This is a genomic window from Tolypothrix sp. FACHB-123 (assembly GCF_014697075.1).
Classification (GTDB): Bacteria; Cyanobacteriota; Cyanobacteriia; order Cyanobacteriales; family Nostocaceae; genus Aulosira.
In genome coordinates this window covers 1-43,001 of sequence record NZ_JACJRE010000061.1, presented here as the reverse complement: position 1 = coordinate 43,001, position 43,001 = coordinate 1, and the positions used below count along the sequence as shown (strand labels likewise).

The following is a 43,001-nucleotide window of genomic DNA, read 5'->3' as shown; positions in this document are numbered from 1 at the left end:
ATTCTACTTTTAGCATTCCTGTTTGATTTTCTACCACACCACCTATCCACAGTAATATGTTTTCTGCGAAAACTCCAGTTTTCAAGATGGATGAGGTTTAAGTTTTATGCTTTCCGCTTCTCTGTTAAGGATGATAGACCTGAGAACCTGGCAACAAATTCTGATTTTTGGATTTTTACTTGCACTCCGCACCTTTCTCAAGAAAATTTTTGTTTGGGAAAAAGCACGGATTATTGTAATCAAAGGAAGTTAATTATGAGTAATCTATGGCAACCTATAGGCAAAAATAAACCCCAAGAATTGATTGAAACTAGATTGCAAATGCACTATGCAGTTCAGTTCATTAGTATTATTGGATCTGCTCTTGCAGAACCTCTACCAGACTACAGTCACACAAGTTTGCAATGGCATCCTGAATTAGAAGTGTTTGTCGGAAAGTTAATTCGGACAATAAAACCCTTTCGAGTTGCACTAGATCCAGTTAGCCTCACTGCAATAATTTTGGATAAACAAAGTGATACAATTGCAACTTTTCCCCTACATCAACAAACCATGAAAGAGGCTTTGGATTGGCACAAACAGGAGATTGCTAAATTAGGTGTTAATGTTAGCAATATTGAGCTTCCTACCTATCCACGAGCAGATTTTCCAGACCATGTTATTGCTCATGGTGCAACTTTCGATGCTAACAGTGGACAATTTGGACGACAGGAACTAGCAAATTACTACGCCAATACCAATCAAATTTTACAAGAAATAGTTGCGATCGCAGAGGAAGCATCTGCTATCCATATTTGGCCTCATCACTTTGATATTGCCACACTCATTACTCTTGGTGGCACTAAAAACGGAGAACCGATGACTGTAGGAATTGGGATGTCACCAGGAGATACCAGCTACAACGAACCGTATTGGTATGTTTCTCCTTATCCTTACCCCAACTTTGAAAATCTTCTACCCCTTGATGGTAATGGTTTTTGGCACACTCAAAACTGGGTTGGTGCAGTTCTAACTGCTTCTAAATTAACTAGTGAACCAGATATGCAGCGCCAGCAAATCACAGCTTTTTTAAACTCTGCTTTCCCAGCTTCAAAAGCCTTGCTTCAAGCATCAAAACTCTGATGATTCACAGTCCTACTTGTCTTTTTTGCTCTCATTTAGTACTTCGCCACATCCGTTCTGGAAATGTTTACTGGTTTTGCAAGTATTGCTATCAAGAAGTCATTCCTGTTTCTGGGGTTGTTAAATACACTCATGGTTCTGTCTTGGGGATGCAGCCACAGTGCAATAGCACAAAATCTACCCTACTAAATTAAAGCATCGAATAATGAAAAATTAAATTTGATGGAGTGTCACTATGGCTGCAAAATTCAGTAAAAAAATAGCTGGGGTAATTCTATCAGTTGGAGTATTTACCACAATTGCCCTGACACAAAATCCGGTTTTATCCCAGGTTTACCGACGGGAAAACAACCGTTCCACACAAACAGCCCAGATTCAAAAATTACCGTCACAAGCAGTAGTTTCCGCAATAGAATCGGTAGGCATGACGGTTTCTGATATGGATAAAGCCGTTGATTTTTACTCTCAGGTGTTATCCTTCCAGAAAGTCTCAGATGTAGAAGTGTTGGGTACTGAGTACGAAAAGCTGCAAGGACTGTTTGGGGTACGGTTGCGGGTGGTGCGGATGCAGTTGGGCAACGAGTCGATTGAACTAACGGAATATCTGACACCAAAAGGCAAACCTATCCCTGTAGATTCACGTAGCAATGACCGATGGTTTCAACATATTGCGTTAGCAGTTAGCGATATGGATAAAGCTTATCAGCATTTACGTAAATTCAAGGTGCAACACGCCTCAACTGCACCCCAGCGCATCCCCAACTCTAACAAAGCAGCAGCAGGAATTCGCGCTTTCTATTTCAAAGATCCAGACGGACACAACCTGGAGATTATCTACTTTCCCCCAGGAAAAGGCGATCCGAAGTGGCAAAAACCGAGCAATCAGTTATTTTTGGGAATTGACCATACAGCGATCGTTGTATCCAACACCGAAGCCAGTTTGAAATTTTACCGTGATTTACTTGGCTTGAGATTGGCGGGAGAAAGCATGAATTACGGTACAGAACAGGAGCATCTTAATAATGTTGAAGGAGCCAAGTTGCATATTAGTGGTTTGCGTTCCCTTGCTGGGCCTGGGATTGAATTTTTGGAATATTTGACACCAAAAGATGGGCGTTCTTTACCAAATGATGCGCGTCCCAATGATTTGCTACATTGGCAAACAACCTTGGTAGTCAAGGATGCAGAAGCGGTAGCTCAACGGTTGCGAATCAATAAATCTGCGTTTGTTTCTCCTGGTGTTGTGGCGATTCCTGGGGAGAAGTTGGGGTTTAAAAAGGGCTTTTTGGTCAGAGATCCAGATGGTCATGTGATGCGGGTGGTGCAGAAGTAGTTTTTAAAAAGCAATCCTGTGAGAAACTAGAAACCAGAAGTTAACAATCTTACTTAAAAATCCAATTTTTGCTAGAAGAAATATTAACTTATGCAAGTTATCTCAGTGAATGTAGGACTTCCCCGTGAAGTACTTTGGAAGGGCAAAACAGTTACAACTGGGATTTTTAAAGAACCCGTTGAGGGACGGGTGATGGTGCGATCGCTCAACTTAGATGGGGATAGACAAGCTGATTTGAGTGTCCACGGAGGCAAAGACAAAGCAGTTTATGCTTATCCATTTGAGCATTATGACTATTGGCGGCGCAAGTTACCTGACATGGATTTGCACTGGGGAATGTTTGGTGAAAACCTTACTACGATTGGGCTGTTAGAAGATGAGATTAATATTGGCGATCGCTTCCAGATTGGTAGCGCAGAGGTAATGGTGACTCAACCTCGAATGCCTTGTTATAAACTCTTAATCAAGTTTGGACGGGCTGATATAGTTAAACAGTTTTTAGATAGCCGCCTAACGGGGTTCTACTTTTCGGTGCTGCAAGAGGGTAAAGTCGGAAATGGTGATACTTTGTCGTTAATCAGTCGAGACTCAAATAATATCACTGTTGCTGATATTACCCGACTTTATGCACGGGAAACACACGACTTACAATTGTTACACCGCGCCGTACAAGTTGAGGCTTTACCTACAGGTTGGCGAGATTACTTTCAACAGCAAATCGAAAAGTTTAAAAGATGAATTTCATTAATGCTTAGAAAATAAAGCTGTAATCCGTTCTCTGTATAAATTATTTTATTTTTCCAGAGTTATGTAGAAGATTAATTTGTCATAGCGATCGCACTTCTGTAGTTTCTAGTTTAATGATTCTACGCGAGAAGCAGTGTTTAAACTTAAAGTTTTTTAGCGTTGCTGAATTTCAAAAGCTGCTTTCCAAAATTGGAGCATTTCAGGGAAGGCAATATCTAAATTTATTACACACGCATAAGAAGATTTCATTTTAGCTTCATCTAGATTTACAATATCCAGATGTTCTAGTAATTCATATTCAGACTTATCAATGGGTAAGGACATTCTTGCTTCAAAGTGATCCGTATTAAAGAAAAATTCAACGGATGATGGATTTTTCTTTATTTCATTTCTTATTTTTCTAATGTGAAATATATAATTAATGTTTGTTTTTAAGAAGGAAATAATTTCCAGATTGAGATGATCGATGTCCCCACACATTAAACGTTTAGCAAACGGCAGAAAGTCTTTCGGGGTTTGATTCCCTGATGAAGCTGTTTGCTGACTTATTCGACCCAGCAGTAGGTCAAGCAATTCTCGACTGTTAAAATAGATATCTCTAAAGGCGGAGAGTAGATTGATCTCATTTCCAAAACCTTTTATAAACAATGCTGTGTGTTCGTCAATTTTGTGTAGATATGGCTCTTTCAGCTGTTCAGCAGAGAATTGAAATTGAGCGATTGCCCTGTTGATTAAGGCCAATCGAACATCGTCTTTTTCTAGAAATTGGTGATGTTGACCGAAGCGCATAATGAAGTTTTAATTATTTATTTAGTGGTATGGTGCGTTAGCGTGCAGCATAAAACACCCTATTACTTGTTAAACTGTGCTTTTGGAATGTTTATGTATCATACCTTTGCGATGATTCTGCTTTATCTGATTCTGAAATCTTTATTAACTCTATACCTTGACATTTACTGGCCACTTCGTTGTATAAAGGTACAAAGGCTTTAATTTCACTCAGTACACCATGTTTGGGTGATTTTACAAGAGTTACATTTATGATGGCTACTGGTTCACCATTTTGCATATAAAAATCAACTACTGTGCCATCAACACTCATTAAGCTCCATACATCAGGATGCCCACTCTCCCTTGTCCAACCGTAAACATCCAACGATAGAAGGTACAAGATTTGCTCTAGGCAACTTTTCATACACTTTAAGAAAGATAATATATCTACGTAAATCCAGTAGTCTTCTGGTTTGATTACAGCGATTTTATCTATATGTGAATCAATCTTATCTCTTACAATACGCAAATTACTTTTATTATCTGTAGATACTTCTACTATAAATTTTTTTTTCCTACTGATGATCTCTTGGTGTTGAGTAGATCCTATCAGTGTGTAGTCTTTGGCATTACTTTCTAATTCGTTAAACATATCCAGAATGCCAGATCCCAAAGCATAAAGCGGGGATGCAAGTTGCTTTACTAGTCGCTTCTCGGAAGTAGGATCATTAAGTTTAGCTAGACCTTCCATGCTTTTTGAAAGATCCCGCATCGCTTCGAGGCATCGGAGTAATTTAAAAGATATGTCATTTGAGCCACGCCAAACTGTAGTGGCTTGTGATAAGGCTGGGTCATTAATTTCTGGTTCACTCCGATCAGCATATAAAGGAATACCTCTTTTTGGCTCTTCTCCACTTTTTGTTTCCGTATTTTTTTCCGACATATCATACTTCGCTCTGTCTTAGATTTATAGTCTAATATAGCAACTGAAAAACGATTTGATTGGGCTACTTATAATTTAAGCTTGATTAGCAATTAAGATTCTAGTTGAAACAATTCAAAAATTGATATTTCATCAACTCTTAATACCACTCTCAGCACACTATAGGATTCATAACTGATAATCCAAATATCGATCGCCAGAAAGAGTGTTGACTTATGTGTATTGAATTTGGACGGGAAATCTGCGGCAATCTCGACATTGCAGAGTCACGGGAATAGTTAGTTACTAACGGTATTGGTGGTGGTTACGCCTCTGGAACACTAGCAGGTTTATTGACCTGGTGCTATCACGGCTTACTAGTAGCGACAGCGACATTACAACCGCCTCTAGGTCGCACCTTACTGTTGGCAAAACTAGATGAGACTGTCCTGTATAGCGTTAGCGCAGATCCTCCGCAGCAAGCTCGCTCTTTTCCTCTGAATACAAACCGTTGGGCAGATGGTATCGAAGTGATCATTTACTTTGATAACAAAAATTAATATAAATTTTTCCTGAGTTTATCCTAGATTTTTATTTATCAATTTACCTAGCAAATTTTAATCAAAATATCAGCCCCATCTTTGATAAAAACGTGATACTCAATATAGCAAATTAATTAAAATAAAGTGCAGATATGCAGAGGGTGAGATGATGACAACTCCAACCCAAGAAGAAATCAGATTAGCAGAAGCTCAAAATCAGATAGCCCATTGGCGCAGATGGGGGCCTTATTTAAGCGATCGCCAATGGGGAACAGTACGCGAAGACTACAGCCCCAACGGTACAGCCTGGGACTATTTCACCCACGATCAAGCCCGTTCTCGCGCCTACCGTTGGGGTGAAGATGGAATTTTTGGTATTTCTGATAATCATCAACGCCTTTGTTTTGCGATCGCTCTTTGGAATGGTGAAGATTCTATTCTCAAAGAAAGAATTTTTGGTCTAACTGGTAATGAAGGTAATCACGGTGAAGATGTTAAAGAATATTACTTTTATTTAGACAGCACTCCCACACATTCCTACATGAAAGCGCTGTATAAATATCCTCAAACAGCCTTTCCCTACTCCCAATTAGTTGCAGAAAATCAACGCCGAAATCGGCAAGAGCCAGAATTTGAACTACTAGATACAGGCGTGTTTGATGATAATCACTATTTTGATGTTTTTGTGGAATATGCCAAGCATTCTGCGGAAGATATTCTTATCCAAATTAAAGTAGTCAACAGAGGTACAGAAGCGAAGACATTGCACCTGTTACCTACCCTCTGGTTTCGCAATACTTGGTGTTGGAATGGAGATGCAGATAAACCTACTTTAAAAGAGATTAAATCAGATCGTAGCTTCAATATCATTGAAGCATCTCACCCAAGTTTAGGAAATAGGTGGCTGTATTGTCAAGAAACAACAGAGGTTCTCTTTACAGACAATGAGACAAATATAGAGCGATTATTTGCTTCTCCCAATACCTCTGCTTATGTGAAAGATGGGATTAATGACTATGTTGTAAATGGTCAGAAAACAGCCGTAAATCCTGATAAGATTGGCACAAAAGCATCTGCCAGTTATGTATTAAAAGTTGAGCCTGGTGAAACTCAAACTATCAAATTACGACTGAGTAATGCAGCCAATTTATTTGAGCCATTTGGTAAGGAGTTTGATTTAATTTTTAGCCGACGACAACAAGAAGCTGATGAATTTTATCAACGTATTACTCCATATCCTCTAAGTGAAGATATGCGTAATGTGCAACGCCAAGCATTTGCCGGAATGCTGTGGAGCAAGCAATTTTATCACTATATTGTAGAGGATTGGTTGAAAGGCGATCGCAACACACCAACACCCCCAACAGAACGCCAAAATGGTAGAAATCAAGAATGGTTCCATCTCTACAATGAAGATATTCTCTCTATGCCTGATAAATGGGAATATCCCTGGTTTGCAGCTTGGGATTTAGCATTCCATACCATTCCTTTAGCAATGATTGACCCAGATTTTGCGAAGTACCAATTGGATGTTCTCACACGGGAATGGTATATGCATCCCAATGGGCAAATTCCTGCTTATGAGTGGGCATTTGGTGATGTTAATCCCCCTGTTCATGCTTGGGCAACTTGGCGCATTTATAAGATTGAACAGAAGATTTACGGGCGAACAGACCGACAGTTTTTAGAACGGGTTTTTCAAAAGCTGATGCTCAATTTTACTTGGTGGGTGAATCGTAAGGATGCTGAAGGTAATAACGTCTTTCAAGGGGGATTTTTAGGATTAGATAATATTGGCGTATTTGACCGCAGTGCAGCCCTGCCGACAGGTGGACATATTGACCAATCTGATGGTACTAGTTGGATGGGAATGTACTGTTTAAATATGTTAGCGATCGCTCTAGAATTAGCCAAGAGCAATCCTGTTTATGAAGACATTGCTACCAAATTTTTTGAACATTTTCTTTACATAGCCGATGCGATGAATAAAATTGGCAAAATGGAAGCCAGTTTGTGGAATGAATCAGATGGATTTTACTACGATGTGCTACATTTACATGAACGGCAGATTACCTTAAAAGTCCGGTCAATGGTGGGATTAATCCCCCTATTTGCGATTGAAAGCATTGAACCAGAAACCTTAAAGATGCTTCCTGGCTTTAAGAAGCGGCTGGAATGGTTTATTCAAAACCGTCCTGACTTGCGGCAAAATGTAGCTTGTATGGAAACAAAAGGAATTGGTGCTAGAAGATTATTAGCAATTGTTTCACGGGATAAATTAAGAAGTATTCTGCAAAAAATGCTCGATGAAAGTGAGTTTTTCAGTCCTTACGGTATTCGCGCAGTTTCCAGATTTCATGCCGAACATCCCTATACTTTTGATGTCAAGGGTTCGCAATTTCGTGTAGATTATGAACCTGCTGAATCTAGCAGTGCTTTATTTGGTGGTAATTCTAACTGGCGCGGCCCTATTTGGTTTCCGGTGAATTTCTTAATAATAGAATCTCTGCAAAAATTCTATTATTACCTGGGCGATGATTTCAAAGTGGAATGTCCCACAGGTTCTGGTCAGATGATGACGCTTTGGGAAGTTGCATCAGAATTATCTCAAAGGTTAACTAGAATTTTCTTGCAAAATTCCTCTGGTCAACGACCTGTTTATGGTGGGATACAGAAGTTTCAAAATGACCCACACTGGCAGAATTTAATTTTATTCCATGAGTATTTTCATGGTGATAATGGAGCCGGAATTGGAGCCAGTCATCAAACTGGATGGACAGGATTAGTTGCTCAACTTATTCAGCAATTTGGTGAAGATGAAGCACAACATCAGGAACGAAAAATTGAGCAGGATAAAAAGGCGATCGCTATAGTATAAATATGCCTAAATCACTGCTTTCATAACAGTATAGCAATCCTATTGGTTGAATATGCAGTCAATCAAATGTCATTGAGAGTAAATACATCATGAAAATTGACTTCAAGCTAGCAGAAAATACTGATGTTGAGGCATTTCTCATTTTAATGCAAGAACTGTATGAAATAGACGGTTGTATCCTCTTTAATGCCGTAGTTGCTCGTAATGCTCTGATTCAACTGCTGAATGATAAGTCAATGGGTCAGGTCTGGTTGATTAAGTGTCAAAGTAAAACAATCGGTTATGTCGTTCTCACATTAGGCTATAGCCTGGAATACGGAGGGCGTGATGCTTGGATTGATGAACTCTACATCCAGGCTAATTACCAAGGGCAAGGCATAGGTAAGCAAACAATTAACTTTCTTGAGCATGTTTGCACCTCCCTCAATGTTCAGGCATTACATCTAGAAGTTGAACGGAAAAATACTTCTGCCCAAAGTTTTTATAGGCGAGTTGGGTTTGAAGATCATAATCGCTATCTGATGACAAAATGGCTCAACAAATCTTAGCTTCGTCTATTAAATAAAGGAGTTCACAACCTCATATCAATTCATAACTTTACCATCTCCTGCCAGTTATTAACTTGTCCATCATTTCGCTGACTGTTGTACTCCTATACAGTGCATCTGGTATGATACTCCCTGCTCCCGCCATTGATATCTCGACAGCTACACCGAAGGGTTTTCGCTGGTAGGTGCTACCGAAGAGAGTTTTCTGGGCATGAGTGCTGCTACAACCTATGCCCATGTAGGCATGGCTGCGTTTTTTATTGCTGTCTCTAAGGTACATATCTGAATTAAAATAAATTTTGTTCACTAGGCATGAGACAAGTATAAATATTCTCTACCTTGCCATAATCTAACTTGACTATCCTGTCGGATAAATAGAAATATTGGTCATCGTGAGTGACTACTATTACAGTTTTACCTTGATTTTTCAATTCAGGTAATATTTGGGTATAAAAAATTTTTTTAAAGATAGGATCTTGATCGGCAGCCCATTCATCAAATACATATATAGGACGGTCTTCTAAATAAGCCGTCAACAAGGCTAGACGTTTTCGCTGTCCTTGAGATAATGAAGTGGTAGAAAGGATTCCATTGCTTATTTGAACTTTTTTATCCAGTTGTAATTGAACTAAATAGTCTTTAATTTTATCATCAGTATTATTTTTATCTAAATTAAATAAATTATCGAATAGATAAAAATCAGAAAACACTGCTGAAAAATGTTGGCGGAACCACTCTTGATTTTCCGCAGTCACTAATTTGCCATTGAAATAAATTTTTCCGCTTTCAGGAATGTATAAACCAGTGATTAATTTGATCAGCGTAGATTTTCCACTCCCATTACCACCAACAATAAAAACAATTTCACCTCCCGAAACCGTCAAATCAATTGGGCCAAGAGTAAAAGCTGTATCTTCTGAGTCTTGGTAATAAGTATGAGTGATACCCACAAATTCTAAACTGTGACAAAAATTATCTGCCCGCTCCCAAATCATTAAATTATCTTCGTAACAGCGATTCGACAATAATAGTTTAAGAGATTCAAGCTTCTGTAAAGCAACAGTTGCTTTGCTAAAAGTAGGAATAGCACTCATAATGTAGTCTAAAGGTGAAAGCAAGTAGAGAATAGTCAATGCATATCCAGATAAAATATGATTAGGGATAGTTTGGAAAGTAGGCAGAGCAAAAATTACCAATCCTACAACCACAAAAAATAAGCTATTACCCCAACTAGCAGCAACTGCAAATATAGTCATTCCAACTACATTATTGCGTCTAGATAATTGTGCCGTTTCTCTAAGTTCTTGCTTTAAAAATATTTGTCGTCGTTCTTTGTGAAGCTTTAGTTCTTTAGTTCCCTCAGTTATACTCTGAAAATGGTTAAACAGTTGATCTTCTTGCTGACGAGCTAGGGTAAAAAATGAGGTTGCTTTGTATGCAATCTGTTGATAGCTAAATATTCCTAGCAATAGAGAAATGGCCACCAGAAAAAATATCGTTGGGGATAACCAAAATAAATACAAAAGACAACTCACTACGATGGTCATATCAATACACAACGTAGGAATAATGTAGACTGTGCGAGAAATTGCTAAAACATCGTCTGTTAATGTAGCTAATATACGATGTTTCCCTAACTTTTCTAGATCATATAGTGGTGCAGATAAAATTCTCTCGCTCAATGTGAGGCGTAATTCTACAATTGCTTTTTCTGCTAAGTTTATTAACAAATATTTAGAAATAATATTTGTTAAAAACTTGACAAGACAAAGACCGATAAAACTCCAAATTAATATTATTCTCAGAGATGATTGATTAATATGTGTATTGATTGTTATAAGTAATCCGGCTGTACTAACCCCACTTAATAACCCAATGCAGGTAGCAAGAGTGAGAATTTTCCAAGAAGAACGTAACAGCAAAGTTATTAAGTTCATGTCAACTCTTTCGTTATAACTAGTCTAACTATTTATATTTAGAAGTAGACGATTGCAGTGTCGATACAGAAAAGTTAAGGAGTTAGACAGGGAAATGACTTAACTTGCAAACTTAACTAATGAATAGAGGAAGCAGGAAAGAGAGTTAAGTAGGTTGGCAACGGGCTCAAATTCCCTAACTAATCTATATCGACTATTGAAGTACCAAATTTTATAAAGATAAGAGTTAAGATTCGCAATCAAAGTCAATTTTATGAACGCTGAACTAGACGTTATCGTTATTGGATCTGGTTTTTGCGGTATTACCGTAGCTGCAAGTTTAAAAAAATTTGGAATTGATAACTTTGTTGTGATAGAGAAAGGTGAAACTGTCGCAACTATCTGGAAAAACGCCTACGAGCGATTAGTTACTCAAAATCCTTATTTTACTTTACCTTTTTTTGAGGGTAAGCAAAAATATTCTACATTTAAGTCAAAAGAGGAAATAGTGGAGTATTTAACAGAATATGCAGATCATTTCCAAGTTGATTCACATATTCTTTTTGGTGAAGAGGTTGAGAATATTACCAAAATTTATAATCAAAATCAAACGGATTATACCTGGAAAATACAAACAAACAAAGATATTCTCCACTGCAAGGTTCTTGTTATCTGTACTGGACTAACTAACGAACCTGTGATTCCCAAATTTTTTGGACAAGAAGATTTTGCAGGTAAGATTATTCATAGTAGTGCCTATAAAAACGGCATTCTTTATCAAAATCAGAAGGTTTTAGTCGTTGGTTCGGGAAATTCCGCAGCAGAAATTGCACTCGATTTATATGAACATGGTGCTGCTCGTGTAGATATGTTAATTCGCGGTAAACGTTGGGTATTTCCTCTTTATCCGAGACTGCGATCGCTACAATATTGGTTATGGCGCAGTAGGTCATACTTTAAACGTTTGTTTAATAACAATACAATAGATTCTCGAATAGAAGCTATGGAAAAAGCCATAGATTTCTCACCAGAAGAATTACAAGCAGACATCAAGGAAACTGATAAATTTATTCAGCGTTTTGCTTTAGATTTGAGTGCATACTCTATCTATCCAGAAGATAAAGGGCCAATGGATGTGGAAGTTAATCATGGCCGTGTAGCTTGGGTAGATAGAGGTACTGTTAAACAAATCAAAAAAGGAAATATTCGAGTCATCTCTAATAGTATTCAGCAACTTACAAAAACAGGCGTAATCTTTAGTAATGGTGTAGCGCAAGATTATGATGCAATTATTTTAGGTACTGGCTTTCGTCCTGGTATCAATAAAATTTTGAGACAGCCGCAATTGTATCTAAATGTGAACGATAGGTTATTACCAAAAACAGATGGTAAATGCCAATCTATTGTTGACCCTACACTTTACTTTGTAGGTTTTGAGAAAATTGTAGGCGCATCGGCAACTTATGGATATTACGGCTGGTGTACAGGGAAAAGAATTGCCTTGCAATTGCTGGAAAGAAAGTTTTTATCGCCTCAAGAATTGCAGATTCTCCTCTAGTTAAGAGTGATGTTGTAAAAGTTAAGTCTCTAGTTAAGTTAGCTTCTAAATTTAATTCCTTAACTTTTCTGTATCGACTTTTACCTTGGCAAATTCTATAAAAATAACAGAACACCTGCAATCAAGGAGTTGAACTGATGAATCGTGTAATGAATTCTATGAACAATATGCGCTGGAACAGAATACTTACATTAGCCTTACCAATTAGCATTTTGTTATTTACACAAGCTTGTGCGCCACCTCCTTCTCGAATGATATCTACACAACCTACTGTAGATAATTCTGTGAACTATCCACTCAATCAAGCTGGTAATTAAATTTATTTCAGCATGGGAATGCTACAAGTTTAATCAAATTTGAGATTTTCAGGCTGAGGTTATATCAATAGAGAGAACTTACACAAAAATTCATTGTGTAAGTTCTTTACCCTAAACTTGTTTACCTAACCCTTACTTGAATTAATAACTAGGAGAAAAATATGCAACTTCAATGGGATAATTATTTACAGACCTATACTAATAAAGCTTATCAGTATACAACTCTGGTAGAACATACAGGAGTATTGATATCCTTGGCGATAGATAGCGATCGCCGGATATATTACACTGTTCTTGACCAGCAAGATGACCCCAATCCAATTGATGCCAGAAATTGGTCGTCTACACCCCAAGAATTAATTTTTCCCAACGAAATTACACAAGTCGGATTTAGGATTTTGCCCAACAAAGTTTTACCGACAGTGAGAAGCAATGGTCAACCTGCAATTAATATTTCCGAAATCGATTTATTCCGTTCGACAACCGCAAGGCTAACAGCAGATGCACCATTTCAAGCTTTGAGTGATGGACAATATATTTACCTGTTCCGACAGTCTATTGATGGTAATCATCCTGATAACGTCACTGTCACAAATTCAGATGGACAAACATCTATTCCTATTGTTAACAAAACTCTCTTAGTAGACAGATTTATCCTTTCTGGAACGCAACTCAAAACAGCTAGAGAAGTCCGCTATCGTCGCAGTCGCCATAAAATTATCAAGAATGGTGCAAAGGATACTCTCGGCGCTACAGATATGGATAATCGTCCATTTTTTGAGCCAACTATGGAGTTAGGTTTTGTCGAGAATTTGGTTGATGGACGGTTTACGGTTTTGCAAGTCCCAACGGGTATTCCTGATATTAAACGTTGGCAGATATTTGTCCATAATCAACGGACTAACAGAATTGATGCTTACAATATCGAACGTTCTGCTGATGGATTTTTCAACACTCAAGGTACAGAAAGTCCAGATGCATTTACGAAAATGGGTTATGCAGAATCAGCTATAAAGTTAGATGCAGATACCTATATTGCAGGTAAAGCGCAAGTCATCAACAAACAAGAGTTTAATATTTCCGCTTGGATTAAACCAGAAACTACTGGTGTAATCTACTCAGAAGGAACACCAGCAACAGTTTTCCAAATTCGCTTGGTAGAAACTCAGTTAAATACTGACGGACAATTTCTTCCTGGTTACGGTATTCAGGTAACTGCTAACTCTAAAACAGTGACTTCTGCGGCTAATGCGATCAAAATGGGGCAATGGAATCATATTAGTATTTCTCTGGCTCCAGCTCCAGATGGCATAAATGCACCTGCAAATTCTGGTGTGGTGAAAATTCAAGTTGGGGATGCAGTTGTTAACGGTGAAGGGGAAGAAAATCAATATTTATTGTTTCCCAGAACTACCACAACGACAACTTACATGGTTGTGGGGAGAAATGTCGGTTCGTTGTACGGTGGTTCCCAACCCGCTTTACCTATTGTTGCAACTGTTGATGAATTATCGATTTGGGAACGGGAACGTTCAGAACTGGAAGTTAGAGAAACGAAAAAGTTCCGCAAGGCGGGGAATGAACCTGGTTTACTTACCTATTGGCAATTTGACGAAGGTAACGGTACAACTGTTTACGATCGCACTGACACCCTCAATAATGGTATTGTCGAAGGAACAGCGCAGTGGGTACAATCTGACGCACCTGTAGGCGATAATCCTGGTATCCAACGGACGAGTTTTGGATTTGGCGATCGCACTGTGGCAGGTAAAGGTATCTCTGCTATGTTGTATTATCAGCAAGAGGAACTACCTTCTGGACATGATAGAACACCTGCACCCATCAAGCAAAATGCCCGTGTGTTGGTGGCGGTATCCACAGCACATGAAAATGATGACAATAAAAAAATAGCTGTCCTGGACTTTGCTGTAAGTAAACGGGGTCGGTTATCGCAAATTCCTGATAATATCAATCTACCGTTGATAGACACAAAGACAAAAGACCCGAATACCTTTATCAACCAAATCATTCAATTAGAACAAACTGAAATTCCCAATACCCAACGGGAAATTGACTCTCTCAATCGAGAAATTGCTACGCAACAAGCAACAATTCAAACATTAATTATAGACAGGGCAAACAGTGCACGATTGAGAGCAAATCTTGAAAACGGTACAGGTGTTACAGGATATTCCCAGCCTCAATTTACAGGTGCTAGTCAAAGATTAGGTATCGGCGAACATCCAACATTACGGATTGCGATTAACTCTGTAAAACCCGATCCAGGTTTGTATGTCATCCTCTATGAACAACCAAACTTCCAAGGTGCTTCCCGCGCCCAATATGAGGACGAAAATAGATTAGGTGGAACCTATTTTCTGAGTAATTACATGAGTGCGAGGGTGCGTACCACTGCAAGTTTTCAGAATCAAATCAATGCTTACAACTCCCAAATCGAGGTCTACAACCAACAAATTACTAACATTCAAACGGTAATTATTCCTAACTTAAATAAGCAGCTGATAGCACAAACGGAACATCTGCAAAACCTCAAAGCCCAACTAGCAGATTTACGTGCCCAACTTCAAGGTAAATTTGCTTTCCCCATGCGCTTAATTCATATTGACCCCAATGGGTTAAATGTGGTGGGTGGATTGTTAGATTTTGCTTGGACAAATGATGCACCGCAATTATTTGAAAGTGCTAACGGAATGCTGCGGTTGTATTTCCGGGGTGATGCAGACCAATTTTTTGCTGTTAGTTACAACACCAATGTTGCCCGTGCTAGCATTTTACTTTCTAATAGTGTGCAATTGCGGGAACGTTCTCCAGGGTTGGGACGCAGTGAAGTCAAAGTGATTATGGCTAGTGATGCCAATCCTGATACTACTACTGTGAGAATTACCGACGGGGAAGATGCCAATACTTGCAATGTCACCCTCGAAAATAGCCTGCTGCAAATTACCGAAACTTGGCAACGAGTCCCCCGCAACCCGATGGGATTAGCACGAGTACTGAGTGGACAGGCGCGGGATGTGGTTTATCTCGGTCGTTTGGGTGCTGCTGTCACAGGTACGGTGGATACAATTACGCTGGCGGAACCTGCGACTCAACGCTACGAACAAGGTGCAACCCTGGTAATTGGTGCAGGAACTCTGACTTTAAGGAAAGCGATCGCACCTGGGGACAAAGAAGTTAGCATTAGTGAAATTACCTTTACAGGCACTTTACCTGCTGGTACAACCATCAACTTGGTTGAATACGATTATGACAGTTACAGCAGCTTCAGCAACACAGGCGAGCTGATGAATGCTCCTTATAATCTCAAATTTGGTTCTGTTTTGGTAGAAGTGGCTGGGGTATCCAACACAGGTAACATTGAAAATCTCGCCACCCGTCCCCTGACTGGCTTATCTCAACCCAACGCTTGGATTTCTGACACCCCAGGAAATGCGCTGCAAATTCGCAGTGGACATTTAAGCGGCGATGCTACCGAGTTATCAAATCAAGGCGACATTTCCCTAGAAGCTTGGATTCGTCCCGATAAAGACATCTCTCGTAACATTACTTGGATTGTCTCGCAAAATTCGCCCACATCTAGATATTCCTTGGGGGTTCAAGGAAAGCCTGTAAATTCTGCCTTGCGATTCAATGGAGTCAGTGATTATATCCAAGCTGCTAACCTCAACTTGGCAAATCAATCCTTCACCATTGAATTTTGGGCAAAACGAGACTCCGCCAACTTCAATGCTTTCTTCTCCGCAGTTCTCACCCAAGGAAGACCTACAAATAATAATCAACTACACTTCGGTTTCCGCCAAAATGGAGTCTTTACCTTCGCCTTCTTTAATAATGATTTGAATACACCAAATGGTGTAGCAAACGATACTAATTGGCATCACTGGGCTTGTACTTATGATGCCCAAAGCCGCAAACGGATTATTTACAAAGATGGAGAAATGGTAGTAGAAGATACTGCCACAGCCGCTTACCAAGGTACAGGGGCATTACTGATTGGGGTGATTGAGAATCCCAGCAAGCAGTTTTACTTCCAAGGTGCCCTTGATGAAATCCGGGTTTGGGGGAAAGTACGTAGTCAAAGAGAAATTAATGACACTAAAAATTGTCGTTTAGATGGCAATGAAACAGGACTGCGGGCATACTATCATTTCGAGGATGGCACAGCAAGCGATCGCACTGGTAACGCCAGCAATGATGGGCAAATTTTCGGCAGTCTCGCCAAAGTAGAATCAGGACTCACCGCCTACAACGTTGTCGCCGGGGTGAGAGACCGCTACCTCACCACCACCGAACCCATGTGGACAACTACTTGGGAACACGTTGCTGCCACCTACGCCGAAGCCTATGCCTTGAGATTCAATGGTGTCGATAATTACCTTGACTGTGGTAATCAAGTTGGCTTGGGTACAGACAATGAACTGACAATTGAACTGACCGTCACTCTACCTAACAACAATCAAATGTTCTTCCCCTTGTTGCAAAAAGGTAGAATTGGCAGAGACAACCCCGAACTCACTGCTTGGCTATACGTCAGACGAGATTCGGCGACAAACTACAGCCTGTGCTTTGGTTATGAAGATAATCAAGAACCACGCCTAGTGATTGCCCCCGTTGACGCACCTACCCCTGGTACGCCGGTGAACATTGCCGTCACAGGTAGACAGGATGATAATGGCTACACAGTTAACTTATACTGGAACGGACAATTCAAGGGAACTAGAACTAGTAGCGCTAAACCAGTCACCAGTTTACAACCTCTAGAAGTAGGTAGGTGTAATGGTATACCCCAAGGTACAAGAATTGTTAATGGCTATCCCCGTTATCTGTTGGGAACCATCAGCAGCTTGCGGGTGTGGAACCGTGCTTTAAGTATGGGTGAATTGCACCAAAATAATAGCGATCGCAATAAATTAGCCGGTGAGTGGCGCATTAACGAAGGTTCCGGTAACACTACCGCCAATTTAATCGGTAACGATGAAGCCAGAATCATCGGTGCGACTTGGGTTGCTGACCCTGCACCCACAGCTACCAGGCTAGATTTATACATCAACGGTATCCCTGCCCAGATTGCCCCTCTCAATGCTGTCACCCTGCCACAAAATCAGTTTACCTTGGGTCGAGATTTCCGGGGAGCAATTGATGAAGTCCGCATTTGGAAACAGTTCCGCACCCAAGAACAAATTCTAGATAACCTGTTTGGACAACTCAAAGGCGAACGGGAAAACCTGCTAGCTTACTACGAATTTGAATCTGACCCGACAACCGCCGGAAAAGTCACCACTGTCAACGACAGCAGTCTGCGAGGCAACCACCTCAAAGCTAGCAACAATGCAGATATTCTGCATACCTTATCCCGCGCACCTCTATCTGATGACATTCCTTTAGTTAGGAATGCTCTGGGTAGCGTAAGAAACAGATACAACAATAATATTACTAGCCGTCCCGCGATCGCCGAATACGCAGACATCCAAACCGCTAACAATGGCGAAATCACCGGAGTTCACAAACGCTGTTACAGCTTCATTCAAAACGGTCATTGGTATTTGCTCACAGGTTACAAAGTTGGTAACTTAATTACCGAATGGATTAGTCAAGTTCAATTTGACCCGCAAATCAAAGGTTTCATCGAAGGTGCGCCCCCGGTTCCTTCCGAAAACCTCACCGCCGGGCCAATTGATGATTCTTCCAGCACTTACGTTGATACCACTTCTATAGAGTTTGTCGAAGCTGATAGCGTTTCCTACACAATTTCTGCGAGTAAAAGCAGTAGTTTCAACTCCTCCTTTGAAGCATCCATCACTGGAGAAGTGAGCCAAAATATCGATGGTGTAGTTGCTCCTTTAGGCTTCGGTATTATCACTAGAGATATTATTGCTGGCGGTGTTAAATTTGGTGGCTCAGTCAAATTAGATACTGAGTTGAGATGGTCGAGTAACCAGCAACAAACTAACAAAACCAATGTCAGCAAAATGACATCTGTTGGTTTAGGTGGCGCTTGGGAAGATCCAAATATTAACAGACGGCTAAATAAAGCCATGCCTCGCCGTTACCAACCATCCAACGTCGGCTTTGCTCTAGTAGAGTCGGAAACTGCTGATATCTATGCCCTCCGCTTGGCACATAACCGCGCCCTCGTTACCTTCAGGATGGTTCCCAATCCCAATATTCCCAAAGATACTAATATCATTCCTTTCCCCATCAAACCTGGTTACACCAAACAAGGCACCCTCGATGGTGCTGTTGGTTATGACCAAAACGGCAAAGTCCTAGACCCAGATTATTCTGAAGCTACCACCTACGGCGAGTACAGTTACTTCAAACCCAGCGAAGCTTACGCCCTACGTCAGCGTATCCAAGCCGAAGAAACCCGCTTGCGTACCTACTACGAAGACTTCCGCACCACACCCCCCGGTGCAACTGGTGTGTTAGCTGGAGGACTCACAGGTGCGATCGCCGGAGCCTCAGTTGCCGGCGCAGCCGCACCCTTTGTAGCAGCAGCAGGAATTGCTGCCGGTGGTTTAATTGATGCGTTGACTTCCAACAACGATTTACCAGAGCAATACAGCAAACGGAACTTAGTCAACAGCTACATTTGGACAGCAGACGGTGGACTCTTTGCTGAATCCACAGAAACCACCGATATACAGCAAGAATCTACCAGTGGAGCGTATAATTTCACAGGTAACGCCACCTTCAGTGCTGCCGCCACCGGAGAAGTAGTTGGTATCAGTTTAAACTTAGAGACTAAAGCATCCTTTGGTGGTAGTTTAAACCTCACCAAATCCAAAACCAAAGAAGCCAGCCAATCTTTTAGAATCGACTTAACAAACAACACCCAAGGCGATTTACAGAGATTTAGGCTAGATGAACGCGGTAACTTGGTACGAGATGAAGCCGGTCGCCCCATCCGTGAATACGATGCCAATGGTAATCCTTTGGATGCTCCCGGTAAAGTCAATGCTTATCGCTTCTTGAGCTTCTACCTCACCCCAGATACTCAAAATTACGACGCTTTCTTTAATGAGGTTGTCGATCCCATCTGGTTAGAGGAAAGTAATTCACCTAATGCTCAAGCACTCCGCCAAGCACAACAACCCGAAGGCGGCCCCGCTTGCTGGCGCATCTTCCACCGCGTCACCTTCGTTAGCCGCATCCTCCCAGAATTCCCCGACCCCACAGCCCCACCATTGGATAGAGCAATTCAGGATACGGACTTGAGCAGCAGTTACGAATTAATCAAGTTAATTGAGCCATTTGTCCGTAATGCTACGGCTAATGCTGGCGAATTCGATGCGGCTGTCAGGAATGCAATTCGGGTTTATTTGCCAGAGTTATCTGAGGCTTTGACTCAGGAGGTTGTATTGGCTTTAGCTAATTACTTTGGTGTCGATGGATTGAATTAATTAGCTCACTATAAATAAAACATTAAAAGTAGAGTGCGTGAGGCTTTTTGTCTCACGCATTTTTATGTAAAGCAGAAAATACTATAAGTATCAGCGCGTTTGATTCTAGATGTGAACTATGGTCAATATTTCAATCGATTTTAATTCCCTAGTCAATTGGTCTACAGTCACATCAGGAAATAAAACCAATAGCACCGTCGCGATTGTAATAAATTAAAGCTCTTAATAATAGCAAGTTTTGCGTACCAAAGTTAACTAACGCAGGAGTTAATTGAATAGCATAGTACACAATTTAAAGCTAACAAACGAGGGTTTTGAGAGTTTTGTGTAGTTTGTAGCTAGTTTCTTAATTTGATGGCGATTTTTTCTGTATTGCTTGGGCTATTGTCCCCTGCCCACAATCAGGAGTGTCGCCCTCATGCTGGAGACTCATGAAGAGTGTCTTGTTTGTCTGGAAAAAATTCGCTGGAATGGGACACCAACCTGTCCATATTGCGGTTCACTCAAAGCAACAAAGTATAATAACGAACGTAGATACCGTTGTAATAGTTGCTTTACTTCGTATAGTGTTACGGTTGGTACTATTTTTCATAAAACTCATGTGAATTTACACAAATGGTTTCGGGCTATCTTGCTGCTTTGCAAGGTAAATCGTGACATTAGTGTTCGCAAACTTGCTCAGGAAATTCAGGTAAACCGAGCAACCGCATCTCGGATTGTTAATCAAGTGCTCAACGTCCCTCCTGAGCAAGTAGAAATTTTGAAAGAAATTGTTCGCGTTTTTGAAAAGTCATTGTGAGGTGCATCAAAAATGTCGCAATCTGCAAAAGATAAGAAAGTAGCAGCATGGCAAGAAGCACTCAAAGTCTCTATGTCTGTGTTCATTCCGGCTTTTGTGTTTATGGTAGTAGCTTCCTTTTTATTTAACCCTGCTCAAGTGAATATGTTGAAAGATTTGCGAAGAGAGCAGGTAGAGAAAGAAGTAAAAAAGCAATTGGGTGAGGAAATCAGAAAACAGGTACAAGAGGAAGTTAAGAGCCAGGTTGCGGGAGAACGATCTAAAATATTAGATGGTCAAAAAGCACTGTTGAATCTTGATAAAGAATCTCCTTTAGGAAGAACCTATGTTAGTGGAGAAATCAACAAACAGGTGAAGGATGAGGCTGAGAAAGTAGCAAAAGACGAAATCAGTCAAGCAAAGGGAGATTTATTTGGTCAGATCATTTTTCCCGTAATATTTACCATAGCATCAATATTTGCAGCTTTTGCTGTTAAGGACATTCTTACAGAAGTTTTAAAGGAGCAAGAACGGGACAGAATTAAAAGAGATATCGAAACAAATTTGAGAAATGATTTGGAATATCGGATAGTACCAAAACTTTTCGCCAAGGAAAAACAAGATACTAGTAATCGATTTAATGAGCTTGAAGGATATGTACACTGGCTAGAACATCAGATATTGAATATTATCATCACTAATTTAATAGATGATATGAAGAAAAATAATTTATCGCAAATCGAGAAAGAAGTTTCATTAGCAATTGAAAAAATTCGTGATAGATCGATAGTTACTTTAGAAAAATCTTCTGGCAAATTTATTCAAAAATATTTTAAAGACATTAAGAATTTTGAAGATTCGGTTCTTGATTCTCAACTTAAGAGTATTCTATTGAATGAAGCCGCAAAAAATACTCTCACTTCAACCTTTAATAAATCTAGACAGAAAAGAAGCGAGCGAGAAGAATTTGACCAAGGTCAAAGCATTTTTAAAGCGCAAATGGGACTACTTATAATCACACTAGGTAAGCTAGTGGGAGAATATGAAAACTCTGATGAAATAATAAATCTTATTGAAGAAATTGATAAAAGAATTAGCTATGATCCATTTGCTGAACATCAAAAAAATCTGAAAATCGTTAATGAATTAGAAGAAGATGGAGTTCAACCGTAACCTTTAAACCCTTAACTTGTGAGTAGTTCTAATCATTTTGGAGATAAAGTTCTAGATGGAGCTTGGAACTCTGCTCCATCTTCACCTCTAATTCAGTCTGTGATAACTGATTCTTGCCTTGTTATTTATGGAGAAATTATATCTCTGTTAGCTTGTTCGTAGTACTCTGCTAACTTACTTGCTATTTGACTTTTTTTTTCATCTTTGGATTTTTTGGCTTCTTCTTCTTGTTGTTTTTTTCTCGTGACTTTATCCTTTAAAAAAATACTAGTTTTTTCAAGTATCTCTTTGCTAGAAATTTTATCGCGAATTTTCTTATCGTCACAGAGAGATTTCAAATCATTCTTCAAAGTAACAATATATTTTCCAGCACCTTCCGCATATTCTAAATCAGTACTAGCATGGTAAGTTATAATTTCCTTTAACCCATTTGCAAATGAGAGATATATTTCGTTTTTCTCAGGCTTATCATTCAATTTCTGTTTGATATTGTTGTACATATTCTCAAACTCTTCCTGCACTTTAGCCATGAGTTTTTCCCTCTGTTGCATTCTGATTTGTATTGCGCTGATTCCCCAATTAATAACCGAGTGATCCTCTAGCGGAAGTTTTGTCTTTTGGCTTTCTAATTGCTCTAAAATATCTTTCAATTGTTCCTCCGTTAAATTTTCTGTTTACGTAAGTTTTTGTCGGAGTACTTCGATCAATAATCGTTTGTTCATAAAGTACTTCCTCTGAAATAGAAAAGCTGTACCGCTAACTATGCCAATTCACTAGTTCTGATGCACTAGTTGGACTTTAAATTGTTTTGAAAATGCGAAATAACTAGTTTTTGATGGGCGATCAATGAGCTACCCTAAAAATATGACTGGTGAGACAATCCTGCTATGAATGTCATAATTTCAGACGAAATCCTGCAAGCATCTGGGCTTACCCCTAGCTGGAGCCTGGAGAATCTGAAGCAATCGCCCTTGCCCTAGAACTAAATGCCGATTTACTATTAATTGATGAGCGTCGCGGCAGAGCAGAAGCTTATCGTTTAGGGCTAAGTATTACTGGTTTGTTGGGTATTTTGGTTGAGGCGAAAGACCAAAATCTAATTGTGGCTATCAAGCCGTTAGTAGATGCCCTAATTGCTACTTTGAAGTTTAGAGTATCTTCAATTCTATACAAACAGATTTTAGAGATGGTGGATTAAGCATGATGTCTAAGTGGGTTGGTGACATCTGCATTAGTTAATTTGTCCCGCCTATTACCTGTGATGGTAGTCGTGATAGCGATCGCGCTATTTCTTACTTTTGCTAAAATGAAGCTCAAAGGCTTAATGCCAAACGAAGTAGCTTTATGACAATTATTGTGACCCTTACTCCAGAATTAGAGGCACGACTGCGCGACAAAGCTGCTCGGCAAGGTCAAGATGTTAGTCTTGTTGCATCAGAATTGCTGGCTAATGTCTTAGAGTGGGAAGCACAAGATTCAGAAGAAGCGATCAAGGGTATTCAACAAGGATTAGATGACTTTGAGGCTGGTCGGTTTCGGTCTTTTCATGAGTTTGCTGATGAGCAGCGTCGTAAGTATAACTTGCCAACTGATTAATGTAATACCGCATCGAAATGTCTAGTGTACTTTTGGTGAAGAGCCAGAGAAACCCGAGACAACTTAACAAGACGGTACAGTAAATCTCATTACGTATCTATCTACATATTACGTATAGTGGTTGGTCGTAAAGCTTCTTCAAAATACTTTCGATATAGTTCACAACTAGATATCACCTGATTTCCTTGCAGCTTGACTAACCCCATGCTGTGCAACTTAAATGCTAAAATCTGTTCCAACTCTACAGGATTTGATGAATGGATTACTTCCCCATACGCAGCTGCTAATTGCGGATGTTCTTGTAAGCTTCTTAAATGGCGATGCAAGTGATTACTATAAATACCTGCATCTGTAGCTGCGGTTTCGATTAACTGCTTTAAACTCAAATCTTGCTGCGATAAATGATATAAAGCCTGTTGTATTAAATATGGATGTCCGTCCACAAGCTGCATCAATTCGGATAATTCATTTTCAGATAAATTAATTCTATAAAGTCGGGCTAAATTGAATACCTGTAAAGGTGTAAATGTTTGCAATTCAATTGCCAAACCCACATTAAATGGTGATTTATTAATATCTAGAGGAATATATACTTCTGTGGAATGAACAATAACCAAACGGAAATTTTGCCACAGAGGATTACCGCTATCTCCATAAGCTGCTTCTTCATACCAGGAACGTAATAATGTAAAGAAATCATCGGCAATCTCTGGGTGTAAAAATACCTCCTCAACTTGATCCAAAGCTAATACCAAAACCCCATTAATATCTGGCAGCAAACAGTCTTCAAAATAAGCGGTGCAGTTGCTTTTACTGCCAAAAGTTTCACTCCAATAATCCTCAACTTTATGGAGTAACTGAAGCTTGCGAGTAATCGAAGCACAAAACCAACGCAAGAATTTATCTAAGTCATTAAAAATACAACGTTCTGCTCGCTGTAAGCTTAAAGCTACAGTACGTACTTCCGTAGGATTCTGCTGTTTAGCATGAGCTAAAATTCTTACCATTAAAGAAGTCTTACCCATTTGGCTAGGTGCTTTAATGCGAATTAATGCCCCCGATCTAGTAATTTCTTCATAACAGCGAGATTCCACCGGAGGACGTTCTACATACAAATTAGAATCCAATGGTATCAGTCCAACTGGTGACTCTAGTTCAAGAGATTGGGGATTGGATACTGAGGAGTGTGGACTAGAAAATGAAGAATAATCTTCAATTTTGAATTTTTCAGATACTCTTTGTGCGAGAACAGCCATCAAATTTGTTTTACTGACTTTTTCGCCTAGACTAGATGAAAGTATCTGCCATAATTTTGGCCCCACATCATGCTTGATATACTCTGGAGCATAGTCACATTCTGTGGCTATTTGGTCATACTTTTGACCTTGTAAAGCTCCCCGTAATACAGCTACTTCAATATTTTTTAAATGTCTCTTATGTTTGGCAAATACGGATTCATCTGCTACTTTTAAAGCAGTTTCAAATGTTATTGCTTGTTCTTGAACATTTTCAGTCATTGTCTTATGGTTACTTTATGAATTTATCTAAATATTTCTATGATTTTAGTATTGAGTTTTAAATTTTTAACTGATTTTATCTGCTAAATGTTGCAAGATTTGAGTAAAGGAATGGTCAGGATATTGCAAACAGAATAATCCACTACTACCGAGTTGTGCCATGTCTTCTGAAAGCGGAAATATACCTGCGACTGGAACATTATAAGTTTTCTCTATTTTTTGCTGTAGCGAAGAAAAGTCCATGCGGCTTGGAGTTTTATTAACTATCATCATCATATTGCTAACTTGCAATTGACGAGAGATATTAATAGTAACTGCTGTGCCTTGAAAGTCTTGGCGATCTGGACGAAGAATTACAATTAACAAGTCAGAAATAGCTATAGATAATAAAGTTTCTCGGCTTAACCCAGGGTGGGTATCAATAAATAAGTAGTCTAACTCTAACTCTTGAATTAATCTTTGAAATCCACTATTAAGTAAACTAACGTTGTATCCTTCGCTGAGAATCTTAGCAATTTCGTCAGCATTTATACTAGAAGGTATAAGGAAAATCTTACCTTGAGAAATTGCTAGAAAAGAAGTAACATCATAGGCGGTATCAGCAATGGAACTACGATTCCATAAATAGTCATTCAAGGTTTTACATGCAATTGTTTCATCAATACCAAATAGAGCATGAATACCAGGAGATTGCAGGTCAGTATCTACAATTCCAACTCGCTTGTCTTGCAGTGCCATTGTTACTGCTAAATTTGCTGTTAAGTTAGATTTACCAGTTCCACCCCGGAATGAGTGAATTGCAATAATTTTAGACATAGAATATTAATTTGTAATTCGTAATTCGTAATTTGTAATTAAGGTATTTTGGTATGGCGAAGGGATTCAACTTCTATTTGCAATTGTTGAAAGTAATCAGTTTGAGTAATTTCTGCTATTTGATGTGCAAGTTTATTTAAATCAATCTCGATTTGCATCTCTTGAACTTGGATTTTTCTCGCCTCTTCCTGCTGTTTTAATAGAGTTTCTAATTCGGCTTTCTGCTGCTTGACAATTGCCAATTCCTGTTGCAAAGCCGCAACTTCCGCTTTTAAACTCTCTTGAGTATCTTGCGAGTCATACTTAGCCTTGTGTTTTACCTTATCCTTCCTCAAAGGCATGAGAATATTGTTATTCGCTGCATTCTTAAACGCAGTGAAGCTAATAATTTTGCTGGGGACTGCTTCGATACCGATATCAAGAGGATTTTGCGGCATAGTTATTAACGCCTGTGTTGGCATTGTGCGGATCTTTATCTTTCTAGGATTACGCGATCGCACCACCCAATAAAAGATCAGTTTTTTAGCAAAGCGACACTTGAAAAACTGGTCTTGACAAAAAATACTTTTTATGTGTTTGCGCGTAGACCCAAAGCGGCTTGTCGTAAGACATCGCTCCCATAAAAGTTAAGTCGCACAGATGGAAGCAAGTCCTTAACTTTTCTATATTGCTTCAGCAAGCTTGAACCCATATAACAAGATTAGCGATCGCGAAATCCACAACCCCAATAGCAAGGGATTCCTAGCGCACTCTTATTTTCAAATCCTATAAGCACGTTTGATGCTCTTCATGGTGCAGTTCACTGCAACTGTCATTCCAGGGCATTGCTTAACGTGCAATTGCAAAACATAACCATACAAGTAAATTTAGGAGCAATTCAAATGGCAATCTTGACAGTAACTCGATTTGACGATGTTGTTGACCCCAATGATGGGCAATTAAGTTTACGCGAAGCGGTTACCCAGGCAATTAACTCTTTTGGTGATGACACCATTAATTTGAATGGCATTGCCCAACTCAACCAGTCGATCGTCATTACTGCCAATTCTGGAAGGATTACCTTTCAAGGCAATGGTGCTAACACCAGTGGGTTTAGTGGACAAAACCGTACCCAAATTATTACCGTACATCATCAGGGCACAGCCACCTTTTCTAATCTGGGATTCTATAACGGCTATGCCTATGGTGGAGATGGCCAAAAGAGTGGTGGCGGTGGTTTAGGGGCTGGCGGCGCTCTGTTTATCAATCGCGGTGATGTAACCGTCGATCGAGTTAGCTTTGTTGCTAACCGAGCCGTGGGTGGCAATGGCGGCTTCAACCTCCAGGATGGCGGACGCGGAGGCAATGACTCTCAGTCTGGTCAATCTGGTTTTAGGGGCGGTGCCGGTGGGGGGACTATATTTCGTGCCGTCCCCGGTAGTGGTGGTTTGGGGGGACAGGGCGGCGTTTTTACTCTCAACAACCTTGTTAGCGCAAGGGCGGGAACCAGCGGGGGAAATGGCAACTATGGTACCGGCGGCGGGAGTGGTGGCGGTGGTGGTGGTGGTTACGGCGGAGATGGTGCTGGTGGTTCTAATGGCGCAGATGGTGCTCGTGGTGGGAATGGTGGCAATGGTGGTTTTGGTGGTGGTGGTGGCGGCGGTGGTGGCGGCGGCGGTGGTGGTGCCAACGTCCTACTGGGAGGGGTTGGAGGGGGTGGTTCTAGTGGCAACGGAGGCACGGGAGGGGCTTTTGCTGGGAACGGCGGTGCCGGGAGTGCGGGTGGCAGCGGTAGCGCTACCTTTTTAGGTGATAGTCCTGGAGCAGGAGGCTTTGGCGGACGGGGCGGCGGCGGTGCCGGTTTAGGGGGAGCTGTGTTTGTGACCGACGGGGGGCGATTCACCGTAACGAACAGTTCCTTTATCAGCAACTCTGCCACTGGCGGAACAGGTCATCAAAATGGACAGGGGCGAGGTGGCGCTTTCTTCGGGCAGTTTGGTAGCACTATTCTCTCAAACAACGTTGTCACTTTCACCAACAACACGGCATCAACTGGAGATCCCAATGGCAACATTTATCCAGTCAAGGTCAATCGCGGTGATGGAACCATTGTCGTTGAAGATTTTACGGGTGTCGGTCGCGGCAGTAACCCATCAGAAGAAGTACTCTCTACCTTTGATGAATTGGTATTCAAGGGAGACGATTTAATCGCTAAAAATTTGCTGCTGACTCAAGTTGGTTCTGATTTAGAAGTCGGTTTTGAAGGGGTGAATGATACCAAAGTCATCCTGAAAGATTTTGCTCTAGAAAATCTGGATAACTTAACCATTCCCGGTGGACAACACGGACAAGTTGGTAACATTGTCTTTGCTGGCGATACCCAACTTCAAGACAGCATCGATGTGTTTGATGCAGACTCCACCCAAAACAAGGCATGGAAGCTTAACACTGTCACCTTTCTCAACGATTTAAACAACGATGTGCGCGGCTTTGCCAACTCCAACGATGTAATTAATGGTCAAGGTGGTGATGACATCATTCGCGGCTTGAGTGGTGATGATATCCTCCGTGGTGGGGATGGTGATGACAGCCTCTATGCTGGAGTTGGTGTAGACATCGTGATTGGTAATGCAGGTAATGATACCCTGTATCTCAATCATGACCGTGATGTCGATACCGTCATTTACCGCAGTGGCGATGGTAGCGATGTCATCCATCAGTTTAATCGCCGTGGCGGTGATTTACTCCAGTTTGAAGGAATTGAGGCGATTGATGTGGTGGTTCAGGGTAATAGCACTTCCTTCCGCCTCAGCGATGGTATCGAAAGCAATAGCGGGTTTGGTTCCGGTCAAGTCCTGGCTGAATTGCGTGGCGTGACTGGCTTCACCAGCAACAATATTGGAGTGAATTTAGCGGCTGGTAATACTGCGCAGTTCTTGTTTGCTTAGAAACAATTTTGGATTGAATAACGGTGAATTTGGCGATCGCTAGTTAACTACTGCGATCGCTTTATTATATTTAAGTTTGTTGTTAAAAATTGTCGTTATAAAAAGGCAAAGAGCAGATGGTGAAGCAGTACGGTCTTGGGGGTCTCCTCCATGAGCAACTGCTGTTAGCGATTTGTTAAATGCTACTGACCTAAGTAATTACTTTTTCATCCAGGATTCACAGGAGAATATTCGCCAAAGTTCCAACGCAGAGAACAAGCATTTCTAATTTCCAACACCTGCTCAATATCAAACTCTACTAAACGTTGTGCGCCGGCAAACTCACTTAATCTCTCAGCATCCCAAATTACCTTTGCTGTTCCAGTCAATTGCAATGTGTGACCTTGAGCAAAATCAATGAACAATAAACCTGCATTGGGATTCACAATCAAGTTACCAAAGGTCTGAAACATATTATTACCAGAGTAATCGGGAAACACAAGTTTATTACTATTCACAACTTGCACAAAACCCGGAAAGCCCCCGCGGTGGGAAGCATCAGCCCCACTTTCTGGATGATAACTGGCGATGAAAAATGTGTCAGATTGGGCTATCCAAAGTTGATTTGTCTCACTCAAAGCATCTCTAATAAAAGCTTCAGGTTTTGCTAATGAATTAGTCACAGCTTTTTCTATGTGACGTACCTGGATGTATTTAGGACAGTTAAAAAATACTTGTTGAATTTGTACTTTTATCTTCTCTTGATTTACATCTGATTTGCCATTTAAACGTAAACGCCTGCGGTTTGCTAAATCAATTACTAATAGGCCAATATTATTGTTATTTTGTAAATTTTGGTGTATGGGAGCGATATGTATGAGGGTTACATTAATCTGTAAGTTCTGTTCATCCAATACTTGTACAAAACCAGGTTGTCCTGTTAATAAAGATGCCCAGACTTTACCGTTTACATCCACTGTACTTGCAACTGCTAATTGTTGCGTGCGAAGGAATTCTTGAGCAGATGGCTTGATTGTGCTGCTGATGACGTGACACAGACGTTGCGCCTCGTCTCTCACCCCCGCTTGAGTTTGGACTCTAATTTCTCCAGAATGGAAAGACATTTTACTAATTCGTAATTAAGAAATGAAATTGTAGACTTTCTATACATTTATTAAATATTCGTCATATAATCCGAACTTTCCAAGATCAGTTTTGGGTTGATTGCGTTTAAGATAACTGATCTTGGCGATCGCATAATTTTATGGTATTGCAATCAACATTACAGTTCTGCAAATATATCTATAAATGATTCAGATATACCAGGACATACTCAAAAATTGTGGCTACTCTCAAAGCTTCTCAACAAGGACTCGCAAGAATTAAACAAGCTAGAAGTCAAAAGAGTTGGTCTGTTGATGATTTTAGATGGATAGAGTTAGCCAGTGAAGTTTTAGGTGTCTCTTGGAAAGAAAAAGGCATTCTCGCTGTTGGGATATCAGAAGGTACTTGGAAACGTTTCTTGGCGGGAAAGCAGGCGATTAATTCTGAGGCGTTTAAGGCCTACTGTCAAGTGCTGGGGCTGAATTGGGAAGAGGTGGTTGAAGAGAAGGCAGAAGGGGACAAGGAGACAAGGGGACAAGGGAGACAAGGGAGACAAGGGAGACAAGGAGGAGAAGAATTTGCGCTATCGCTTCATCCTATTGCAGATTGGGGTGAAGCACCGGATGTATCGATTTTTTATGGTCGGAGTGAAGAACTGGAAACTGTTAAGCGATGGGTGACGCAGGAAAATTGTCGCTTGATTACATTGTTGGGAATGGGTGGAATTGGTAAAACGACGCTTTCTGTGAAGCTGGCGCAGGAAATTATTGCTAGCAGAGATGAGAAGGGTACAGAGGGACAAGAAAGAATTTCATCTCCCTTATCTCCCTCATCTCCCTTATCTTCCCAGTCGCCTCAGTACATAATTTGGCGTAGTCTCCGAAACGCGCCACCAGTGGAAGATATTTTGGCTGAATTGATTCAATTTTTTTCTGAACAGCAGGAAACAAATTTAGCAACTCAGTTAAACGGTAGAATTTCGCTGCTACTCAAATATTTACGTTCGTCGCGCTGTCTAATTATTCTGGATAATGCTGAATCAATTTTACAAGCAGGCGATCGCACTGGTCGTTATCGTGCAGGATGTGAAGGTTACAGTCAACTTCTGCAATGTGTGGCAGAAACTTCTCACCAAAGTTGTTTAATTCTTACTTCACGGGAAAAACCCCAAGGACTCGCTAAGTATGAAGGTGATAGTTTGCCTGTGCGTTCTCTGCAACTTACAGGTTTACAAGAAACCGAAGGGCGGGAATTATTTAACGTTAAAGGTAACTTTACTGCTTCCCCAGACCAATGGCAAGTTTTAATTTCTCGCTACGGTGGTAATCCTCTGGCTCTCAAGATTGTAGCCTCTTCTGTCCGCGACTTTTTTGATGGCGATGTTTCCCAATTTCTAGAAATTTCTCAGCAAAGTACATTCATCTTTGATGATATTCGTGACTTGCTTGACCAACAATTCCATCGTCTCACAGCTTTGGAACGGGAGATTATGTACTGGTTAGCCATTAACCGCGAACCTATTTCTTTAGCCGAGTTACAAGCAGATTTTGTCGCTCATATCCCACCCCGCGAATTGCTAGAATCACTCTCGTCACTGCAAAGGCGTTCTGTAATTGAAAAAAATGCCGGTGGCTTTACTCAGCAACCTGTGGTGATGGAGTATGTCAGTAATCAGTTAATTGAGCAAGTTTGTGAGGAAATCGGGCAATGGGGAATAGAAAAGCAATCTTTTTCCCCTACTCCCTTATTTACAAGTCATGCACTCATTAAGGCACAAGCTAAAGATTATGTACGGGAGACGCAAATTAGTCTGATTCTTCAGCCCATTATCGATAAATTAATTACAGAAGTGGGCTGTTTGGAAAATATAGCTAATTGTCTAACTCAAATTCTCTCCAACCTACGTAATCAGTCTCCTCAAGTAACGGGCTATGGTGGGGGAAATGCTTTAAATCTGCTGTATCAAGCACAAATTGACCTGACTGGCTTTGACTTTTCGGGTTTAACTGTATGGCAAGCTTATCTTCAGGGCGTAAACCTGCATGATGTGAATTTTGCGGATTCAAATTTATCTCACTGTGTTTTTACTGAAACTTTAGGTAATATTTTATCTGCTGCTTTTAGTCCAGATGGTGAACTTTTAGCTACTTGCGACACCGATTGTCATGTTCGTGTATGGGAGGTAAAAACAGGTAAATTATTGCTGATTTGCCAAGGACACACTAACTGGGTGCGCTTTGTCGTGTTTAGCCCAGACGGGGAAATCCTAGCGAGTTGCGGTGCTGACCAGAATATTAAACTTTGGAATGTTCGAGATGGTGTTTGTATAAAAACGTTGACTGGGCATGAGCATGAGGTCTTTTGTGTAGCATTTCATCCGATCCCCCCTTCGCCCCCCTTATTAAGGGGGGTTGGGGGGATCTTAGCTAGTGCAAGCGGCGATCGCACTGTTAAAATTTGGAATATCCACGATGGTACTTGCTTGCAAACACTTACAGGACATACAGATTGGGTGCGTTGCGTTGCTTTTAGTCCAGATGGTGAAACTTTAGCTAGTAGCGGTGCTGATAGCGCAATTAAATTGTGGGATGTGCATCAAGGTAAATGCTTGAGAACTTTGACAGCACATACAGGGTGGGTGCGTTCGGTGGCGTTTAGTGCAGATGGGCAAACCCTAGCTAGTGCCAGTGGCGATCGCACAATTAAAATTTGGAATTATCATACAGGTGAATGCCTGCAAACTTACACCGGACACACTAACAGCGTCTACTCCATTGCCTATAGTCCTGATAGTAAAATTTTAGTCAGTGGTAGTGGCGATCGCACTGTCAAAATTTGGGATTGTCAAACCCATACTTGCATCAAAACTCTACATGGACATACCAACGAAGTTTGTTCTGTCGCCTTCAGCCCAGATGGTCACACACTTGTATGTGTCAGTTTAGACCAAAGTGTTAGACTGTGGGATACTATTACTGGTCAATGTTTGAAGACTTGGTACGGTAATACAGATTGGGCATTGCCTGTAGCTTTTAGTCCTAATGGGCGAATTTTAGCCAGTGGTAGTAATGACAAAACAGTTAAGCTGTGGGATTGGCAAAGTGGCAATTGCATTAGAAGCTTAGAAGGGCATACAGATTTTATTTATGGAATTGCTTTTAGTCCAGATGGTGAGACAGTTGCGGTGGACGGGTTCCCCGGCATAAGCAAACTGTCGTTAGCGCCAGCGTTAGCGACGAAGGAGCGTCACCCGAAGGGACAAATTTTGGCAAGTGCAAGTACAGATTCTTCAGTGAGACTGTGGAATATTAGCACAGGTCAATGTTTCCAAATTTTACTGGGACATACAGATTGGCTATATGCCGTTGCTTTTCATCCCCAAAATAAAATACTTGCCACTGGTAGCGCCGATTGTACAGCCAAGCTATGGGATATTAGCACAGGTCAATGTCTCAAAACCTTGAGCGAACATACCGATAAAATCATAGGAATTGCTTGGAGTCCAGACGGGCAAGTTTTAGCTACCGCCAGTGCTGACCAATCGGTAAAATTGTGGGATTATTGCACAGGTAATTGCATCAGCACATTACAAGGACACAACAGCCGCGTATATTCAGCCATCTTTAGTCCCGATGGAAAAATCATCGCTACTTGTAGCACTGACCAAACAGTGAAACTATGGAATTTTAACACTGGTAAATGCCTCAAAACACTGATTGGACATACAAACTGGGTATTTGCCGTTGCCTTTAGTCCTGATGGTAATGCCATTGCTAGCGCATCCCATGACCAAACTCTAAGAATTTGGGATATCAACACAGGAGAATGTCGCCATGTCTGCGTTGGGCATACACATTTAGTATCTTCTGTAGCCTTTAGTCCAAATGGGGAAGTCGTAGCCAGTGGTTCTCAAGACCAAACCGTGAGGATTTGGGATGTAAAAACGGGCAAGTGTATCAAGATTTTGCGGGCGAAACGGCTTTATGAGGGGATGAATATTACTGGCGTGAAAGGGTTAACCGATGCGACGATTTTAACGCTGCAATCTTTGGGTGCTGTAGTTTAGAAGTTTAGGAAGTTTTTTCTGGAATATTTAAAAGCCACAGCTTTTCTAACTTGGCAATTCGTTGGCGGACAATTTGCGCTTGACACTTGCGATAGCCAGTAATTACTAAAAGTACAATTAGCGGTAGAGAAATGAATAAATATCCTGTTAGCGGATTTATCGCAATATCATTTTGTTTCCTCGGCAGAACTTGAGCTTGAACAGCTAGTTGTAAATACATCATTATTCAAAACCTACATTTTTTTATTTACTGCTAATCAATATAGGTAACACCGCGATATTTAAGCTGAGATTTGCTAGGAGTTTTAATTGTTGTATGTTTGACAATCTCGTAACTAACTCCGCGATACTTTGCAGTGGTAAAATCTTGCTTCTTAGGTAATAAGGCGGTGCTTGCTTGATAATTAAAACCACGATAAGACAATAGCATAAGTTAATCTCTGTGATTGACTAGCGTTTACTGTGATCACAATAATATTTACCTGAATTTAAGTCGATATATAAAAGTTATGCAGTTTTAGAAGCTCAACCAGACTTAACTTTTCACTAACTATTAGTTCCACTTATAAGTTGTAATTCCTGAGATTAACCATAAATCGAATTGTTTTTGGTATCCACCAGCGAGCAAAATCCTTAACTTTTCTGTATCGACTGTTGAATAGACAAATTCTATAAAGAAATTGTCTTGGAGAATCAACCATGCTGAAAGTAAAAGATGTAATTGAAAAAGGTGACACAGGTTTAGTCAGAGGTCTGAGCCTGCAAATCATTGCAGTTATGAACTCAATCTCGCCCAATGTTTTAGTTGACTTCAGCGACCTCAATATAGACGTGACTGGAAATCAAATCAATCCCTTTGTGCAACCAGCAGCCAAAGAATCACTCCGATTAGCACTCAAGCAACGGGGTACTAAACTAGTTGTAAACTCGGTCTATCGCACAGTTGCTCAACAGTACTTGCTACGAAAACAGTTTGAGCGTAAGCTGTTTGGCATTACGGCGGCGGCTTTACCAGGTTCTAGTAATCATGAAAGTGGGTTGGCATTAGATATTGAAGATCCCGATGGGTGGGAACGATTTTTTCAGCCCCATAACTGGATTCGCTTGGGGCGAGATTTTGACTTTCCTCACTACGACTACAGGCTTCCAGCTGCAACCAGGCGAAATTTGGGCAAAATTGGTATCAGTGCATTTCAACGCTTGTGGAATCAGTATAATCCCAACGACCTCATAGTAGAAGATGGTAGCTTCGGGCCACAAACGGAAGCGCGTTTAGCAAATTCTCCGGTAGATGGTTTTAAACTGAAGTTCCCGCGCACCCTACGACTTCAGTCTCCTCCCTTACAAGGTGATGATGTCACTAAGGTACAAGAAGCATTGCTGAGAGCGAAAATTACCCAAATCAATCTCCAAGTAACAGGAATATTTGATTCCGAAACTGAGCAAGCTGTCAAGCAATTTCAGGCGGCGACTCAGAAATTGGCTGTGGATGGAATTGTCGGCCCGATGACACTCCAAGAATTAGGACTTGAGAATGACTAATATTGTTGATAAAACCTCACAAAATGGTCATAATCTTCAAATCAGCCATGTCCTCAATGATTACCTGCAAGCTATTGAGGAGCTAAAATCAGACGTATCGGCACAGCAAGCCTTAGCTGTTTTGTTAGCGCGGGATGCAGTTCACGCAGAACTGATGTTGAAGGTGACTCGAATACCCCCAGATGAAGTTACTAAACTCATGGAGTTGGATAGGCGTTTGAAGGCTCAAGCCAACAAGATTATCAAAGCTGGACAACTCAAAGACTGGCGCAGCAGCATTCATCCGCCAGCAGAAGCTTGGTGGTGGTTTTTGGAACAGGATGAACCAGATCTTTGGAATCGCTTTGATGCGATTTGGGATGGGCTGACAACCATTAATCTTACGGCTGTGGTCAGTTTTTTAACAATGTTCAGTTCGCAATTTATTGTCAGTGGGCTGGATTTGCTGACAACCTTTGGATTGGTTGGGAATGGGGCGGTTGCGTTGCTAGTTTTTGGTAGCCTGACGCAATCCGGACGAGAGAAGTTAAAAAAACTGTTGCATCAACTGAAGTTACCTGAGCGTTACTGTAGTGAAGTATCTTTCGGTATTTCGGCACTGTTATTACTAGGAGCGATTTATTTGCAAAATTCATTACCCCAGTTAGGTAAATACTACTATCAACTTGGGTTGCAGAGTTTTGCCAAAGCTGAATTTACCGAGGCGAAAAAGGATTTAAAGCAAGCGATCGCATTTGATTCTGGTAATTTTGATGCTCATCTCCTGCTGGGTAAAACCTACGAGAATTTGGAGAATTTGCCTAACGCCCGGACTCATTATATGCAGGCTTTACCTGGAAATAACGCTGAGACTTACAATAATCTGGGTCGCTTGTATCTTGGCGATCGAGATTACTTGACGGCGGAAAGTTTCTTTTTACGAGGTTTAGATTTAGTCAAAGCTGATAATTTTGCCACCCGATATTCGTTACTGACAAATCTCGGTTGGGTGCAGGTTGAGCAGAATCGTCATCCAGAGGCACGAAAAAATTTAGTAAGTGCGATCGCCCTTAACCAAAAACAACCTAGTAATCAACAGCGATGGGAAGCGAATTGTATATTTGCCAAGGTACTGGAGATACAAAAGGATAGAAAAAGTGCGATCGCTCAATCTACAACCTGTGTAAATCATGCAGCTAGCTATACCACATTTGATTACCGTTGGGTAATTCTGGCAAGAAGACGATTAGAAAATATCACAACAGCAGAAGCTAATTTTAAGCACAAGTAATTAGCATTTACTTAGTCTCTATGCTATGCTAGACACCTTTAAAATTATGGAGGATACAGGGGTGTCAGATAGCTTATTTAGCGCATTGCGTAAATATCCTAAAAGCCAAGAACTTGATCCACTTGAGAATTTTATTACTGAAGGTTTTGCTTGGCTTCTGAGAAATAAGAAGTTGCTGGCTCGTGAGTTTCTAGATTATCTCAATCAAAAATTACCAGAACCCCTTCCTCTAACTCATCTACTACCTGAGTGGAAAACACAACATACATTCCCTGGTGGACAAATAGATATGGTGGCAGATTTTGGTCAATTTGCCTTAATATTTGAACACAAGGTATGGTCATATTTACATCTAGGTCAATTAGATAAATATCGTGAATATGCAGAAGCAAATTTGAAATGGTCACAAGGATATAAATTAATTCTAATTACTGGATTAACTCGACAACATGGACAACAGCCTGATTTAGCTCTGACTTGGAGTGATCTATATAAGTTTTTGAAACATTGGTTAGAAAGAAAATCCGATGATAGCCTGGTTCGTGATTTTATAGATATGCTTGCTGAGGAGAATTTAGGACCAGCAGCACCAGTTTCTTATGAAAGTATAGTTTCTTATTTACCTGCTCAATCACTATTACCTAACCTAAAAAACATAACATTACGTGCTGCTGAAGCTGATTGGCGTTGGATAGCAGAAAAAATTGGATTTAACAAAGATGCGCCTATTCCCTGTGTACCAGTGAAATATCAGTGGGGAAGATTAGGATTAGATATTTTAGATGCTTGGTTTCCAGGTATATTTATTGGTACTCTTATAGATGGTTTTGATCATCGCGTGCAACTTTCAAATTTTCATCTAGGCCCAGATTTTTGTCTAATTTTAGCTTTTCATATTGAAAAGTGGGAGCAATTTGAAAAAGAGTTTTTTAATTCTGATGAATATACTAAACTGCGCTCAAGATTGAAAGAGAATTCTGGTACATGGGATTTTCACGATCACAGATTTGAAGCAACTAGACCAAATCCTTGGCATAATCTACATTTAAGAAAACCTCTAGCTGAGGTCGTACGAGGTACTATAACTTTTGAAGAGCAAGTTGACAAATTTATCTCTCAAGGTCGTGAAGTTATTGAATTGCTGCTTGCTGGTGGTGAATTAGAAGCTTTAACAAATCGTCTTCATCCTCTTGCCAGAAAGGGTATTTCTCCTGTTTAATAAATTGTTTAAAAGTGACACATATCTTAATAGAGTATTTTAGCGATCGCCTCATCTGCTAAATTAAGGAGAGTTTTTGGTAATGCGATGTCAACGACGGGCTACGCCTACGCATAAACCCCTTTCATCTTCCTTAACATCTGCGCTATTCTGCAAATAATCCCTCATACAATTACAAGCCTGTGCCAACAATTTCTCTGGACTGGAATCAAAATCTAAATTCCAAAGAGTGACTTTACCCAGGGAATCTGAGGAAGCCAAAACCTGACCATCTGGGCTGAAACTCACGCTTTTAACCCCAGCATCTAGTCCTGCAAGGGTTTGCAGCACTTCTCCCTTACGGTTCCACAGCTTAACTGTCATATCTTCACTGGCTGTAGCAATAGTTTCTCCATTCGGACTAAAACTTACAGCATTCACCTCACCCCTGTGTCCACGCAAAGTTAAGACTTCTTTACCTTCTCTATTCCAGAGTTTCACAGTTTTATCTTTACTAGCTGTAGCGATAACCTGACTATCAGGACTGAAACTTACAGCCTGTATCCCCGCTTGATGTCCTTTGAGTGTTACCAATTCTTGACCTTGCCGATTCCAGAGTTTAGCAGTTCCATCTTCACTTGCGGTAGCGATAATTTGTCCATCAGGACTGAAACTTACACTTCTCACACCGGCTTGATGTCCGCGCAAAGTCATGATTTCTCTACCATTCAAATTCCACAGTTTAACTGTTGTATCCCAGCTAGCACTAGCAACGGTTTTACCATCGGGGCTGAAAGTTGCGCTTCTGACATCTGCTTGATGTCCGCGCAAAGTTGCTATTTCTTTTCCAGATAAATTCCACAGTTTGACGGTTTTATCTCGACTGGCGGTAGCGATAGTTTGACCATCAGGGCTGAATTGCAGACTTCTAAGGGTATCGCTATGACTGTTAAGTGTCACTAATTCCTGTCCTTGACGGTTCCAGAGTTTCGCCATTGTGTAACGACCAGTCGTACCCAGAATTTTACCATCAGGACTAAAACTAACACTTCCAGCAGCAGCTTCACCAAGATTGAAACTTAGGGATTGGAATTTTCCGGCTTCCCCGTTCTCCATATTCCACAATCTCACCGTCCCATCTTCGCCACTGCTAGCTAGAAGTTTTCCATCTTTGCTTAAATTCACACCCCAAACAGCATCGGTATGTCCGCGAAAAACTTGCAATTCCTCACCTTTGCGGTTCCAGAGTCGAATGGTTTTATCCCAGCTGGCTGTAGCGATAGTTTGACCGTCACGGTTAAATACTGCACTAGCAACAGTATCAGTATGACCGCGCAGTGTCGCCAATTCTTTACCGTTTAAATCCCAAATTTTTGCAGTCTTGTCTCGACTCGTTGTCACCAGGTTTTTACCATCCCGGCTGAAATTCACGTACATTACCCAATTGTGATGCCCTCCCAGGCTCAACAATTCTTTGCCATCCCAACTCCAAACCTTCGCCGTACCATCCCGGCTGGCGGTAGCAATCATATTTCCTTTGGGGCTGAAATGGATAGCAACAGCTGGGGCTTTATGGGTACGAAAAGATTTTAACTCCTGTCCTTGTAGGTTCCAGAGTCTCATTGTCCCATTCCATTCCATTGATGCCACTATCTTGCTATCAGGGCTAAATCCGACACAGGCTACCCAATCTTGATTATTGAGGGTGATAATTTCTTTACCATCCTCAACCCGCCAGACTTTCACGGTTTTATCTCGACTGGCACTAACTAACATTTTACCGTCGGGACTAAAATTCACACTCCATACTGCATCTGTATGACCACGCAGAGTGTGCAATAATTTACCATCACGCTGCCAAATTTTTACGGTTTTGTCCCAGCTGGCACTAGCTAACTTTTGCCCATCGGGGCTAAATTTCACTCGTGTAACTACATCCCCATGTCCTACTAAACGGTTACGTTCCCGTACCCAGTAGAGAGACTGGCGTAAAGTCTTTTCTACTTGCACCTTTAAATCTGTATCTGCATTTTCCCATCCCATCTGGTTTAACTTGATACCAGCTTTCAGACTTTCGAGTAAAGCATCAAAGGTATTATGAGACTCAAAAGCTGTTTCTGATGAGAGAGTTAAGGCTTTAATCTCACCCAAGCTTACTTGTCGCTTTTGTTGTGCAGTTTGCCATGTAAGTAAACCTGAAATTCCCAAGAGAGTCACAGCGACAACAGACAGCACCGATAACCCCATCATTCCCCGGCGAATCGTTTGTTTCGCTTGCTGTTCGGCGTTGAGGAGGATTTGATTTGCTTGTTGAGATGCTATCAGCGCACTTTGTACTTGGCGTTTTTCTAGTTCCTCGCTAGCGGCTAAAAAGCGATAATCCATGTTACTCAAACTTTTGCCTTTCGCCCAAGCTTGAGCATCTTTGAGGGCTTGTCCTCGTAGTAGGTTGGTTTCATCCTGATAATTTGATTTCACCCAAGCATTAATTAAATCGGCGTAGGGGCGCAATTTCTTTAATTGCTTTTCTACCCACTCAATATGAAAAACTTCTTGATAGATGCGGTTGTAAACTTGTAAGCTACCTTGTTTTTTAACAACTAATCCCGATAGCAGTAATTCAATTTTTTCTGGGGAATCATCAGCAGGTACACCACCATTTTGTAATATTTGTAGATATAGCCCTAATAGTCTGCTGGCGCGTTGTTCGTTGCACAGTAATCTGTCGCGGATTGTTCTTAAATGAGGTGGTTCATCCAGGGAAGCCCAATTGTCTATAATATGCGATCGCACTATAGCAGAAACTTGGTCAGCGATCGCCTCACTTGGGGTCAATATCTCCTGCATCAGTTTCTTGAGGAAAGGCGATTCTATTGCAGAAAGGGTTCCCTGTTCTCCTGTTCCCCCATGCCAATGCTGTGCTAATAATTGACAGAGTTTCTGAGTTAAAAATGGTTGACCTCCTGTCCAAGCAAGTATTTCCTTCAGTGCTGCTTGGGGATTTTCTACTTTATGCGCTAACCCTATTTCTAATGCTTGAACTTCTGCAATATTGAACCCATTTAACTCAATTGCGCGTCCAATATTAAAAGGTGTGCGAGTTTTATCGCTAATCAAATCTGACGGTGTAGCTACTCCTAAGAGTGCAAAAGTAAAGCGTTTATGTTCGTGGCAAGAACGAATCAAAGCAAAAAAATCATCTGTATTAAATGGTAAGCTGATAGTACTATCAATTTCATCAAAGAAAATCACAATCTGCTGCTGAATCAAGTCAGGTAAAACAGATTGTAATAATTCAGCCAAGCGACCAACTGGTGACAGGTCTTGTCTTTCTCCTAACCAATTGCGGACATTAATTTCAGTAGAAAGCCGAAAACTTCGCACCAGCCGCATGATGATGTCTGCATACCATTGGTCAGCAGTGATGTTGCTGTTTCCTATACCTGACAGGTCAACCGTTGTACAAGCAATACCATCCTCTTGTAGACGTTTCGCCACCTGTACTCGCAAGCTAGATTTACCCATTTGCCGACAATTGAGAACGTAACAAAACTCACCTGCCTTTAAAGCATTGTAGAGTTCTTCGTCAGCTTTTCGTACTACATAGCTGGGTGCATCAACTCTGAGGCGACCGCCAACTTGATATTCATAGGATGAAGTAAGCTTTTGCACGGGTAATCCTCTGCCTGAAAATTCTCAATTGATGCATTGCATCATAAAGTTGACTGTCATACTTATAGAGCTTCTAGCCTTCTGTGTCGATGTAGAAAAGTTAAGGTTTTTTTGACTTAACTTGAAAAAAACGCAGCTTTGGCTTTGCAAGTTGAGCATTTTCACGGCAATATCAGCAGGTTTGGCAAAATAAAAATAGCTGCTTTCTCACCCCATCAGTTCAGCAATCCCGCCAATCCCAAAATCCATTACGACACCACTGGGCGAGAAATTGGGCAGGATACTGATGGTGACATTGCCGTGTTAATAGCAGGTGTAGGTACAGGCGGCACTCTCACAGGTGCTGGAAGCTATCTCAAATAGCAAAATCCCTACATCCAAATAATTGCCGTCGAACCGGCTAATAGTGAGGTGCTAAGTGGTCAACTTGCAGGCAAACATAATTTACAGAGTATTGGGGCAGGGTTTATTCCTGATGTCTTGCGAGTCGATTTAATCGATAAAATTGTCACAGTCAGTGAGACTCAAGTTTACGAGACAGGGCGACAATTAGCCCAAATAGAAGGCATCCTCAGTGGTATTTCCACAGGTGCAATGGTCTATGCAGGGTTACAAATTGGACAGCGATCGCACTTACTGCTGATGCCGGAGAAATTAATTATCAGCAGGCAATGGCGGCAGGATTTCAGCAACATATCGCTAAACCAATCGAACTTAAACTTTTAATTCAAGCGATCACAGACGTAATAAGTAGTGCCAGTGCCATCGTGCTTGAAATGATGATGCGCCACAGACAAGAGTACCTAAACTCTACTTCACAAAACTATTAACGCTTGTGGAAAATTTTCCTTAACCGTCTTGTTGCAACAGAATGCATATAGTTAGCTGAGTTCCGGAAGTAAATCGGAACTCAACCGGAACCGTAACGCCCAAAACATAGACCTGACAAAGAAATTTAACCACATCTCAATTACGTCTGACTAATATCAAGTTTTATGAAAACTGCAAAACCAGGCAACAATACTTCAATAAAACTCCTAGGTGAAATAAACACCCCACTGAATTCAAATCAGGTAGGGTTGGAATAAGGGACTTCCAAAGAATAAATTATTCCAAGAAAAACAAGAGACAGGTTTTCTCAAGAATGATAATCATTTTAAGGGGGAGAAAAGGGGTTGCCGAGAGCAACCCCTTTTCTCCCCCTCATCTATGCATGAAGAATCTATACACTTGTCGTCTGCTTTGAAGTTAAACAGTGTAAATAAGGGATGTTTTGTAGCTAAAT

General features: G+C 40.8%; 31 protein-coding genes and 3 pseudogenes. 22 read left to right on the top strand and 12 right to left on the bottom strand.

Annotated elements, in window-relative coordinates:
* The first annotated feature begins 106 nt into the window (after positions 1 to 106).
* From H6G41_RS36265 to H6G41_RS27885, 4 genes are all read left to right on the top strand, one after another.
* Positions 107 to 253, top strand: coding sequence for a hypothetical protein (locus H6G41_RS36265; RefSeq protein WP_374939446.1), 147 nt, complete (start codon positions 107 to 109; stop codon positions 251 to 253).
* Positions 254 to 255: 2 nt separating this feature from the next.
* Positions 256 to 1,122 carry a hypothetical protein gene (locus tag H6G41_RS27895; protein WP_190750724.1) on the top strand — a complete coding sequence of 289 codons (867 nt, stop codon included), beginning with the start codon at positions 256 to 258 and terminating at the stop codon, positions 1,120 to 1,122.
* A gap of 235 nt (positions 1,123 to 1,357) precedes the next feature.
* Positions 1,358 to 2,455 (top strand): VOC family protein, encoded by a 1,098-nt coding sequence (locus H6G41_RS27890; RefSeq protein ID WP_190750722.1) that lies wholly within the window; start codon positions 1,358 to 1,360, stop codon positions 2,453 to 2,455.
* A 90-nt stretch (positions 2,456 to 2,545) separates the two neighbouring features.
* On the top strand, positions 2,546 to 3,193 hold the full coding sequence (locus H6G41_RS27885; RefSeq protein WP_190750720.1) for an MOSC domain-containing protein: 648 nt from the start codon (positions 2,546 to 2,548) through the stop codon (positions 3,191 to 3,193).
* A gap of 162 nt (positions 3,194 to 3,355) precedes the next feature.
* On the opposite strand, the gene H6G41_RS27880 is transcribed toward H6G41_RS27885, so the two are convergent.
* Positions 3,356 to 3,991 (bottom strand): hypothetical protein, encoded by a 636-nt coding sequence (locus tag H6G41_RS27880; protein ID WP_190750718.1) that lies wholly within the window; start codon positions 3,989 to 3,991, stop codon positions 3,356 to 3,358.
* Positions 3,992 to 4,082: 91 nt separating this feature from the next.
* Positions 4,083 to 4,916, bottom strand: a complete 834-nt coding sequence (locus H6G41_RS27875; protein ID WP_190750716.1) for a hypothetical protein — start codon at positions 4,914 to 4,916, stop codon at positions 4,083 to 4,085.
* Between the two features lie 215 nt (positions 4,917 to 5,131).
* On the opposite strand from H6G41_RS27875, the pseudogene H6G41_RS27870 reads away from it, so the two are divergent.
* The 3 genes and pseudogenes from H6G41_RS27870 to H6G41_RS27860 form a co-directional block, all read left to right on the top strand.
* A pseudogene (locus H6G41_RS27870) lies at positions 5,132 to 5,422 on the top strand (glycogen debranching enzyme N-terminal domain-containing protein); the annotation flags it as partial.
* A gap of 184 nt (positions 5,423 to 5,606) precedes the next feature.
* Positions 5,607 to 8,315: a glucosidase gene (locus H6G41_RS27865; RefSeq protein WP_190750728.1), complete on the top strand. Its 2,709-nt coding sequence runs from the start codon at positions 5,607 to 5,609 to the stop codon at positions 8,313 to 8,315.
* An 89-nt stretch (positions 8,316 to 8,404) separates the two neighbouring features.
* Positions 8,405 to 8,863 carry an N-acetyltransferase gene (locus H6G41_RS27860; RefSeq protein ID WP_190750714.1) on the top strand — a complete coding sequence of 153 codons (459 nt, stop codon included), beginning with the start codon at positions 8,405 to 8,407 and terminating at the stop codon, positions 8,861 to 8,863.
* A 49-nt stretch (positions 8,864 to 8,912) separates the two neighbouring features.
* Here the strand turns inward: H6G41_RS27860 and H6G41_RS34830 are convergent, their stop codons facing one another.
* Both H6G41_RS34830 and H6G41_RS27855 read right to left on the bottom strand, forming a co-directional pair.
* A complete protein-coding gene (locus tag H6G41_RS34830; protein ID WP_206756956.1) occupies positions 8,913 to 9,143 on the bottom strand; it encodes a hypothetical protein in 231 nt (76 codons plus the stop codon).
* Between the two features lie 7 nt (positions 9,144 to 9,150).
* Entirely contained in the window at positions 9,151 to 10,800 is a 1,650-nt protein-coding gene (locus H6G41_RS27855) for a cyclic peptide export ABC transporter (RefSeq protein WP_190750712.1), read from the bottom strand.
* A 253-nt stretch (positions 10,801 to 11,053) separates the two neighbouring features.
* Here H6G41_RS27855 and H6G41_RS27850 point away from each other — a divergent pair, with 253 nt between their 5' ends.
* The 5 genes from H6G41_RS27850 (at position 11,054) to H6G41_RS27830 (ending at position 22,029) form a co-directional block, all read left to right on the top strand.
* Positions 11,054 to 12,337, top strand: a complete 1,284-nt coding sequence (locus H6G41_RS27850; protein ID WP_190750709.1) for an NAD(P)/FAD-dependent oxidoreductase — start codon at positions 11,054 to 11,056, stop codon at positions 12,335 to 12,337.
* A 137-nt stretch (positions 12,338 to 12,474) separates the two neighbouring features.
* Positions 12,475 to 12,654 (top strand): hypothetical protein, encoded by a 180-nt coding sequence (locus H6G41_RS27845; RefSeq protein WP_190750730.1) that lies wholly within the window; start codon positions 12,475 to 12,477, stop codon positions 12,652 to 12,654.
* A 161-nt stretch (positions 12,655 to 12,815) separates the two neighbouring features.
* Positions 12,816 to 20,078, top strand: coding sequence for a LamG-like jellyroll fold domain-containing protein (locus H6G41_RS27840; RefSeq protein ID WP_190750707.1), 7,263 nt, complete (start codon positions 12,816 to 12,818; stop codon positions 20,076 to 20,078).
* Positions 20,079 to 20,496: 418 nt separating this feature from the next.
* Positions 20,497 to 20,877 carry a transposase gene (locus H6G41_RS27835; protein WP_190750705.1) on the top strand — a complete coding sequence of 127 codons (381 nt, stop codon included), beginning with the start codon at positions 20,497 to 20,499 and terminating at the stop codon, positions 20,875 to 20,877.
* Positions 20,878 to 20,889: 12 nt separating this feature from the next.
* Positions 20,890 to 22,029: a hypothetical protein gene (locus tag H6G41_RS27830; protein WP_190750703.1), complete on the top strand. Its 1,140-nt coding sequence runs from the start codon at positions 20,890 to 20,892 to the stop codon at positions 22,027 to 22,029.
* 125 nt (positions 22,030 to 22,154) lie between these two features.
* Here H6G41_RS27830 and H6G41_RS27825 read toward each other — a convergent pair whose 3' ends face one another.
* Positions 22,155 to 22,679: a hypothetical protein gene (locus H6G41_RS27825; RefSeq protein WP_190750701.1), complete on the bottom strand. Its 525-nt coding sequence runs from the start codon at positions 22,677 to 22,679 to the stop codon at positions 22,155 to 22,157.
* A gap of 410 nt (positions 22,680 to 23,089) precedes the next feature.
* On the opposite strand from H6G41_RS27825, the gene H6G41_RS35410 reads away from it, so the two are divergent.
* From H6G41_RS35410 to H6G41_RS27815, 3 genes are read left to right on the top strand one after another with little or no spacing between them, the layout of a single operon-like run.
* Positions 23,090 to 23,227: a DUF3368 domain-containing protein gene (locus tag H6G41_RS35410; RefSeq protein WP_306790452.1), complete on the top strand. Its 138-nt coding sequence runs from the start codon at positions 23,090 to 23,092 to the stop codon at positions 23,225 to 23,227.
* 21 nt (positions 23,228 to 23,248) lie between these two features.
* Positions 23,249 to 23,377, top strand: a complete 129-nt coding sequence (locus H6G41_RS35880) for a hypothetical protein (protein ID WP_277878204.1) — start codon at positions 23,249 to 23,251, stop codon at positions 23,375 to 23,377.
* Positions 23,374 to 23,625 carry a hypothetical protein gene (locus H6G41_RS27815; protein ID WP_190750699.1) on the top strand — a complete coding sequence of 84 codons (252 nt, stop codon included), beginning with the start codon at positions 23,374 to 23,376 and terminating at the stop codon, positions 23,623 to 23,625. The genes H6G41_RS35880 and H6G41_RS27815 overlap by 4 nt, the downstream gene beginning before the upstream one ends.
* 101 nt (positions 23,626 to 23,726) lie before the next feature.
* Here the strand turns inward: H6G41_RS27815 and H6G41_RS27810 are convergent, their stop codons facing one another.
* The 3 genes from H6G41_RS27810 to H6G41_RS27800 all read right to left on the bottom strand — a co-directional run bounded on the left by H6G41_RS27810 (position 23,727) and on the right by H6G41_RS27800 (position 26,395).
* Complete coding sequence (locus tag H6G41_RS27810; RefSeq protein ID WP_190750697.1) at positions 23,727 to 25,142, bottom strand: AAA-like domain-containing protein; 1,416 nt, start codon at positions 25,140 to 25,142, stop codon at positions 23,727 to 23,729.
* 66 nt (positions 25,143 to 25,208) lie between these two features.
* Positions 25,209 to 25,958: a MinD/ParA family protein gene (locus H6G41_RS27805; protein ID WP_190750695.1), complete on the bottom strand. Its 750-nt coding sequence runs from the start codon at positions 25,956 to 25,958 to the stop codon at positions 25,209 to 25,211.
* A 38-nt stretch (positions 25,959 to 25,996) separates the two neighbouring features.
* Positions 25,997 to 26,395, bottom strand: a complete 399-nt coding sequence (locus H6G41_RS27800) for a hypothetical protein (RefSeq protein ID WP_190750693.1) — start codon at positions 26,393 to 26,395, stop codon at positions 25,997 to 25,999.
* A 444-nt stretch (positions 26,396 to 26,839) separates the two neighbouring features.
* Here H6G41_RS27800 and H6G41_RS27795 point away from each other — a divergent pair, with 444 nt between their 5' ends.
* Positions 26,840 to 28,885 (top strand): calcium-binding protein, encoded by a 2,046-nt coding sequence (locus tag H6G41_RS27795; RefSeq protein ID WP_190750691.1) that lies wholly within the window; start codon positions 26,840 to 26,842, stop codon positions 28,883 to 28,885.
* Positions 28,886 to 29,091: 206 nt separating this feature from the next.
* Here H6G41_RS27795 and H6G41_RS27790 read toward each other — a convergent pair whose 3' ends face one another.
* Entirely contained in the window at positions 29,092 to 29,988 is an 897-nt protein-coding gene (locus H6G41_RS27790; RefSeq protein WP_190750689.1) for a pyridoxamine 5'-phosphate oxidase family protein, read from the bottom strand.
* A 218-nt stretch (positions 29,989 to 30,206) separates the two neighbouring features.
* Between H6G41_RS27790 and H6G41_RS27785 the strand changes: the two genes are divergently transcribed.
* Entirely contained in the window at positions 30,207 to 34,034 is a 3,828-nt protein-coding gene (locus H6G41_RS27785) for an NB-ARC domain-containing protein (RefSeq protein ID WP_190750687.1), read from the top strand.
* A gap of 4 nt (positions 34,035 to 34,038) precedes the next feature.
* Here H6G41_RS27785 and H6G41_RS27780 read toward each other — a convergent pair whose 3' ends face one another.
* Positions 34,039 to 34,257 carry a hypothetical protein gene (locus tag H6G41_RS27780; protein ID WP_190750685.1) on the bottom strand — a complete coding sequence of 73 codons (219 nt, stop codon included), beginning with the start codon at positions 34,255 to 34,257 and terminating at the stop codon, positions 34,039 to 34,041.
* A gap of 30 nt (positions 34,258 to 34,287) precedes the next feature.
* Positions 34,288 to 34,464 carry a DUF4278 domain-containing protein gene (locus tag H6G41_RS27775; protein WP_190750683.1) on the bottom strand — a complete coding sequence of 59 codons (177 nt, stop codon included), beginning with the start codon at positions 34,462 to 34,464 and terminating at the stop codon, positions 34,288 to 34,290.
* Between the two features lie 269 nt (positions 34,465 to 34,733).
* Between H6G41_RS27775 and H6G41_RS27770 the strand changes: the two genes are divergently transcribed.
* From H6G41_RS27770 to H6G41_RS27760, 3 genes are read left to right on the top strand one after another with little or no spacing between them, the layout of a single operon-like run.
* Positions 34,734 to 35,576, top strand: coding sequence for a peptidoglycan-binding protein (locus tag H6G41_RS27770; RefSeq protein ID WP_190750681.1), 843 nt, complete (start codon positions 34,734 to 34,736; stop codon positions 35,574 to 35,576).
* On the top strand, positions 35,569 to 36,846 hold the full coding sequence (locus tag H6G41_RS27765; RefSeq protein ID WP_190750678.1) for a tetratricopeptide repeat protein: 1,278 nt from the start codon (positions 35,569 to 35,571) through the stop codon (positions 36,844 to 36,846). The genes H6G41_RS27770 and H6G41_RS27765 overlap by 8 nt, the downstream gene beginning before the upstream one ends.
* Before the next feature lie 25 nt (positions 36,847 to 36,871).
* Positions 36,872 to 38,065, top strand: a complete 1,194-nt coding sequence (locus tag H6G41_RS27760; RefSeq protein WP_190750676.1) for a PD-(D/E)XK nuclease family protein — start codon at positions 36,872 to 36,874, stop codon at positions 38,063 to 38,065.
* 90 nt (positions 38,066 to 38,155) lie between these two features.
* Here the strand turns inward: H6G41_RS27760 and H6G41_RS27755 are convergent, their stop codons facing one another.
* Positions 38,156 to 41,716 carry an AAA-like domain-containing protein gene (locus H6G41_RS27755; protein ID WP_190750674.1) on the bottom strand — a complete coding sequence of 1,187 codons (3,561 nt, stop codon included), beginning with the start codon at positions 41,714 to 41,716 and terminating at the stop codon, positions 38,156 to 38,158.
* A 138-nt stretch (positions 41,717 to 41,854) separates the two neighbouring features.
* On the opposite strand from H6G41_RS27755, the pseudogene H6G41_RS36260 reads away from it, so the two are divergent.
* Positions 41,855 to 42,274, top strand: a pseudogene (locus H6G41_RS36260) (pyridoxal-phosphate dependent enzyme); the annotation flags it as partial.
* A 65-nt stretch (positions 42,275 to 42,339) separates the two neighbouring features.
* Positions 42,340 to 42,546 (top strand): annotated as a pseudogene (locus H6G41_RS36255) (hypothetical protein); the annotation flags it as partial.
* Positions 42,547 to 43,001 lie beyond the last annotated feature (455 nt).

What these genes read in the sequence shown, in the direction of transcription:
- H6G41_RS27765 (WP_190750678.1), top strand. Translation starts at nt 35,569, where the DNA reads ATGACTAATATTGTTGATAAAACCTCACAAAATGGTCATAATCTTCAA.
- H6G41_RS36265 (WP_374939446.1), top strand. Translation starts at nt 107, where the DNA reads ATGCTTTCCGCTTCTCTGTTAAGGATGATAGACCTGAGAACCTGGCAA.
- H6G41_RS27885 (WP_190750720.1), top strand. Translation starts at nt 2,546, where the DNA reads ATGCAAGTTATCTCAGTGAATGTAGGACTTCCCCGTGAAGTACTTTGG.
- H6G41_RS27760 (WP_190750676.1), top strand. Translation starts at nt 36,872, where the DNA reads ATGCTAGACACCTTTAAAATTATGGAGGATACAGGGGTGTCAGATAGC.
- H6G41_RS27800 (WP_190750693.1), bottom strand. Translation starts at nt 26,395, where the DNA reads ATGCCGCAAAATCCTCTTGATATCGGTATCGAAGCAGTCCCCAGCAAA.
- H6G41_RS27890 (WP_190750722.1), top strand. Translation starts at nt 1,358, where the DNA reads ATGGCTGCAAAATTCAGTAAAAAAATAGCTGGGGTAATTCTATCAGTT.
- H6G41_RS27770 (WP_190750681.1), top strand. Translation starts at nt 34,734, where the DNA reads ATGCTGAAAGTAAAAGATGTAATTGAAAAAGGTGACACAGGTTTAGTC.
- H6G41_RS27895 (WP_190750724.1), top strand. Translation starts at nt 256, where the DNA reads ATGAGTAATCTATGGCAACCTATAGGCAAAAATAAACCCCAAGAATTG.
- H6G41_RS34830 (WP_206756956.1), bottom strand. Translation starts at nt 9,143, where the DNA reads ATGTACCTTAGAGACAGCAATAAAAAACGCAGCCATGCCTACATGGGC.
- H6G41_RS27780 (WP_190750685.1), bottom strand. Translation starts at nt 34,257, where the DNA reads ATGATGTATTTACAACTAGCTGTTCAAGCTCAAGTTCTGCCGAGGAAA.
- H6G41_RS27810 (WP_190750697.1), bottom strand. Translation starts at nt 25,142, where the DNA reads ATGACTGAAAATGTTCAAGAACAAGCAATAACATTTGAAACTGCTTTA.
- H6G41_RS27805 (WP_190750695.1), bottom strand. Translation starts at nt 25,958, where the DNA reads ATGTCTAAAATTATTGCAATTCACTCATTCCGGGGTGGAACTGGTAAA.
- H6G41_RS27880 (WP_190750718.1), bottom strand. Translation starts at nt 3,991, where the DNA reads ATGCGCTTCGGTCAACATCACCAATTTCTAGAAAAAGACGATGTTCGA.
- H6G41_RS27840 (WP_190750707.1), top strand. Translation starts at nt 12,816, where the DNA reads ATGCAACTTCAATGGGATAATTATTTACAGACCTATACTAATAAAGCT.
- H6G41_RS27860 (WP_190750714.1), top strand. Translation starts at nt 8,405, where the DNA reads ATGAAAATTGACTTCAAGCTAGCAGAAAATACTGATGTTGAGGCATTT.
- H6G41_RS27875 (WP_190750716.1), bottom strand. Translation starts at nt 4,916, where the DNA reads ATGTCGGAAAAAAATACGGAAACAAAAAGTGGAGAAGAGCCAAAAAGA.
- H6G41_RS27815 (WP_190750699.1), top strand. Translation starts at nt 23,374, where the DNA reads ATGACAATTATTGTGACCCTTACTCCAGAATTAGAGGCACGACTGCGC.
- H6G41_RS27850 (WP_190750709.1), top strand. Translation starts at nt 11,054, where the DNA reads ATGAACGCTGAACTAGACGTTATCGTTATTGGATCTGGTTTTTGCGGT.
- H6G41_RS27790 (WP_190750689.1), bottom strand. Translation starts at nt 29,988, where the DNA reads ATGTCTTTCCATTCTGGAGAAATTAGAGTCCAAACTCAAGCGGGGGTG.
- H6G41_RS27835 (WP_190750705.1), top strand. Translation starts at nt 20,497, where the DNA reads ATGCTGGAGACTCATGAAGAGTGTCTTGTTTGTCTGGAAAAAATTCGC.
- H6G41_RS27855 (WP_190750712.1), bottom strand. Translation starts at nt 10,800, where the DNA reads ATGAACTTAATAACTTTGCTGTTACGTTCTTCTTGGAAAATTCTCACT.
- H6G41_RS27845 (WP_190750730.1), top strand. Translation starts at nt 12,475, where the DNA reads ATGAATCGTGTAATGAATTCTATGAACAATATGCGCTGGAACAGAATA.
- H6G41_RS27865 (WP_190750728.1), top strand. Translation starts at nt 5,607, where the DNA reads ATGACAACTCCAACCCAAGAAGAAATCAGATTAGCAGAAGCTCAAAAT.
- H6G41_RS27830 (WP_190750703.1), top strand. Translation starts at nt 20,890, where the DNA reads ATGTCGCAATCTGCAAAAGATAAGAAAGTAGCAGCATGGCAAGAAGCA.
- H6G41_RS27775 (WP_190750683.1), bottom strand. Translation starts at nt 34,464, where the DNA reads ATGCTATTGTCTTATCGTGGTTTTAATTATCAAGCAAGCACCGCCTTA.
- H6G41_RS27795 (WP_190750691.1), top strand. Translation starts at nt 26,840, where the DNA reads ATGGCAATCTTGACAGTAACTCGATTTGACGATGTTGTTGACCCCAAT.